The sequence below is a fragment of the Actinomyces sp. ph3 genome, assembly GCF_000308055.1.
In the GTDB taxonomy this organism is placed as follows: Bacteria; Actinomycetota; Actinomycetes; order Actinomycetales; family Actinomycetaceae; genus Pauljensenia.
Window position 1 is genome coordinate 115,344 of record NZ_CAGY01000002.1, and the last position, 57,671, is coordinate 173,014.

A 57,671-nucleotide genomic window follows, 5' to 3' on the forward strand; every position below is an offset into this window, starting at 1 on the left:
AATGGCAATGGTTCAACTGAGGATTATCTCTGTTCCGCCAATGCCAACTTCAACGTTGCGACCACCCCCGCAATGAACATCACGAAGGAAGTCAAGGGCAATAAGGACGCCGATTTCGTTCCTGCCGGTGAGGTCGCAAAGATCGATCCGGGTTCGGATGGCGCATACCGTTTCACCATTTCAAACGCTGGCAACACTCCCCTGACGAAGGTTGTCGCCTACGACATTCTTCCTCACGTGGGCGACAAGGGCGTGGGTCCCGCCTCTTCTCAGGCGCGCGGCTCCCACTGGCAGCCTTTCTTGAACTCGACCAACTGGACCTTCCAGTCGATCAAGGAAAAGTCGGGCCAGGACCCCGAGATCAGCGAAATTCCCGCCTCGGATATCACGATCCAGTACACGACCGTTGAGAATCCCTGCCGCGGCGAGGTTATGAGCGTCGGTGGCGCAATGAATGATGGCCCTGCGGGATGCACACCCAACGCGTGGGGAGCAGCACCTGCCGACCTGAAGACCGTTAAGGGCTTCCGCCTGGTCATGAACCGCGATATTGAGGTCGGCGAAAAGATCCAGTTCGTGGCAACCATGACCTCTCCGGTCAACGCGAACCTGATTGCTTGGAACTCCGTTGCAATGGCTGGCGGCGTGACCGAAAACGGTAAGGTCTCCTACCTGCAGCCGAACGAAGCACCCAAGGTCGGCATCAACGTCTCCACTGACGTTGAGGTCAACAAGTCGGTTTCCCGCGTCAAGATGAACGGCACCGAAGTTGCCCGCGATGCCAACGGTATCCCGGAGACCATCGAGTCGACGGATCCCGTCATGCCTGGCGACTACATGCTCTACAAGGTCAGCTTGAAGAACAACGGTCCGGCTGTTGCCTCGGGTATGAACGTCGCAGACGTGCTTCCCTCCGGCGTGGAATTCATCTCCTCCGAAACGCGTATCTGCCAGACCAGCGGAGATGTTCCCTGTGTCAATGGAACGGTTGCAGCCGACCCTGGCTACCATGTTCTTGACCCCGAGTGGATGGCTATGGAGTCGGGCAAGCTCGACGTCAACCTCCACGTTGGCGGAGTGGAAACCCTCTACGTGCTCGTGCAGGTCCAAGAGGGCACCGAAGGTAAGACCCTCACAAACACGGCAACCTTGGGCGATTATGACCAGGTTGATTCGAACAAGGACAACAACACCTCGAGTGCTTCCTTCACTGTGGGCGGCTCCATTTCGGGAACCATCTACAACGACAAGGATGCCTCGTGGACGAACGATACAGATACCGATAAACCTTTCGAGGGTGTGACGGTTCGTCTCCTCGACGCAGATGGAAACCCTGTGAAGGATTCCACCGGCGCAGAGATCACCACCAAGACCGATGCCAACGGTAACTACACCTTCAACCGCCTGCCCTTGGGTGACTACAAGGTTGAGGTTGTTCCTGACCAAGCAACTGTCGACGGAAAGAACGTAAAACTCTCCGACTACAAGCAGACCTACGGTTACGAGACCTCAACCAGCCGCACCGATGCCGGGAAGGGCAAGCTCACGACCCCGGCAATCTCGCTGACTGCCTCCAAGGCAAACGTCACGAAGGTTGATTTCGGCTTTGTGAAACCTGCTGCGGTTGGTAACTACGTATGGTTCGATGCCAACAAGAACGGCATCCAGGATGCTGATGAATATGGCGTTCCAGGCGCGCGTATTTCTCTGGTTGACGCCCTTGATAGGCCGGTTCTCGATGCGAACGGAAATCCCGTCAAGCCCGTCCTAAGTGATGAAAACGGCCTTTACAAGTTCGAGAACTTGCTTCCGAACACGGAGGGTGACAAGGGTAGCAAGAGCTACACCGTGCGCCTCTGGCCTCCCGATTCATACGGGGTAACTGTGACGAACGCGGGTACTGACACGGATAAGGACTCCAACGGTCCTGTACCAAAGATCACTCTGACTGAGGGTCAGGAAGACATGAGCATCGATCTCGGTCTGGTCGCTAGCGGCTACATCGGTGACACCATCTTCTGGGATATAGACAACACTGGCGGTTTCAATCCCACGGAGCACGACAAGGAGCTGGCAGGTGTCATTGTCAAGCTGACTTTCAAGACCCCTGCAGGTGTTGAAAAGACGCTGACGACCACCACTGATGCAAATGGTAGGTACTCCTTCGAGGATCTGGCCCCCGGTGACTACACCGTCTCCGTGGATCGCGATTCGCTGATGGCAGCCTGCCCTGATTGCATTGCTCAGAGCTACGCGCCTTCCGGCAACATGAAGGCATCGGCGAACCAGACGCTCTCCTTGACCTCTAATGTCACACTTCGTCGCGGTTCGATGTCCAATGACTCGCAGGACTGGGCATTCACCGGTTTGGCTGACACCGCCATCAAGAAGGCGATCACCGATCCCGCTGAAGTCGACCAGGCAACCTTCGAGTTCGCTCCCGGTAAGGTCATCACCTACACCCTGACCGTCACCAACAACGGTCCGAGTGCAGCAACCGGTGTCAAGGCCGCCGATCAGCTCCCCGCGGGCGTTGAGTTCGTCAAGGCTGAAGGCGATGGCTCCTACGATTCGGCAACCGGCAAATGGGATCTGTCCGAAGAGACCATTGCCAAGGGCGACGTAAAGACCATGAAGATCACCGTGAAGATCACCGGTGAAGGTGCAGGCACGCTCATCACGAACGTTGCACGCATCACCCACCAGGATCAGGCCGGTGACGACCCGACGAACAACGAATCCTCGGCTTCCTTCAAGGGCGGCTTCAACATCGGTGGAACACTCTTCCGTGACTCCGATGCAAGCTACTCCAAGAGCGATACCGAAGACCGCTTCTCGGGCGTGACCATCGCTCTGCTCGATGCTGACGGCAACCCCATCCTCGACAAGGATGGCAAGCCCGTCACCACCGTGACCGATGCCGACGGAAACTACCAGTTCACTGGTCTTCCCAAGGGCACCTACCGCGTGAGCATCGTCGACCCGAACGCGGGCGACCTGGCTGGCCTCACCAACACCCAGGCCTACAAGGGCCGCGGCGCAACCCTGGCAACGGTAACCATCTCCGATGCCTCGGTTCAGGGTGTGGACTTCGGCTTCGTGAAGCCGGCGACCATCGGTGACCGCGTGTGGAACGATCAGGACCACAACGGTGTTGACAACGGCGAACCCGGCGTCCCCGGTGTCACCGTGATCCTCAAGGATGCATCTGGCAACGAAGTTGCTCGCACGACGACCGACGCAAACGGTAACTACCGCTTCGAGGGACTCCTCCCCGGCACCTACAGTGTGTCGATTGAGGTTCCCGCCGGTTACGAGGCAGTGGCAACCTCCAAGGATGTCACCGTGGCAGAGGGCGAAGTCAACCTTGATATGGACTTCCCGCTCGCCCAGATCCCGGCCGCCCCGTCACCTTCGAAGCCCGCGAAGTCGATTCTGGCGAAGACCGGTTCAGATGCGCAGTGGATCGCCATCCTCACCTCCATGCTGCTGGCAGCAGGTGTTGGGGCTGTCGGTGCCGCTCGCAAGCGCCGCGACTGATCACATAACGCGAATGCGCTTCTAAGCGCAAAGCACAGGCCGGGCCCCGATTTTCATCGGGGCCCGGCCCTTTTGTATGGCTTATCAGTTAACGCGGTGGTTTAGATCGTGGAGGCATGCGTTAGCTCTCCCCTTCCTGCTTTGGCTCACTCACCCACCGCCTTAGAACAGCAATAGACCCGGAATGGGTGAGCCAAAACAGGAGGGAGGACTAAATGGGTGACGATTGACAGTCGGCACATAATGCGCTGGCCCCTCGAGAGACAGGGAGAAGAGCGCATCCTAGAGCATGTGCGCAGGCAGTAATCGTACTTCCCACTAGGCAAAAGTTTGCCCCCGGGTGCTCACGCACCCGGGGGCAAACGCTATTCAGTATTCCTCAGTGCCGAAAGCTTAGTCCAACTGGTCGAAGGAGTGTGCCCAGGCCGAATGGATGGGGTTCGCGTCGGCAACCATGGCCTCGAAACGGTTTTCGGCGATCTGCATGACTTCGTTCAAGGTCACGCGGATCTCTCGCAGGTCAGAACCCTCAACGCGACGCCAACCGTCAGCAAGAAGTTGATCGGCTGAATCCACACGCGAGACGCATACGATCAGCGGGCGGTTAAAACGCTCGTGGTATGCCTGGCCGAGTGCGCGCAATTCTTCCTGCTTCTCCGAATTAAAGTCACCCAAGAGGGTCGATCCGGTGTCCAGCAAGGCCTGTTCATCAGCCTCGCTGCCCAGAATCAGATCAACGATGTCGGCGTAGCCGGAAATCAAGGCTTCCTGTTCTTCACGGTCAGCCTGACCAACTGCATCCTGGAAAGCATGGCGCAGGTCAGCGACGGAGTCGAAAGGAGCATGTGTCCACGCGCGTTCAACCGGCCACGTCACTCCCGAGAACATGGGAGCGAAGGCGCGGGTGAACTGTGCTTGATCAAGGCGGTTAATGGCATCCAGATCCAGCGGACGTCCGTCAACCATTGACACGGCCGGAGAAGGCTTACGACCGATGTGGAAGAAGAGCAGGTTGAGGATGATGGCGCAGATTGAACCGATCGTCACACCGGAGCCGAAAAGAATCTGCATCCACGACGGCACGTAGCTAGCCAGTTCGGGCTTCAAAGTGACCAGCAGACCCAAGCCAAGCGAGGTCGCAACGATCACCGAGTTACGGTTATCGCGCATATCGACAGTGGAAAGAGTCTGAATACCGACAACAGCAACGGCTGCGAACATTGCCAGAGACGCTCCACCGATAACAGGCTTCGGGATCGAGGCGACGACCGCGCCGGCCTTGGGCAGAACTCCAAGGATGATCATGAAGACACCCGCAGCGGTAACGACCCAGCGCGACTTCACGCGCGTGAGTCGAACCAAACCAACGTTCTGTGCGAAGCAGGTGTAGGGGAACGAGTTCAGCACACCGCCCAGCGCGGTCGACAGGCCATCGGCGCGAAGAGCATTCGCAATGTGCGCTGGAGTGATGCGCTTACCCACAACCTCACCGGTCGCAAAAACGTCACCGGTGGTTTCGACGGCAGTAATTGCCATGACGATGAGCATCGAGATAATCGCTGCAACTGAGAACTTTGGAATTCCAAAAAAGAAGGGAGTGGTAACTCCGATCGGCGCCGCCTGAGAGACCGCAGAGAAGTTTGCATCCCCCAGAATCCACGCAACAACCGTTCCGCCAAGCAGACCCAAGAGGACGGCAATAGTTGCCATAAAGCCAGAGAAAATGCGCTGGATAATGACGATTACAGCCAAAGTGCCCAGAGCGTATGCAAGTCCGCGAAGAGTTCCGGGAATGGGATCGGCGCCAACCTTTGCTGCCTCAGTCCCCCAGTAAACGATATCGTTTGCTGCAACCGAAATAAGGGTCGTTCCCATAACTGTCAGCAGGGTGCCGGTGACGACAGGCGGGAAGAAACGCAAAAGCTTCGCAAAGAAGGGAGCGGCAAGGAAGGTTGCAATGCCCGCAACGATAATCGAGCCGTACATCGTGGCGAGGCCTTCGACTCCCCCACCAGCAGCCAAACCAACTGCGATGAGCGGTGAGACTGCCGTAAATGTCACGCCTTGAAGCAAGGGAAGACGAACACCAATCTTCGGGCCAAGACCCGCAGATTGGATAATTGACGCGATACCACAGGTGAAGAGGTCCGCATTGATCAGGTGAACAGTAGTAGCCGAGTCAAGTCCCAGGCCAGTTGCAATTACCAGCGGAACGACAACTGCCCCGGCGTAAAACGCCAGGACATGCTGAAAACCGAGGATTGTGAGCTTGGGGAAAGAAGGGACCGCATTGACCGGGTCGATTCGAGTGGTGGACATTTTTGGATGGCTATTTGCCATTGCGCTGCTCCTGCATGTCGCTCAAAAATGGACCTCTTAATTCTTACCCATGCACAAGATGCAACGAAAGCACCGTTTCATGGAAATCTCGGTTGCATTGATTGACGGACTCACGTTATTTTTCTGCATTTTCCGCAAGATTCTGCGCCTTCTTCTGTAACGTAAAGGCACTGATGTGATTGATGACGCATTTATGAGTTTGCTTGTAAAGGCGCCTTGTGCCTAAACTATCTCTCGGCCAATCAAACGGCAATGCGCTCGTAGCTCAATGGATAGAGCATCTGACTACGGATCAGAAGGTTGGGGGTTCGAGTCCCTTCGAGCGCGCAAGCGGCCCCGCTCGGTGCGTCCCACCGGTCGGGGCTTTGCTATACCCGCCTATCTCCACATTGATGTGTAGATCCACGCGTTACCCGCCCAGACACACGCCCTTTGCCAGGTTTCCGTTCACTCGCAGTGATCAAGCACCGCTTTCATCGCTTTCTTTTCCCGCGGTGTCACCCCCAATCCCCAGGAGCTCTTCACGACAATTTGCCGCTGTACATACGCACAGCGATAGCGACTATTCGGCGGAAGCCACTGATCCGCTCTGCTGGCCCCTTTATCTTGATTTGCGTTGCCGTCAACAGCCAGCAAGTTTGCTGGATCATTTGCAAACTCTTGTCGACGCGTAGTATCCCACTGCCATGCACCGCTTCGCCATGCATTGGCAAGTGCAACGACGTGGTCGATTTGCACCTGATCTGAGGATTCTTCGCCCTTGCGGAAATCAATCGTTCTACCCGTATAAGGGTCATCAAGGATCCCCCCAACGACCACACAGTTCGGAGAGGAAGTCTTCATCTGCAGGCTACGTAAATCCCTTCGAAGGATGTCATTTCGCGTATCGCAGCCGTTTCGGTCGACATCTGCCCATCGTTGACCAAATTCATCACGTGAATAGCGTGGAACAGATTCACTGCGTACCTGAAGCACGGGAAGCTGATCTAGAGCTTTCGCGCTGTCATCCACGCTTCCTAAGGAAGAATCGGAAGGGCCACTGGAACTATTCAACCCTGTGCCCCACACGCCAAAGGCACCGCCGATGATTCCCGCGTAGACAAGCGTGAAGACCGCCCCCACAATCGCGCATATAAGCAGGGCCGCAATCAGAAGTCGTGAGCGTCTGAGACCTTTTCGGCGCGTCAACACTTACCTCCTTCTGACAGTTCTTCAGCTACTTTGACACAGAGAACACACCTAGACATAAAGAGCCACAAATGTGTGGAAAACGCCGAATAAGCGTTCCTCCTGTGGAAAAATCCGCTGCACAAACAACAGCGGCTTAATCACCACTCCCGACGACCTTCGCAACCGAAGCGCGTGCAGCTTTGCGATTTCGAAGATTCTCACGCACAAAGTACAGGCACACCAGGATCAGGGTCAGCGATCCCATTGCAACCAGCTGTGCGCGTCCGGCAGCGTTAAACATCATCAGAACCGCGATCGACAGTAATCCGATAACAGCGAACCATGGCAGCCAGGGCCAACCCGGCATCCTCAGGGACAAAACCCCCTCGGCCTCGAGCTTCGAGTGCAAGCGGATCTGCGAAATAACGATCATCACCCACACGATCAACAGCACCATGCCCACTGCATTAATGAGCACCTGCATGATCGACGATGGAAGATACCAGTTCAAGGCGACTGAAATAAAAGCCAGAGCCACAGAGACCGCAACCGAGCGACGCGGGGTTCGTCCATCCTCAATGTCACCGTGAAGCGCAGTTACTCCAAGGGCCTCGTCCCCCTCATCGACAGCTTTGCGCACGCGCGCACCCAGAATCCACGTCGGTCCCATTCCGCGTGCCGACAGCGAGTATGCGATTCGGGAAGACGCGTAGATATTTGCAGAGAAGGCACTAATCAGTGCGGTGAAAACAATGATCTCCATGATCATTCCGACCGCGGGAATTCCCGCCATGTTCAAAACCGCGGCAAAAGGACTGGTCTTCATCTCATCCGAATTCCACGGCAGCAGGCAGATCAGCAGAGCGACAGAGCCCACGTAGAACACCAAAATGCGCCAAATCACCGAGCGAATCGCCTGCGACATTGCGCGCCTTGCATCATCGGCCTCGGCGGCGGCAATGGTAACAATCTCAAGCCCGCCAAAGGAGGTAATAATCGCAAGCAAACCAACCGCGACTCCGGGAAGGCCAGCAGGAGCAAAACCACCATTTCCAATGAAAGCCTGGTGCAGGCTCTGAGCGCGCCCGGGAATAATGCCCATCAGAAGGCCCAGTCCAACGACCAGGAAGAAGATAATTGCCGCGACTTTCAATCCTGCAAGCCACGCCTCAACACGACCGAATTCGCCGGCCGCCAGCAGGTTAATCCCACCCAAGACAACAACGATGACCAAGGTGACAACCCACTGGTCAACACTGGGGAACCAAGCTGTAAAGATCTGCGCTGCGCCGGTCATTTCCAGGCCGAGCACCATGATCAGCATGAACCAGTAGAGCCAGCCAGAGGTGAAGCCTGCCCACCGGCCGATGCCTGCCTCGGCGTAGGTCGAGAAAGATCCAGAGGAAGGAATCGCAGCCGCCAACTCAGCCAGCGCATACATGACGGTCACAACGATGAGTGCAGCAAGAATGTAGGAGACCAAAACGGCCGGGCCTGCCTCGGAAACGGCGACACCGGTACCCAGGAAGAAGCCGGCACCAATCGCGCTTCCCAGCGCCATCATCGACAGGTGTGCAGCCTTGAATCCTTTTGATCGAGGCGCGCTACCACCCGCGTGAGTTTCCTGCGGTCCGCGGGCGCCTTCCCCTGTAGATCCTGCTCCGCTCTGAGCCTTGTCTGTACTCATTGTTCCGAATTGTCCTCAGTAATCTTCTTGACCTCGCGTTCATCAAGCGAACGCAGCCGAAGGAGTGCCCGAAGCTGCGTTGCTGTCATGGTCAATGTCCAATCATTATGCGAAGGAAGCTGCCAATTTCTCCAATGTGCAAGTACTGTGAAGCTCGACCCGACAATCGTCGCAACCAGCATGCCGATTTGTTCTAAGCCCGAGTGACCAAAAGCGGCCATGATCGCCGCTGAGACAAATGCGGGCGTTGCATAGAGATTATTTCCACCAAATACCTGCGGGACCATCCCAGCAGAAATATCTCGAATCATGCCGCCACCGACTGCGGTCATAATTCCCAGCAGAATCGCCGGTCCCACTCCCAGGCCAGCGTTCAGTGTCTTCAGTGCTCCAGTGGCCGCCCAACATCCCAGAACGGTTCCATCGGCAATCACCAGCGCGATCCTCCAGAAGCGGGAATTGAGGCGCCAGAGCATAGCGATAAGTGCACCGACCAGCGCAGTCCCCAAGTAGAAGGGATCTGTCAAAGCTACCGGCGGGCCTTGATCGAGCATAATGTCGCGGAGCATTCCACCGGCCAGTGCACACATGATGGCCAAGACCATGAAACCGACTGCATCGAAACGTTTAATGCGCGCGATACGTCCGCCGAGGATCCCGTTCAAGAGCACGCCAAGAAGATCGATGACGCGGAACAGGTCCGGCAAAGTTTGATTGAGAGTATCGAGCACGCTCACTATTGTTATCCACCTCTCAAAAGAATCCAAGGCTGTGGACGCGCAGTCTCAGTACCCAAGATTTACGACGAGGCCGTTCCCCTCTGAAGAGCAGCGCGGTCGCGCGGCTGTCCCCGATCAGGAGACGCTGGTGCCGAAGAGAAGACCCAGCAGGTAGGTTGCGCCGGCTGCGCCATAACCAACGGCAAGCTGACGGAAAGCACGCGGGACGGGTGCACGGCCCGAAAGGACACCGACAATTCCACCGGTGAACATGAGCGCGATACCGACAAGGACAACCGAAATTCCCGCAGCAAGCACTCCATCAAGCCTGAAAAGATAGGGAATTAAGGGCAAGAGAGCGCCAACAGCGAAACAAATGAAGGACGAGGCCGCAGCGCCCACCGGGGTACCGACCTCTTCGCTTGCTCCCGCATCTTCATCTTTGTGCGTCGCAAAAATGGGGCGTCGCTCTGTGCCATCTGCACTTGCTGCAGCCTCACCACCACTGCGGCGATCAGACTCCGCAAGTTTTGCGAAGACATCTGCTGCATGCGCCTTCGCGCTTTCCTCATCTTCCCCGCGAGCGCGGAAAAGCAGTGCCAATTCATTGGCATCGACATCGACATCATTCAAAGTGTTATCAACACCGGGATCGGGAATCGATGCGTCCAATAGCTCGCGCTGAGAACTGACGCTCACCCATTCACCGGCGGCCATGGACATTGCACCTGCAAGCAAGCCGGCAACACCCGTGGTCAAAATCGAATGCGAGCTCATTCCCGCACCAACGACACCCAAAATCAACGCGAGGTTTGATACCAGGCCATCGTTCACTCCAAAAACAGCGGCTCTGAAGGTACCCGCTAGGGATTCACGGGAACGCTGCGCAAGCGAACGAACAACCTCAACATGCAAACGCTCATCGGCAGCGATCGCCGCTGGAACGTCAGCGTCGTCATCATAAGAGGAACGTTCCTCGGTTCGTTGGGCCATCGCCAGAACGAAAATCGTCCCGAACATGTAGGCCAGTGCAGATGAAATTCGGGTACGAAGCGGAGGATGCGGTGCGGGAAGCGCACTCTCCCCCAGCAGGGACAGCCAGTACTCCTCATGGCGCCCCTCGGCCTCGGCAAGGCCAAGAAGTACCTGACGTTCCTCGCCCGTCCGACGTTCGGCAAGCGCACGATAGGTACGCGCCTCCATACGTTCTTCAGCCAAGTAGCGACGCCAGCGGCGAATCTGCGCGCGCAAAGCTTGCTTTTCAGCGTGATGGGAATCAGCCATTGTAAAAGTGTCGCGCCTCAGCCCGCGTAGGTCGGTAGGTCCTCTTCGGTGATCTCCGGCTCAGCAGCCGGCATGCGGAACAAGCGCTCCTTCACTGCATCGGCAACTTTATCCGTAACCTTCTCACCCTGGACGCGGACAAGCGTAGACATTTTTTCACCGGCAGCATCCAAGGGACGGGCGACCAGCGGGAAGCGACGAAGCTTTCCAGCGCACGCGCAAATTCGCGCGTATTGTTCACGCCCCGCTCGGGTTCCCAGCACGTAGCCAATCCCGAAACCAACGGCGATTCCCATTTTCGTTCCCATGATGCGTCTTTCTTGTGCGTTCAGGCGCATATGCGCCGGTGTGCGATGGTGACTATCGAATAAAAACAAGCCTAGTGGTTCCCCAAAGCGACACGCTACTTGTTTACCTTTTCGCACGTTGTGAGATGGGGTATTTCGCATCTTCTATGAAACCAGTACCGTGGAGGTATGAGCGAAGTACGTATGAACACACCCCGAGGGATCACCCTGTCGGGAACTTTCGTTCAGCCCGTGGATTCACGGGACGCTGCTGTCCTGTTTTCGCATTCATTTCTTGCAGATGAACACTCGGGTGGACACTACGATGAGCTGGCACGTGCCTATCGCAAAGCCGGGTATGCGACGCTCCAATTCGATTACTCGGGGCATGGACGCTCCGATGACGAGGTGATTACGCGCGAGTCTCAGATCGAGGACCTCCAGGCCGCATCGGGTTGGCTAGCCGATCAGGGTTTCACGCACCAGATTATTCACGGTCACTCTTTTGGCTCGGTCACTGCACTTGCCGCTCACCTGATTCATGCGACCGCGTTGTTTCTTTCTGCTCCGGTACTTGGCCCACTCTCCTACGACTGGAGTGCAATTTTCTCCAATAGCCAATTAGACGAATTGGAGCACACCGGCCAGACCCGGATTCCGGACGACTCCGATGGGCCTCGCGAATTTTTCACGATCTCTAAGCAAACGCTGGCCGATCTATCCATGGTCGACTCTTCAATCATCGATCCGAAGGGTGCGCCTGCATTCATCCTCCACGATGCCGATGATATCGATTTGGGGCTGGTTGATCTCACGCGCGATGCTTTCCACCGTCTTCCCGACGGCTCACGGGTTGAAATGGTCCACGACACTCGCTTTGGTGCCGGTGAGCATCCGGAAATCCTTCTCGAGGCCGCGCTTGAGTGGGCACATCTGTGGGCAGAGCCCAGCGGAGAGTTCCGCCAGTAACGTACACACCCAGCTGTGGCGAAAGTTCTTCGTTACCCTGAAGGGGTGTCCACTTCATCGCAGCCGAGGCGCCGGCGCGCACATTCACGCAGGGGTCGCTCCCCTCATGCACCCGCGCCTTTCCGTCCTTTCACACCCGAACAGCTTGCTGCTCGGGCCGCTGCGATCCCACTGATTTCATTTCCCGATCTTCCGGTCAGCGCGAGGCGCGAGGAAATTGCGCAAGCCATTTCGCAGCACCAAGTTGTCATCATCTCCGGTGAAACCGGTTCGGGAAAGACCACGCAAATCCCAAAGATTTGCCTCCAATTAGGCCGAGGCGTGGCCGGCATGATCGGGCACACCCAGCCTCGCCGTATTGCAGCGCGTTCGGTTGCAGAGCGCATTGCTGCTGAACTTGGCCAAAAGGTGGGCAAAGAGCCCGGTGAGGTCGTCGGATACCAAGTGCGATTCACCGACGAGGTCGGTCCTACCACTTTGATCAAACTCATGACCGACGGTATTTTGCTGGCGGAAATTCAGTCTGACCCGATGCTGCGTCGCTATGACACCCTGATCATCGACGAGGCCCACGAGCGAAGCCTGAACATCGATTTCATCTTGGGCTACCTTGCGCGCCTGCTCCCCTTGCGCCCCGATCTCAAGGTCATCATCACTTCAGCGACCATTGATTCGGATCGTTTCGCGCGTCACTTCGGTCGATGGAACGGTCCAATTGGACAGGGCACGCATATTGAAGCCGCGCCGGTTATCGAGGTTTCGGGTCGTACTTTCCCGGTTGAAATCCGCTACCGTCCCCTTGCGGCCGATACCCCGACTTCCTATTCCTCCTCAAGCAGCTCCCCCGCTGCTCAGCCCACTGAAAGCAGCCCTGCCACGGCCTCGGCAATCGAGGAAGAAAGCACTGGAAGCGGCGTCGAACAACTGGTTTTAGAGGACCCGGATGATCCCCTTGCTCTGGAGGGCTACGGCGCGGGTCAAGACATCGATGTCGAAACCGCAATCTGCCATGCGGTCGATGAACTATGCAGCGAGGGCCCGGGGGATATTTTGGTATTCCTTCCCGGTGAGCGCGATATTCGCGACACCGAACAGGCATTGCGTGATCACCTGGGCAATCGTGCGCCCAAGGATATCTCGCACTCGAAGAACCCCGCAGATATCGAAATTTTGCCCCTATTTGCGCGCCTCAGCTCTGCGGAACAACACCGGATTTTTGAGGAACACAGCCATCGGCGCGTTGTTCTGGCGACAAACGTTGCTGAAACCTCACTGACGGTTCCGGGAATCCGCTACGTGATCGACCCGGGACTGGCGCGAATTTCCCGCTATTCCAATAAGACCAAGGTTCAGCGCCTCCCCATCGAAGAGATTTCAAAGGCCAGCGCGAATCAGCGTTCTGGGCGTTGCGGACGAGTTGCAGACGGTATCGCGATTCGCCTGTATTCCGCCGATAATTTCGCATCGAGGCCGGACTTCACCGAGCCGGAAATCTTGCGTACCTCGCTGGCCTCGGTCATTTTACAGATGAGCGCTTTAGGGCTGGGAGACGTTGCTTCTTTCCCATTCGTCGATGCGCCGGACTCACGAGCGATCCGCGATGGCATCAACCAGCTCATTGAAATTGGGGCACTGCGCCCGCTGGATTCGTCAAAGAACTCCGATTCTTCCGCGCTGGCACAGGGAAACCAGGGACTTGAGCTCACACGCATTGGTCGCGATTTAGCTCGGCTTCCTATCGATCCGCGCTTGGGCCGCATGCTGATCGCTGGGCATGAATCAGGATGCGCCTCGGAAATTTTAGTCATCGTTGCTGCGCTATCGATTCAGGATGTCCGCGAGCGCCCACTGGAACACCAAGAAGCTGCAGATACGGCACACGCGCGTTTTGCTGACCCTCACTCCGATTTCTTGACCTACCTCAATTTATGGCGCTACCTGCACGTCCAGCAGCGCGATCTTTCAGGTAGCGTGTTTAGACGTATGTGCCGGGCAGAATTCATTCACTACCTGCGTTTCCGCGAGTGGCGCGATATCGCCCACCAGCTGCGCGATATGGCCCGCAGCATCGGCATCAACACCGAGCCACTGGGGATGCCTTCAGCGGGTGATGTGGTTGAGCAGGCATCACGTACGGGAATTGCGGACGCCGCGGCGAAGGCTGCAGTTGCCTTCACGCGCTCAACCAGCGCGGTCGACACCGACGACATTCACCGTTCGATCCTTGTTGGCCTGCTCTCCAGCCTGGGCGCATGGGATCCGGCAACTCGCGACTATACGGGTAGCCGAGGCACTCACTTCACCATTTGGCCCGGTTCTGGGATCACTGGCCATCCCGATTGGGTGATGACCGCGGAATTGGTTGAGACCTCGCGACTCTTTGCACGTACGGTCGCCCGTATTCGCCCCGAATGGGTCGAGCCACTGGCAAAAGACCTACTCAATCACGTCTATTCCGAACCCACGTGGAATTCCTCGCGGGGCGCGGCTTACGTCCAAGAAAAAGTCATGCTCTACGGGCTGACGTTGATCGCAGACCGCTCTGTGTTGCTGGGACGGCTGGGATCTACTCCCTTGGGATCAATCCGCGGCGCTGTTCCAACAGATTCTCCTTTTGCGATCGCCCAGCAAAGCCCCATTACCGCCGCCGAGCTCGCCCGTGAAATGTTCATCCGCCACGCGTTGGTTCAGGGACAGTGGCGCGAGCGTCACGCCTTCCAGCGTCGCAACGACGAGGCGATCGAGCGCGCAAGGGAAACCGAACGCCGCAGCCGCACCCACGGCCTCGTCGCCGATGAAATGGCGCTGGAGCGTTTCTTTGACGATCTCCTCCCCGCCTCGATCATCTCTGCCGGCCACTTTAATCGCTGGTGGAAGAACGAAAAGCGCCAGAATCCTCATCTTTTGGATTACCCTCCTGAGCTTCTTCTTCCTCGAGGCCTTGGGCAGACCGGAGAGGGCTTCCCCGACCATTGGCAGCAGGGAGAGCTTCGCCTTCTCCTGTCCTATGAGTTCCACCCCGGTTCCCCGCGCGATGGCGTTTCGATGTCCATTCCCGTCGAGGCCTTGGGTCGCGTGAGCGATGCGGGCACCGATTGGTTAGTGCCGGGTATGCGCGAAGAACTCATCACCGAGGCAATTCGTGCGCTTCCCAAGGCCAAGCGCCGCCTGCTTGCACCCGCCCCCGAAGTCGCAAAGAGCGTTGCCGGGTGGATTGATGATTTCCGAAGCGGCCGCGTGAGTGCTGGCAACGAGTATCACGACACAAGCTCTGGTGTTGTGTCCGGGTCCGGAGAGAATTCTCTGCGCGGCTCTTCAACTAGCGCGGCTTCGAAGAAGACAAAGGAAACTCCTACTCCCGATGAAGATCCGGCCTCGCTGAGCGCTGCTCTTGGACGCTTGGCGGCATGGGGACAGAAAACAGGTCAGGGCCGCAGCGATAAGCGCCTGTCCAAGGCCAGTACGCCCACCCAAGACGAACGGGGTAAAGGCCGCGATCTTTCTGCGCTTTCCTCAGCTCAAACCTCCGATAGGTCTCCGAAGTCTTCCGCGGAAAATCCCGGTGGACCCCACACCGATACCACGCAGGCTACCTCGGCATCCTTCGACGAACTTTTCACGCGCGCAATCCGCGAGCTCCGAGGCGTTGACCTGAGCGATTCCGATATCCGCACTATGCGCGACGCACTTCCCGATCATTTGCTCATGACCTTTGTTGTCCACGATCGTCAGGGACGCGAACTGGGAAGCGGGAAAGACCTGGGGTATCTCAAACGTACCTTGGCCGGTGCGACCGATAGCGCGTTACGAACGGCCGTTCGCCAGGCATTGACCGAAGCCCAAGAACGCAGCGCACAAGGCAAGCATCGCGCAGGTGCAGAAGCTAAGCCTGAGTCTGGGAGTCCCTCAAGGACTGCGTCTGTCGAGGCAAAAGCACGCGCGCAAGGGAAGGCAGCGACGGCCTCGGGAGCAATCGATGGTAGCGAAGGCACTCCCGGAAGTGAGCTTTTCGCCGACGATCTTGAGGATTTCCCGACCACCCCTTTGCCAACCTCAATCGAATCTCAGGCGCAAGGTCTGACAATTCGCGCATTCCCCGCACTAGTTCCCCAAGGGAAGCCCGAGAATCCGCTGGCGGGTGTGCGCGTCATGGCAAATGCATCGCAGGCAAGAAGCGATCACGGATTGGGTGTGGCGAACCTCGTCCTACGTCGCGTTCAGCTATCAACCAAGCGCGTTTCGACGCGTTGGAGTGGACGCGAGGCACTCATGCTGACCTCAACTCCCTATCGAAGCACTGAGGCTCTGATCGCGGATGCTCAGTGGGCAAGCGTGCGTGCGCTCACGGTGTCTCTGAGCGGAAATCAAGGGCTGTGGGGGGTACGTGATCGCTCGAGCTTCGATGACCTTTCCCAACGCGTGAGAGATCTGCACGAAGATCAGGTCTATTCGATTATTGAAGTCGTTGTGCGAGCGATGGAATCCTGGGCGCAACTTCAAGACACCCTTGCGACTGCGGACGCACAGGCCTATTCCGCACTTCGCGAGGATGTCGAAAGGGTCGCGCATTCCCTGGTATTTGATGGATTCATTGCCGCAACACCTATCGAGCGTCTTCGCAATCTTCCGCGATACATTCAGGCTCAAGCGTTACGCGTCCGTAAAGCGCTGCGTTCGCCTTCCGATCTTGCGCGTGACGAACGCTCTGCTCAAGCCTTGGCGCAGGTCGATGAGGAGTTACGTGAACTTCGCGAGCTCATGGACACGCGTCCTTTCGACGCTCGCCACGCCAGCGATTTTGAGGAACTTTTGTGGATGCGTGAGGAACTGCGCGTTTCTCTATTTGCTCAAGAACTGGGGACCGCGCGAAAAATTTCACCTCAGCGCATGTTGGCAGCAATCGATCGCCTGCACGAGGCCATATGAAGCGTGAAGACGCACGCGCAATGGCACGCGAGTTGATGGATCACCACGGTTTAAGAGAGTGGTCGCTGCGATTTGACCGTGCGCGTAGACGCGCGGGAGCATGCGTCCATACACGACGCGAAATTCGCCTTTCGGGGCCCTTGGTTGACCTCTACGATGCGGAAACGGTACGTGGAGTCATCCTGCACGAAATTGCCCACGCCCTGGTTGGTGCCTCACATCATCACGATGCGATCTGGCAAGCGAAAGCTCGCCAACTTGGCGCCCCCGATAGCGCACGTTTATCGGCACACTTACCCTCGCCTCGGCCATCATGGGTGGGGATATGCCCAGTGTGCGGAACACGGCGGGAACTGTATTCGGCTCCTCGACGGGTCACCTCTTGCGGTGTGTGTTCACGCACTTTTGATGCCTCGCGAATCTTTATCTGGTCCCATAAAGGACAACCCCGTCAACCCGGCGGACAGTATGCGCGCCAACTACGCAGTTTGACACGACTTCGTCATTCAAATGGATGACGATGCGTAAACGTACTGACGGGCGTTACCATATGTCCATTCACCTGATCACTTTTGTTGAAGGACGTATACATGTCTGCTTCCACCCCATTCGATGACGGCGCAACGACCAACACTGGCGAAGAACGCGAAAATCTGACCTGGCAAGAGTTCGGCGACGCCGCACGCGAGCTGGCACAGCAGATCGTGAACTCCGGGTGGAAGCCCGACCTGATCGTTGCAATTGCGCGCGGCGGCCTGATCCCCGCAGGTGCAATTGCCTACGCGATGGGTGTGAAGGCCATCGGTACCATGAACCTCGAGTTCTATACCGGTCTGGGTGAGACTTTGGATGAACCTCAGGTTCTGCCTCCGCTCATGGATGTTTCGGCTCTGGATGGCAAGAAGGTACTGGTCGTCGATGACGTGGCAGACTCGGGCAAGACCCTGAAGAAGGTCATGGAACTGATCGACGAAGACGGGCTGAGCCTCGATGGTAAGACCCACGCAAAGGTCGACGCTCGCTCGGTCGTTATTTACAAGAAGCCCGTCTCGATCATCGAACCGGACTACATCTGGCGCAAGACCGCTTTGTGGATCAACTTCCCCTGGTCGGTCTTGCCTGTGGTCGAGGCTGAGTAGCACTCAACTTCGAGCATAAATATACGGGACTGCGCGCTGCTCGCAGTCCCGTTTCATTAAACGACCGGTATTTTCCAATCGATGCCGGCTACACCGCAACGAGTGGCACATAACTCCCGCTTAAGTCACCTCCCGACACCTTTGGTCTTCCGCGATCGCAGGTCTCAAACAAATACGCTGCAGCCCCGCACGCCCAGCGGGAATCCTCACTGGCACGACGAATCACAATCGGAAGCACTTCCCCCGGAGAGCCCACAGTGAAGAGCACATCCTCAAAGAGGACTGCCCACTCCGAGGAAAGAATCCGCACCGCGCTTCCATCAAGGACGATGTGATCAATTTTGGTCATTTCGCTGAGCTGCTCCAGACACATCGCAAGGTTGCGAACGAAGCCCAGCACCGCCTTTCGACAGGCCAGATCTCCGCCCTGCGCCATACGAATCAGCTCTTCGATATCACGGGGCCGATCAGTATCACCAGCGCTCATACGGGCAGCGCGTGCCTGCCCAATAATGGCTGAGGGAACCAAGGACACACTGGCACATCCATAATGCCCCTGTGCGCATACCGCATTGTTTCCCTCAAGACGAAGGTGAGCAGTTCTTCGATAATCTCCAGCGGGATCAGGGCAAATTGCGCCATTCTTCACTTCGACGTGACAGACGTTTTCCGCGATCTGAACGATCATGAAGTTATCAAAACGCTGCCCGACACCGTATATGGCTTCGTAGGTTGCCAGTCCTTCAAGACTGTTGATGAGAGAAAGCGGAAGCCCGCCCTGACCAGAGATCAAGTCAAGGAGCGGGAAGTCTAGCCATCCCAGCTCTTCGACAGTGCACCTTCGCCCATCGATCACTTTCCCACCGAGGGATAGGCCAATTCCCTTGATGTCCCCATATGAACGAACGCTTTCTGCCATTTCTCTGCAAAGAGTGTTAATCATGGCAAGGATGGCATTCGCATTATTTACAACGATTCGCGCACGCTCTTCACGCACACGCCCAGAGCGATCCATGACAACGGCATGAATCCTTCCGGGTAAGAGCGCAATTCCAACAGCACACTCATCAGAGCGTTTGAAATGCGGTATGTGAATTGGCGGTCCCGGAGGGTCGGCAGTCTTCTTGTGAATATCGTATGGCTCCATCGCGCACCCCTTGGCAACTTCTTCGTTACCTGGACACGGGCGTATCCAGCGCGCTCAGTGTATACCATGACCACCTATATTTGACCGGATTTCAACATTATTGAGCAAACCAGGCGCGCATATAACCATAAACATTCGCATTGCCATAAACCGAGCAATCATTCCCATGCCCCGCAAGCGCCCCCTGGTTGGGAACATAGGGCGTGTAGTTATAGAAACTGGCGGTTGCACGATTAGCCGGAGTGATCTCAACGGACGTGCATTCTTCGGCGGGACCGTAGCGGGCCTCGACCCTTTCTCCCGCACGGAAACGGAAACGCTCAGGCTTCACTCGATAGATCGCAAACTGGCGCGCGGCGTAATAAACCTGCCGCTGAAAACCGGCATAATCCGGGTCGCAGGTCGAGTTATCCGGGCAGGCATATCCCATCGCGCTGGGATAGCTGAACCACTGAAACATTCCACCCGATGCGTAGATCAGTCCCTGCTCTTTTTGCAGCGTCACCAACAAAACTTTCGGGTTCACTCCGCATGAACGTGCTGACTGGCCAATAATTTGCGCGGCGGTTTCTTCTTCGCCGCCCTGGTATCCCCATTGGCAATATTCGTCAGCGGGAAAAGTCTCGGTGACGGCTCTGAAGTCCTTCAAACACGGAACATCCTGGTCGTTCACCCGTCCCGCGCGGCAGCCCTCCCCTTTTTCGTTGATAAAAGCAGCGATCTGCTCATCATTCATGGCGCTCGAGTCATCCAGCACGGCATCAGACATGATGTTCTCCGGGTCAAAACCCGAGTAGTCCAAAGGAATCCCGCGAGGCGCCTCAGAGGCTGTTTCTTGCGGCTGCTCTTGCGGCGTTGTGTCCGTACAGCCGGCTATCCCGATCGCCGAGGCCGCCGCTACGCAAAGTGCGACAAGCGCGCCTATGCGCTTGTTTCGTTTCGTCACCGAGTTGTGCTCCTCATGATGTACTCAATGATGGCTGGAGTGCAGTTCTCAATGGTCTCACGAGTGGCCTCGAAATCAGAATAATCTCCGTACCAGGGGTCGGGAACATCGAGGTCACGCCGGTGGCTAGCATCTCCCCCACTCACTTCGAATTCACGGAACATGCGAATCTTCGGATCAGGTCCGCCTGCAAGCCCTTCGAGGGCGCGAAGATGTGAGGAGGTCATCGCAAGAATCAAGTCCCAACGTTGAAGCTCCCCCGCCTCGACTTGGCGTGCTCGATGCGAGGGCACGCGGTACCCTCCCTCTCGCAGTGCTCGGGCAGCGCGAGAGTCGATCCCGTGTCCATGTTCCTCATCGCTGATCCCGGCCGAATCAACAACAACATCAAGCCCGCGCTGTTCAACGGCTTCACGCAGGATTTCTTCGGCCATGACCGAGCGGCAGATATTGCCGGTACACACCATAAGGACGCGATAGGACACGGGATCAGCTCACTTGCAGAAAAGTGAGAGGTAGGCGCAAATGGCCTCGAAGGAGTGGTATGCGGCCTTCTCACCGTTCATGTGGAAGTCCTCGTCAGCACCTTCTCCCGTTAGATCCGAGATCGCACGCAGGCAGATCCAATCCACGCCGTTGGACCAGCACACCTGGGCCATGCCACAGGTTTCCATGTCAACAGCCAGCGCATCGGGGAAGCCTGCGCGGATACGGGCAACGACCTTTTCCGAGGCGAAGGAGTCGCCGGTGACGATGCGGCCGGTGCGCACGTGGTGCGGCTGGGCATCGTTGAGGCCAGCGAGCGCGTCGATCGCCCGCTGCGAGGAGTGGTAGTCGACGGGCATACGCGGAATCTGGCCGAGCTCGTAGCCGAAGACGGTGGCGTCGGCATCGTTGTAGATCGTGGCGATCGCGCCCGCGATGTCGCCCACTTGGATTCCGCCCTCAAGACCGCCCGCGGTACCACCCGCGATGACGATCTTCGGGGTGGCCAGGGTCAGGCCTCGGGCCACTGCTGCTGCCGCATTCGCAATGCCAACACCCGAGGTGATGACGACGACGGTGTGACCTTCGAGCTGGCCAAGGGCGTAGCTCTGCTGGTGATGTCCGTCGGCGCCCACAACAAGGGTTTCAACCGCGTCAGAACCGGGAAGAGGCGCAAGAGCATCCAGGAAGGGCTGTGCCTCCATCACCATGGCGCACTGAATGAAGGCGTCGACCTCGGGAAGCTGACGCGAAGGGGTCAAGGTCAGGGACATGAGTACCTCTCTGAGAAGTGTCTGGGGGACGTCAGGTCTGAATAATTACTTGGCTGCCGCAGCGTCATCCTGGGTAACAACCAGCCACTTGTCGCGGTGATTCAGGAACTCGCGAACGGCTTCTTGAGCGCCTTCCAGGGAGTGGTTTGCACCCCAGCCACACTGAACCTCGTTTGCAGCAGGAACTTCGGTGGCATTGAGGATGTCTTCGAAAGTTGCCTGCAAGATGGGCAGGAATTCCTCAGTCTCAACGCCCAGGAGCAGGGCGTAGAAGCCGGTCTGGCAGCCCATGGGGCCGAAGTCGATGAGCTTATCGGTGTGGTTGCGCATCAGTTCAGCGCTGAGGTGCTCGATGGAGTGAACCGTGGGCATCTCAAGGTGTGCCTTATTGGGCTGGGTAAAACGGACGTCGTACTTGATCAGGACGTCGCCGCCGGGAAGAGTCTTCCGATCTGCGACGCGGACGTAAGGAGCAAGGACAGTGCGGTGGTCGAGGTTAAAGGACTCAACATTCATGCGTTCACTCATGAAACCCAGTTTATCGGGATTTAGATGGCGTGCTCGAGCGAGTCTCGGATGCCGCACGTTGTGTAGAACACCATCGTTGATGGGCTTTTCGCTAAAAACTCCGCTTCATTGCAGCGAAGCGAATGAGTGATCACGTCGTTCATCTCCAGTTATTTTCAGGCACAATAGAGGCATGGATCTTCAGCCGTCGATTGATGTCACTTCTCCCGATCAGTACAGCGCAGGCACCCCTACACCTGCAGCCATTGTCGCCGGTGAAGTTCCTGCCAGCGAGGCCCCTCGTCCGCTCTCCGCTTTCGATATGTTTTCGATCGGCATTGGCCCCTCTTCATCGCACACGGTCGGTCCGATGCGTGCGGGCCTTGCTTTCTCCACCGAGTTGTGTGCGCTTCCTGATTATTCGCATCTGTCTCACGTAACCATCGACCTTTTTGGCTCCCTTGGTGCAACCGGGCGAGGTCACAACACGGACCGTGCAGTGCTGCTGGGTTTAGCGGGCTATGACCCGGAAACCGTGTCCATTGAAACAGTTGAGGGCCTGATTCCCCAGATTGCTTCCAGTGGCCGTCTTCCTTTCGCCGGGGGCCGGGAAATTCCTTTTGATATCGAGTCCGATATCCGTTTTCTTCCGCGCACGGTCCTGAGCTACCACGTCAACGCACTCACAATCACCGCCTACGCAGGCGAGAGCTTGGTCCTTGAGCGCACCTACTATTCGGTGGGCGGAGGCTTCGTTATGGCCCAGACGAATAACGATCCCGAACACCCCGAGATTGCCTCTTTGGCCTCTGCTCAAGAGACAACGGGAATGTGCACCCCCGCGCCCTATCCTTTCTCGACGGCCGCACAGCTTTTGGCGCAATGCGCGCGCTCGGGCCTATCGATCGCCGAGGTTGTTCGCGCCAACGAACTTTCTGCGCGTTCCGATGTGGCCTTGGATGCCTACCTTGACCAGATCGCACACACGATGTTCCACGCAATTGAGGCGGGGATTTCCTCCACCGGTATTTTACCCGGCGGACTGGATGTTCCTCGCCGCGCGAACGCCTTGGCGGCCCAATTGCGCGTGCGTGCTGAGAAGGCTTTTTCAGCCGGTGAACGCCGAGGCTGGGCCGGGGTCATGCAAGATCCCCTGCGTGCCATGGATTGGGTCAACCTCTACGCACTGGCAGTGAATGAAGAAAATGCCGCCGGCCACAGAATCGTCACTGCACCGACCAATGGCGCTGCCGGCGTAATTCCCGCGGTGCTGGGCTACCTCGTTGCTTTTTGTCCCGAGGCCGGAGCAAGTTTCCCCGACTTCTCCCCCTCAAATTTGGCTGGGATTTCAGAACTTCCTCTGGACGAGTCCTCAGAGTCCGCCTGTTGCCGTCGCGCATCAATTCACGAGTTTTTGCTGGCTGCAACTGCGATTGGCGCTTTGATCAAGACAAACGCGTCGATTGCCGGCGCTGAGGTTGGCTGCCAGGGAGAGGTCGGTTCGGCCTCGGCAATGGCGGCTGCGGGGCTTGCTCAGGCTCTGGGCGGCACCCCACAGCAGGTAGAGAACGCCGCTGAGATCGCCATGGAGCATTCTCTGGGATTGACCTGCGATCCCGTTGGAGGCCTTGTTCAGATCCCCTGCATCGAACGCAATGCGATTGCTGCTGTTAAGGCAATTAACGCTGCTCGCATGGCCCTGTGGGGCGATGGCCGCCACACCGTGTCCTTGGATGTCGCGATCGAGACAATGCGTCAGACGGGAAACGACATGCTCTCGAAGTACAAGGAGACCTCAGCGGGCGGCCTGGCCGTCAACGTTGTGGAGTGTTGATCTACGCGTTTTCGCCGTTTTCGCTCGCTGCGGATACCCCCGCTGCTGCAGCTTCCTCAGCCTCACGCTTCTTGCGGTTCTTGCGGGCAAAGCCCCATAGGACTGCGGTCGCAATGAGCACGGCAATAATGCCGACGACAACGGCGATCATCCAGGTCTGGATGACTGCGGGTTCAACCTTTGCTGATTCTGCAGCAACCTGCTGATCATCCATGGGAACGCGCTCACCAGTGACGAGCAGTCGGTGGGTATTGATGCCGTAGGGCGTACAGGTAATCAGGGTTGCAAGGTCTTTTCCGGCAACCTTGTTCAGGCTTTCTGTTTCATTCGGAAGAACAGTCCGGATATCGGTGACCTTATATTTGAGGTGACGGTCCAGGACTTCAATGTAGAAGACGTCGCCGACTTTAACGCGGTTGAGGTGGTCGAACATAGTTGCACTGCCCAGTCCGGAGTGGCCGGTAAGAACCGTATGAGTTCCTTCGCCACCAACGGGAAGCGCAGTTCCAAAGAGGTGTCCAACGCCTTTTTCAAGAGTTGAGGTTTCGGTGCCGTGATAGATCGGAAGGCTGATATCGGCCGAAGGGACCTTAACGGTTGCCATCACGGGGTTGACATCGAGCTGCGAAAGATAGTCGCTGTACTGAGGAGTATTGGGGCGCTGCGATTCCAACCAGGGGTCCAGAATAGGGGCTTCAGCGGCTTTACGGTTGTATTCATCAGCGCGGGCAAGTTCGTCTTTCAGCACATCGGGGCCAAGGTTGGTTTGTTCGGCACTGAAGGCCTTGGCAATGCGCTGTTGTTCGAGGTTGTTCTGATAGGTCGCGATAACGGGGTAAAGCAGAACCAGAATCCCCAGCACCAGCAGAACGGGCGGAAGGATCGTGAAGAGGCGACGGCGGCGCCCAGCCTTGCGAATGCGTTGATCACGTTCTTCCGCAGTTTCAGGTATCTCTTCGTGAACCTGGGTACTTGAGAGGCTGTCGTCTGCGTGGATCTCGTTCTCGCTCATGAGTCGCCTTTTAAATGGGGATAACGGGGGGTTGCGTTGATTGTATAGAAACGGGTGCGGGAAGACCGACGGGTCTTCCCGCACCCAGCTAAATCTCACTGAGAGATCAGTCGTTTTCCTTGCGACGCTTGTTCGCAATGGTGATTGCGCCAGCGCCAGCAACAAGTGCGGAGCCAGCTGCGATCAGCACGCCCACACCGGCAGCACCGGTGACGGGCAGGCGGAATCCACCATTGTGAGGAGCATCCTTGACCGTGGTCTCCAGGGTGTACTGGTTAGCAGCGGTCGAGTTGGTCTCGAGGACCTGGAAGGCAATCGGGCGAGTCTGGAGCTCGAAGCCTTCGGGAGCCTTGGTCTCAACGAGGCAGTACCAACCGGGGTTGGTGACCTTGGCGTTGTTGGCCCAGTCGTTGTTGCGCAGGCCATCGATGGTGACCTCGCCGTTTGCGTCGGTCACGTAGGTGGTGACGCCAGCGGGGCTCAGCTTCTTGTCCAGGGTTGCGTCAACCGAGTCGAAGTTCTTGGTGGGAGTGCTCTGAGGCGTGCACTGGTACACCTCGAACTCTGCACCCTTAAGCTTCGCGCTCGTATCTGCTGCGGAGACCTTGGTGATCTTCACCTTGCCGAACTTGGAGACAACCTCGGAGTTCGGGTAATCCGGCGGGGGAACCTCACCCGAGTTGGGCTTCCAACCGTTGGAGGGCTCGTTGGGGAGCAGGATTGCCTTGTTCTTGAAGAGGCCGTCGGATTCAACCTTGTCCTTAACGGTGCCAGCCAGGTCCATCTGAACCTTGGTGGTGTCGTCCTTGCGGTTTTCGACGATCTTCTTGCGGCCGGCCTCGGTAAACTCAGCGGTCCAGAACATGGTCTTGCCGTCGGTGCCAGTGGCGCCAATCAGCTTGTAATCGGTGCCCTTGGTCAGAGCAACCTCACCGGTCTTGCCGTTGATGAGCTTCAGGGTGATGCCAGCTTCGGGCAGTTCCACGCGCTTGTCGTACTGGTCGACGACGTCGTAGAAGTCGAGAGCCTCAACTGCAGGAACGTCGGACTTGATGGTGTAGGAGATCGCAGATCCGATGGCGGGAGTCGCCACATCGGCAACGGTCTTCTCGACGCCAGCCTTGGAGTTCTTCGGGTATGCGTGAACGTCGTAGACCCACTTGTTCAGGTCCTTCGGGTTCGTCATCGGAACGGTGATGATGAAGGGCTTGGAGCCGACGTAGCCCGCGGGGGTTTCGGTCTCGGTCACGACGTAGGCGCCCAGGGGCAGGTTGGAGAAGGTGGCCAGACCGCCGCCAGCGGTGGTCTTTTCAACTGCTGCATCGACACCGTCTGCCTTAGCGGCAGTAACGTCACCATTGAAGCCAACAAGCTTCTCCCAGCCAGCCTGAGTGGTCAGGTCGACGTTGGTCAGGCGCTCAACGGTGAACTTTGCGCCGTCAAGCGGGGTGCCGCTGACGGTGTTGTCCTCGAGGCCAGTGCCTTCGGTGGTGCCGTTGGTGGCATCCTTGACCAGCTTGTGGATGGTGATGGAGCCGGTCTTGCTGGTATCCAGGTCAACCAGTGAGGGAAGACGCTCAGCGGTGGCAACGACACCGAATGCCGATGCGGAGGGGGCTGCCGTAGCAATACCCGGAACCGCTGCGGCGCCGGCGGCAACCGCGATGACGGCGAGGAGGCTGACGCCTCGACGGGTCTTAAGAGTTGTCATTTTTGTGTTCTCCTGTTGTACGGGATCTTTAAACAGATCAAGTGATGGTGATTGAACTAGTCATTTACAGGGTCAGTGTCTTAGGCAAATTTATCTGCCTTCCGACGCTGTTTCATGGTGACCAGCGAGATCACCATCGCCCCGCCCATAAGCGCCACTGCGACGCCGATGTACGGGTAGATTCCGAAGCTGCCCGATACGGGCAGATGTCCTACCTCGGTGTCTTTCACGAGGAGGGTGGCCTTGCGTGCATTTCCAACCAGGAAGCCCTTGGGACCGGGCAGGCTGCCGGAGATCGAAGAGAAGGCCTGAACTGCGCCCTTGGCCCACTTGGCCGTGTTTTCCACTTCGTCTCCGAGCTCGACCTTGGTGCCGGTGCCATCGGTCTGAGCGGCGTCCAGCGTGAAGGTGATGGGCCTGGGAAGGAGCGAGTGCCCTGCGGGGGCCTTGGTCTCAACCAGCCAGTAGACGCGGCCAAGTTCCAGGTCGTTGACGGACCAGTAGTAGCCATCGGTTGCATTCGCCTGGGTCAGGGTCTTGACCACGGTGGCGTTGGCGTCAGTATTCGGGTTGGCATTGTAGATTGCGAACTCAGCGCCCGACAGGGGGTACATCTTGACTCCCTTGGGACCGGTGTACTGGTTCGAAGGATCCATGAAGGTCTTACCTGTGTTCTGCGTGCCGGCCTTCACCACGACGAAGTCGTGCGGAACGGTCGGGCCACAGGCCTTGTTGTTCTCGGTGCCATCCCAGTCCTTGCCGTTTTCAGCGTAGACCTGGTTGAAGAGGCCGTAGCCGGCCTTCGGGATACCAGTTGAGTCAGCTCGGCAGGCGAGGTTCTCTTCCGAGTATCCAGCCGCGGCAGTATTACGCGTCACCGTGAAGCGGATCCAGAATTCCTTTGAGGCATTGGGAGCCAGTTCGACGCCGTTCGTCAGGGTGTACACGCCATTCGTTGCAGCTGCATCGGAGGCAGTGTCCAAACCTGCTTGGGTTTCAGCGATCTTTGCGGACTGAATCTCAAGGCCCTTGGCAAATTCGGGCTTATCTGTGAGCTTGCCGGTGTTGGCGGCCAGCGAGCCGTCGTTGGTAGCGAGGATCTTGTAGTCCACGGTGAAGTTGGTTGCACCGGTGGCGCCGCCGTTGTTCTCGATGGACTTTTCAACACGCAGCTTGGGAGCCTGGTATTCGTTGACGAAGGTACAGGTGATGGGGGCTGCCTCGTTGGACGCTGCGCCGCCGACGTTCTTGAAGTTAACGCCGTGCTCGGTCTTGGTCACGGCGACGTCTTCACCGATGCCGTTGACGCACTTCACGTCCTTGAGGTTCCACTTATCGTCCCCACCGGTCGAGATTTCCTTCTCTTCGATGGTGAAGTCGGAGTTACCGACCTCGAAGGGGATGAAGGTCGAATCGTACTTCGCGTTGGCCTCACCAAATCCCGTGGGGGTCAGCGTTGCAAGCGAGTTGCTTGCGGACATGTAGGTACCGCGGGCCGGAGCGGAGGAGGCCGTGGGCTTCGTGACTGACACGGTGCCGGTGGTCGCCGGGGTACGGCTCGTGTTATCCGCCCAGGTAGAGCCCGTAGTTGCTGTGAAGGTAGCGGCAGGGATCGCAGGGTTGGCACCCGAAGGATCCTCGACGGACTTCACAATGCGCACGGAGCGCTCTTCGGTGATGACACCGTAGAGGCAGGCGTAGTTGACCGAGAGTTCCTGCGTCACGAAGTAGTCAGTACGCTTGGCGTCCGACGGGACAGTCGTCGGGCAGTTAGCGGTCGGGATGGAGTTGAAGTTCTCCGGGGTCAAGAAGTTGGTCGCGTTCGTCGCGGGGACAAAGCCCCACAAGTGAAGACGATAAGTGCGTCCGTTCTTCGTGAAGGTCTTGTCCGAGACGGTCTTCTCCAGCTTGACAGTGTCGGAGACGTAGGGGTTCTCGTTGACGTTACCCTTTGCGCCGGGCCAATAGCGAGGCTTGGTTTCTTCCTTCGTCAGCTGATTGTGAGGCTGCTCTGCACCGCCGTTGTAGTACTGGCTGTAGAGGTCGTAGTCACCGTTACCTTCACCCACGTACTTGACGCAGTACATGCGTCCCGAACGGGATTCGGGCAGGTTTGTGTAACCCTGCGAGCGGTCGGCCGCGTTGACCGGGTTCGGCTCGTAGGCGGGACCAATGAAATCGCCAGAAGGCGTGTAACCCGGACGACCGTAAGTGTCACCAGACAGCACGTAGTCACGAGGCAGTTTTCCACCAATGCGCTGCGTAGCATCCCAGCCGTTAATACCAAAGTCGGTAGAGCAAGTGCCTGTCCCCGGCACGCCAGCCGTCTTTACGTAGGCGCCGCCCTTGCGGTAGATGATCGTCGAGGCCAGGGTGTTGAAGGTCTCGTGGTTGATAAAGGGGAATGCTTCGCCCTCGTCCCCAGGAATCAGTCCCGTGAACTTCAGGTTCAGGCTCGAGACGAAGTAAGGCTGGCCAAGACCGCCTGGGGCAGCCGCCTGTCCAATGGGCAGGTTATTGTGGCGGATCGCGCCAAGAAGGAAGGTTTGACCCGGTTCAACCTTGCCAGGGTTATTCGGCTTGAAGCCAATGGCACTCTGTCCATTCACCCAGATCTTCGTGTTGTCAGCAGCCCATTGATTGTAGTGATCCTGCATCCACTTTTTACTGGCTGCAGAGTCACCCCAGTCAGCGGTCTGGTTATCCCACTTCCACGGCGTACCTCGGGCAATGTAGGTCCACGCGTCCTTATTCTTAGCGGTTTCGCCGCCGAGCCAGGTAGTTAGCTTCTGATTGCTACTGCGAAGCCGATTTTCGGTCATGCCAACGACAACACCGTAGCGGATGCTGTCATTCAGGTCAGAGCCGGTCGGGGTTTCGCGAGTATGACCCTCACCCATGATCGCGTCGACCATGCCGACATCGATCTTGCCCGCCGCAGCTTCCTGTGCCGCATACGCAGGCTGAGGAGCAACGAAGCTTCCGACAAGTGCGCTACCGGCGGTTGCTGTTACAGCAAAGGCCGCCACGAAGCGCGTCGATACAGACCTGCGTTTCGATGTAGCTGAGCTTTTCGCATTCGTCATGCTGGAGGTGCTCCTCATGTCATGGGATAGCTGACAGTTTTCCGACAACGCGTCGTCGACTACGCGTGCGACAACAAATATGTGTGTCATCTACCGCCTATTGGGATAGGAACGATTTGAGGGTATGTAATACCCGCTCGATTTACAATTGAATCGTACAGGCGACTCTCAGCTAACTATCGCGAACATGGCAGAATTGGCCATAAAATTTCAATAAATCCACCCAAATAAACATCTTCCGACCTGCATATATGCGAAATTGCTACACATTTCAGAAGACTCATTTCTGGGATATCGTGATCTAGCTCACAACTCCCAGTATTTACGCATTTTTTATTCAGAAATCGCGCATCTTCCACTCATTTGAGCTTTGCTGACACAACTTCTCTATCCGTCAACCGCGCAACCTGGGGAACACTGGAGCACATGCCCCCCATAAGAACGGGAGATGACCCATCAACTGTGCTACCGAGCTAGCACTACGTGCGACACGCCGACATGGGCACGAAATTTTTCGAATTTTTCGTGCGCTTACCCACAACCTCAACCCACTCTGTGGAGAAATCGAAGAGCTCTATCCACAGGCCCCCTCGGGCACAATTTCCTCAAATTACACCGATGTAAGCCATCCTCATCCACACCCCATCCACAGGGGACCAACCATCCATCCACATCTAGGGTTAGGAACACAGTTAGACACAACATATTGGGTCTCGTGACGAAAGCACACACAAGGTGTAGTGTTGTCGCATGTTCCGCTCCCCCGGGTAAACAGCGGAGAAAACACACATCAACACACGACATTGAAAGGTCCGGCCATGTCTATCACCGTCTACTCCAAGCCCATGTGTGTCCAGTGCGACGCGACCTACCGCGCACTCGACAAGCAGGGACTGGACTACACGAAGGTCGACCTCACCGAAGACCCCTCGGCACTCGAGTTCATTAAGGGCCTGGGCTACCAGCAAGCTCCCGTCGTCATCGCCGGCGAAGACCACTGGAGCGGCTACCGCCCCGACCTCATCAAGGCCGCAGCACAGGCCTCGGCAATGGGAACGGCACGCGTCGTTAACGCCTAAAAGCAACCCACCCGGTCCCCCAAGCAAACCGGGGGACCGGGTCACTTTTTGCTCCCTGCCCAGGGGCGGCCTCGTGAAAGGAAAAGACCACATGGTCAACGTCGTCTACTTCTCGTCGGCGACGGGCAATACCCGCCGTTTCGTGGAAAAACTCGGATTCCCAGCACAGCGAATCCCACTTCTCCCCCGCGACGGATTCCTTCACGTCGATCAACCCTACGTCCTCATCGTTCCTACCTACGGCGGAGGCAACGTCAAGGGAGCAGTCCCCAAACAAGTCATCAAGTTCCTCAACGATGAACACAACCGTGGCCTCTGCCGCGGAGTGATCTCTTCTGGGAACACCAACTTCGGCACGGCCTACTGCCTGGCCGGAGACATCATCTCCGCAAAATTACATATCCCCCACATGTACAAATTTGAGCTCCTCGGCACTGCCGAAGACGTCTCACGAGTTCGCGAAGGATTGAGCGAGTTTTGGCAGAAAACCTCACTGACACAGGAGTAGAACCAGCCCCCTCCCCCGAGCTGGATTACCACGCGCTCAACGCGCAACTGAACCTCTACGACGCCGACGGCAAGATCCAATTCGAGGCCGATCGACAGGCAGCACGTCAGTACTTCCTCCAGCACGTCAACCAGAACACCGTGTTCTTCCACGACCTGGAAGAGAAGATGGAATACCTGGTCGAACAGGGCTACTACGAGAAGCACGTCCTGGACCAATACGAATTCCAGGATATTAAGGACCTTCACAAGCAGGCCTACGCTCACAAGTTCCGATTCCCCACCTTCCTGGGCGCCTTCAAGTACTACACCTCGTACACGCTCAAGACCTTCGACGGAACCCGCTACCTAGAGCGCTTCGAAGACCGCGTCGTCATGGTCGCGCTCTACCTGGCACAGGGAAACATCGAGATGGCGCGCCACCTGGTCGACGAGATGATGACCGGACGCTTCCAGCCCGCGACCCCGACCTTCCTCAACGCCGGCAAGGCCGCGCGAGGCGAGCTCGTTTCCTGCTTCCTTCTGCGCATCGAAGACAACATGGAGTCCATCGCCCGCGGCATTAACTCCGCTCTGCAGCTGTCCAAGCGCGGCGGCGGCGTGGCCCTGCAGCTCACCAACCTTCGCGAGGCCGGCGCCCCGATCAAGAAGATTCAGAACCAGTCCAGTGGCGTGGTTCCCGTTATGAAGCTTCTCGAGGACTCCTTCTCCTACGCGAACCAGCTGGGTGCACGTCAGGGCGCGGGTGCCGTCTACCTGCACGCACACCACCCGGACATCATGCAGTTCCTGGACACCAAGCGTGAGAACGCGGACGAGAAGATCCGTATTAAGACCCTCTCCTTGGGTGTGGTCATCCCCGACATTACCTTCGAGTTGGCCCGTAAGAACGAGGACATGTACCTCTTCAGCCCCTACGACGTCGAGCGCGTCTACGGTGTGCCCTTCTCGGAAATCTCGGTCACCGAGAAGTACCACGAGATGGTTGACGATGGCCGTATCCACAAGAAGAAGATCAACGCACGTCGCTTCTTCCAGACCATCGCTGAAATCCAGTTCGAGTCCGGCTACCCCTACATCGTCTTCGAAGACACGGTCAACGCTGCGAACCCCATCAAGGGCCGCATCACCATGTCGAACCTGTGCTCGGAGATCCTCCAGGTGTCCGAGGCCTCGACCTACAACGATGACCTCTCTTACTCGCATATTGGTAAGGACATCTCCTGCAACCTTGGCTCGCTCAACATCGCGAAAACCATGGATTCCCCGGACTTCTCCAAGACCATCGAGACCGCAATCCGCGGCCTGACCGCCGTCTCCGACCTGTCGGATATCCAGTCGGTGCCTTCGATTGCCCGTGGTAACGCCATGAGCCACGCCATCGGCCTTGGCCAGATGAACCTCCACGGCTACCTCGCCCGCGAGCACGTCTACTACGGCAGCGAAGAAGCCCTGGACTTCACGAATATGTACTTCATGGCCGTTGCCTACGAGGCCATCAAGGCCTCGTGCACAATCGCCCGCGAGCGCGGCGTGAGTTTCGAAGGTTTCGAGGATTCCCAGTACGCCTCGGGCGAGTACTTCCGCAAGTACATCGACCAGGTGTGGGAGCCCCAAACTGAGCGCTGCCGCGAACTTCTTGCGGCCTCGACAATCCACCTGCCCACGCAGGAGGATTGGGCGGCTCTGGCGGCCGACGTCGCCCAGTACGGTATGTACAACCAGAACCTGCAGGCGGTCCCGCCGACCGGTTCGATCTCGTACATCAACGGCTCGACCTCGTCGATTCACCCGATCGTCTCGCGCATCGAAATCCGCAAGGAAGGCAAGATCGGTCGCGTCTACTACCCGGCGCCCTACATGACGAACGAAAACCTGGAGTACTACCAGGATGCGTACGAAATCGGCCCCGAGAAGATCATCGACACCTACGCGGTGGCGACCCAGCACGTCGATCAGGGCCTGTCGCTCACGCTGTTCTACCCCGATACGGTAACCACGCGTGACCTCAACAAGTCCTACATCTACGCGTGGAGGAAGGGCATCAAGACCCTGTACTACATGCGACTGCGCCAGATGGCACTGGAAGGCACCGAAGTTTCGGGCTGCGTGTCCTGCATGCTGTGACGTCAGGTCCGTATAGCGGGTAAAGCGGGGGTCGGGAAACCGGCCCCCGCATTGTATTTGTGCTGGTGTGTGCCTGCGGGTGCGGGATGACACACTGGGTACGCGGGCGCGGCCTCGGAAAGTCACAGGAAGGGCGCGCACCGCCTCGGAAAGTCACACGAAGTCGGGAAAAGACACAGGGCATAACCTGTGACAAACACCGACTTCATGTGGAGCAAGCTTAGAGGATGCTTGGAACGCGCCCGTACCTCAAGCCATTGCCTATGATGGAGGCATGACGCAACCTGATCCGCAAAACTCCGGACCATTCACAGCCCCCGTCCCAATGAACGCTCCGGGATACGCGGAATCCGCACAGGTACCGCAAGTGCCAGCACCGTCTCCGGCAATGCCAGCCCCAGCCTCGGCAATGCCAGCGCCAACTCCCGTTGCACCCCAGCAACCCCAAACAGCCCCCCAGCCCCAGTTCGGCGCACCTCAATTCACCTACACGCCGACCACACCGACGCTGGAGGCACGCAATGTCCCCAGCACCGGCCCACTGGTTCTTGCTCTTCTGGGCCTGTTCCTCATCGGCCTTTTCGGCTCGATTCCGGCATGGGCATGGAGTGCTTCCGCGATCAAGAACGCTCGCTCGGCGTCTCTTCCCGAAAGTTCCTATCAGAAGGCCCTCATGGCCCGTTCTCTGGGCATCGCAGGCACAATCATTCACTCTTGCCTGGTAGTTTTCCTCATCATTTACGCGATCATCACGATCTCGCACGCGATCGGCTGAACTCATGAGCACCTCGACCAATCCAGAGCGCGCACAGCGTATTTCCGGCCAGAGTTCTACCGCTGAGTTCCGCAAGCACACCGGCAGCGATGAAGAGCTCATCCGCACGCTTCACAAACTTGATGGACGTTCATATCCGGCTTACAAGTCCATCGTTGGAATGTGGGATTTCGGCAGTTTCTCGCTCTCAATCGACCGAATTCAGGCCGATCCCTACGCTCCTCCCTCGAAGGTACGTGCCATTTCCACCCCGCAGGAAATGGGGCTTCCGCAGGCCGCAATCGCCTCGCCCGATGCTCGGGCAGCGTGTGCTGATTACCTACTCCGTGCTTTCAACCTTTCCCTGCGTGAGCGGCGCCTTCATGACATTCAGGTCATGTCCCCCAGCGTCGAGATTCTTGATCGCAGTGCCTGCACCGTCAAGCCCGACCGCGTTGAATTGCGTTTCGAAGTCCGCATGCCCGCACGAGGCCGCACAATCCTTGGCCACCGCGCCGCACAGATTTTCGACCTCGACGTTCCGGACGCGGTCCAGGATACTTTTGACTACCTGAGCGATATCCCCGAAGTTGAACGCGAACGCGAGGGCTTGTTGCGTCATATCGCGGTTTACGAGGATTATCGCGCGCTCCAGCAGATCCTGATCGATCGCGGCTGGGTTTCCTTCGTCGCTAATGGTTCCGTTCTTGCTCGCCGCAGTGGAGTCTCGCAGTCCCCTATGGAGGGTGCACTTCCTTTTACTTCCCCCGCCACTCTCGAGGCCGAGGTCGAGCTTCCCCACGCGGGTGTCCTTCGCGGGATGGCAATCGAGCCGGGAGTCACGGTGATTGTCGGCGGTGGGTATCACGGTAAGTCCACACTTTTGGGCGCGATTCAGCGCGGCGTTTATGCACACATTCCGGGAGACGGCCGCGAATATGTCGCAACCCTTGAGGATGCGATGAAGGTACGCGCCGCCGACGGGCGGGCGGTCACTGGCGTTGATGTTTCATCCTTCATCACTCACCTTCCGGGGGATGCCGACACAACGCATTTCTCCACCGAGAATGCCTCAGGTTCGACATCGCAGGCTGCATCCTTAGTCGAGTCAATCCAATTGGGTTCGACGCTCCTACTGATTGACGAAGACACCAGCGCAACGAATCTCATGATCCGTGATGCCCGTATGCGCGAGTTGGTCCAAGCCGAAAAGGAGCCGATCACTCCGCTTGTTGATCGAATTTCCTCTCTACACAAAGATCTGGGTGTCTCAACGATCCTCGTCATGGGCGGATCGGGAGATTATCTCGATCAGGCGGATCGGGTCTTGATGATGGACCACTACCGCTGCCTAGACGTGAGTGATCGGGCCCGTCAAGTCATCAAAGATCTTCCTCGCGTACATCAGAACCTGACGATGGACGCTCCTTTAGCGCGATGCGCCCCTGCGCGCTTGCATTCCTCCGATCGGCCAAAGACGAAGGCAGCAGGTTTGTCCTCAATCACCATCGACAAGATCAACCTTGACTTGGGCGATGTCGAGCAGATTGTGGACCCCGGACAGACCGAGGCGATTGCGTGGATGCTTCGCGGACTGCTTTATTCCTACGCGAATGGGACAAGTACCCTGAGTGATCTTTTGGCACGCCTTGAACGCACACTGAACTCTGAAGGTTTGGATGCCGTCGTAAAGTTCGGGGCGCACGCCCTGCCAGGACGCCTTGCCCGCCCACGCCTCGTTGATGTTGCGGCGGCACTCAACCGCTTCCGGGGACTGAGCTTGAGCGAGAAAGAGCCCTCCAGCACCACCAAAGACTAAGGGAAGCACCGGGGGAAATCAGGGAAGGCCCAGGGCATCCCCCCATAGCGATTGCGCGACTCGGGCAATCATGATGGAGGTATGAATACAGAACCATCTGCGACCCCAATCGTTCGCCTCGCTAACGTTTCCAAGGTTTACGGCATGGGCGATACCCAGGTCACCGCCCTCAATGACGTCACCGTTGACTTCTACTCTGGTGAGTTCACCGCAATCATGGGCCCCTCGGGCTCGGGTAAGTCCACCATGATGCATATCCTTGCGGGACTTGATTCGCTGACCTCAGGTCGCGTGCTCATCGAAAACACAGAGATCACCGCTTTGAAAGATGCTGATCTGACGAAACTTCGCCGCGATCGCATCGGCTTCATCTTCCAGAGCTTCAACTTGATTCCCACCCTGGATGCCAAGGCAAACATCCTTCTCCCCTTGGAACTTGCAGGGCAGAAAGTCGATGAAGATTGGTTCACCTTCATTGTTTCTTCGCTGGGTCTGGAACAACGCCTCAACCACAGACCATCAGAACTTTCGGGTGGCCAGCAGCAGCGCGTGGCCGTTGCTCGTGCACTGATGAGCCGTCCCGCAGTCATCGTTGCCGATGAACCGACCGGTAACCTAGATTCTCACTCGACCTCAGAGGTTCTTGATCTATTGCGTCGAGCGGTTACCGAGCTGGGTCAGTCCGTCATTATGGTCACTCACGATGTTCACGCCGCAACCTACGCTGATCGGGTCTTGGTTGTCCGTGACGGCCAAATTGTCTCTGACCTGCGCAATGCTAGTGAAGAGCAGCTGAACGCTGCGTTGAGGTGACATCCGTGAGCGCAACAACACGGCTGTTGAAAGCCAATCTTCATTCCCACGGTCGCCGCTACTTCTCAACTGGCTTGGCGGTTGCCATCTCTACCGCCTTCATCGTCATCACGCTCTTGTTCTCAAATACGATGACCTCCTCGCTCACCGGTAGCGTCCGCAATTCCTACCGCGGGACCACATCGGTGGTCACCTACAGTCCCGCTGATGACGAGGCGCTGAACATGACGGCCGCCCAGGTCGGCAATGATTTCGATGCCCTCACCCAAAAGATCGCAAAGATCCAAGGCGTGACGGCGGTTGGAATCACAGCGCAATACCCCATTGCCGTGAAGGCAGGCGGCGATCAGACAACGCTCTTCCTTTCTCCCGCGCTCGCGGAACCCCTCAGCGCGGTGAAGATGAGTGAAGGTAAAGCCCCGGCCACGGCCTCGGAAATCGTCATCCCCCAACGCACGGCAAAAGAATCTTCCCTCAAAATTGGCGACAAAGTGACAAGCCTGTCCCGTGACGATGCGGTTTCTACGCACGAGTTCACCATCGTCGGAACCTACTCTTCGGGAAATCGAGCTTTGGCGCCGTCCTACGTGACGACAGAAGGTTTCGAGGCAAGCACGGGAATGAAGCCGGCCGGTGAAATTCACGTTGCAACCAATGCGCCGGCGGTGAATAAGTACGGCAACCCCTCGACTGATGATCAAGAGCAGTGGACGAAAAAGCTCACCACTGAACTGACTTCATTCAAGGGCGTCAAAGTGGCGAGCGTCTCCGCAACTGAGGAGGAAAGCCTGCGAGCGATTCAAGTCTCAGCGGCGATGCTCACCGCGATTGCGCTGATCTTCCCGGCTATTGCGATCTTGGTTGCCTCGGTTGTTGTCTCTTCGACATTCCGAGTACTCCTTCAACAGCGCAGGCGCGAACTGGCACTTCTGCGCGCACTGGGCGGAAGCACGAAGCAGGTGCGTTCTCTGGTTCGACGCGAGACCTATGCGGTTGGCGGGATTTCCTCGCTCGTCGGCATCGTCTTGGGACTCCTACTGGGCGGCTTGCTGAGCACACTCACAGAGGACACAAGTTTTATCGATGTGGTCTCCTCGATTTCGCCCCTCTATGTCGTGCTCGTATGGCTCTTCGGTACGCTGCTGACCGTTTTCGTTGGGCGCCGACCTGCCCGCGCGGTTTCTCAAGTTCCACCGATCGCTGCCCTTTCCCCGATTAACGAGGCCGACGCGACTTCCCAGAAGAGCCACCGTTTCGCGTTGACCCTGGGACTGCTGATGACGGTGCTGTGCGGTGGAAGTTTGTTCGCCTCACTTCGTATTCACAATGATTCGCAGAAATTCTTGGCCTCTTTCGGCCTGTCATTGCTGTGCCTGGTGGGCATTCTCATTACCTGCACCGTCATTGTCCCCGCGGCAACAAAGCTCTTTGGGAAGCTGTGGCCGGGAATGCTTGCACGAATGGCACGCGAAAACACGGTCCGCAACCCCGGTCGAACAGCCGCAACCGGTACATCGATTGTCATTGGCGTCACCTTAGTTGTCACCATGATGGTCGGCGCCTCGTCGATGCGCGACTCCTTGATTAACGAAGTCAATGAGCGTCGTCCTTTCGATATTTCGGTGTCGAACTTCAGCGACGAGGCCCTGAGTAGCGATATCCAGTCGCGCATCTCTTCGACCGATGGAGTTGCCGCTACAGTCCCTGTCTATTCCACCGTCGGCGGCGCTAATGCAGAGGATGGAACCATTGCCCCCGGCGGTAATGGTTCTGAAGAGCCCGGAGCGATGCAAATTTTAGGAGAGCCCAACTACTCAACGGTCGCGCACTCGAGCGTCGACCAGATCGACGATGCGACTGTGATGGTCAGTTTGGGTTCCCTGGATGGGAAGAACGTCAAGCTGTGTGCAGCCGAAGGGTCTTGCATGACCCTGAAGGCAAAGTACGACAAGAATTCCACAGCACCCTATGAGATCAGCCAGGCAAATCTGCTGAAAATTGCGCCAAAGGCTCCAATTACCGGAATGATCGTCAAGCTCAAGGATGGTGCTTCTGCGACAGATGTTCAGAAGAACCTGACGAAGATTGACACCGGTCTGTCTGTTGGCGGTTCAGCTATCGAACGTGAGATGTACACGCGCATCATTAACCAAATGTTGCTCATCGTCGTCGGCCTGCTGGGAGTGTCTGTCCTGGTTGCACTGGTGGGCGTTGCAAACACTCTGTCACTGTCGGTTGCCGAACGCACCCGTGAAAACGGCCTGCTTCGAGCCCTTGGTCTGACCAAGAGGCAGATGAAATCTATGCTCGCTCTTGAAGCACTGTTCATCTCGGTAACGGGAGCGCTGATTGGAACCGCGTGCGGAATCTTCTTCGGAGCGATAGGCATCCTTGCGCTTCCCCTGGAAGGCATCACGGTCTTCATCACCATCCCATGGATGCAGATCCTTGCGGTGGTCATGATCGCTATCCTTGCTGCGCTTGTTGCCTCGTGGCTACCTGGTCGCAGAGCAGCAAAGGTCAGTCCTTCGGTCGCCCTGGCTACCGAATAAGACTGGAATATTCAGGCTTTCTGCCAGATCACAAGTAAGGGTGTGGGGCTGGACGGTTTTCCGTCCAGCCCCACACCCTTGATATTGAAGGTGCTGAGTGATCTTCACCGCCGATAAGTGCTGAAGCCTGCCTCAGAGCCCCAAAAAGGCTTCCCAGCGGGGAAGATCCCGACGCGCCAGGGAGACCCCGGCATCAAAGGCATCTTCAAGGCGTTCAACATTCATCTCCATCTTGTCGATGGCCAGATCTTCGGGGGTCACAATCAACGCACGTCCCTGTTCCTCCAGCTCAAATAGCTTCCGGCGGGCAGCGTTGTAGGCGACGGTACGGCGAGCCACGGCCTCGGCAATGGAAGGAAGATGGGGGAAAGCCAGCCTGAGGGCGGAGTAAACGCCGGGCTTGATCGGGGACTTGACGAAGTCTCGCGGGCGCGTAAGGACGACGAAGAACTTACGGTAGCCATCGCGCATGGGGGCATCCAGCGGGATTCCGCCATCGGGTCCAAGAGCTCCATCAACGTAGGTATCGCCATCGATCGTGACCGTCGGCATGATGATCGGTAGGGTCGAGGATGCGCGAACGCAGCGACCGACTTCTTCGATCGTTCGCATATCCTCCTTGGTGAACCAGACTTCTTCACCTCGGGTCGCATTGAAGGCTCCGATGCGAACCTCTGCTGGGTTCGAAAGGAAGGTATCGAGGTCCAAAGGCGCATCGCCATCGGGCTGAGCGATCTCATCGTACAGATAGTCGACATTGAACATCCCACGACCGTGCACCCAGTGCTTGAGACCTCCGAATTCGGGGCTATCGGCCACTGTCGTGAAAGTGTCGTGAGCGCGCTGAGCATCTCGAGACACATAGTTAACGGTGTTCGATGAACCCGCGGAAATCCCCGAAACATGGGGGAAATCAATGCCCTCTTCGATCAGGGTTGCGGTGATTCCAGCGGTGAAGGCACCGCGCATACCGCCGCCTTCGAAAACCAGGGCCGTGTCATCAATGTGCTTGAGAGTTTTCGCGTTCACCCTTCGACTCTACGGCGCAAAGCGGGGGCACGCGAAGGGGTGGGGAGGAATTTATGGCGAAAATTACCTGTTTTTTGTTCCCGTGAATACGACGTAGTGATAGAAAACGAAGCGGAAAGCCGTTCCCAGAGCGAAGCCGACGACATAGGCGGAAATATTGTCGGCCAGAGGCGAAGTCAAACCGAGGATGTGGTGCGTGAACAGCAGACAGAACTGCGTAATTCCAATGCCGCACACGTTCGCGAAGAAAAATAGAAATGCTTCACGGCCAGCGTTTTCCTGAGTACGCCCGCGGTAGGTCCACACGCGATTCATGATCCACGAGTAGATGGTTGCAATGCTGGCTGCAAGAGCGTTCGCGGTATTGACATGGCCTGAAAGGAATCCCAGCGGTCCGTGCTGGAAAAGGTTGAACAGCCCCATGTCGATGACGAAAGCGGTTGCTCCGACTAGGCCGAATTGGATGAATTCCTTAATCCAGGCGCGCAGAGTTTCCCCGAGGCTCTGGGGGGCTTGTGTAGTGATGTGTTGATCTGTGGGCACGGTACTGATTTTAACGTTTAATTTGAGGGCGTTTGGCCAGCGTGTCCCGAACGGTCTCCAGATGCGGGTGCGCTCCCTTACAGTATCCATATGACTGAAGAAGCAGCTCCTCTTGCCCCGCAGCGTTTTGGGACGCGAGTTCGTTCCATCCATGGGGACCACTTTGATGACCCCTGGGATTGGCTGCGCGATCGTAATGATCCGCAGGTTGTGGCTCATATCCAGGCGGAAAATCGCTGGGCGGACAAGGTGTGCGAACCTACACGGGAATTGGTCGACACTCTTGTTTCAGAGTTCGATTCTTTCACAGCACCGGTTGTGTATTCGGCTCCTCAGCGGATTGGTGACTGGTGGTACTTCCAGCGCCAATTCCACGAGGATTCCTACGCGAAGCATTATCGAGTTTCTGCCCTGCACTACACCGAAACTCCGGTGCTGATAGAAGAGGAAACCTTGGAAGGTGAGCAGCTCCTTCTCGATGAAAACCTGTGTGCTCAAGGTGAAGAGTTCTTCAAAGTCGGGGAATTGGTTCCAACCGCAGATGGACGCTTGATCGCCTGGTCTCGGGATACCGAAGGGGACGAACGCTGGACGTGGATCATTCAGGATGCATCCAGCGGCGACATCGTTGATCAGGTTGTGAGTGACGCGGGCTATGGCTTTGCGTGGGCAGCGGATTCACAGTCCTTTATCTACACGCGGGTTGATGACGCGTGGCGGCAGTTCCAGCTCTGGCATCACCGTGTGGGCGCGGATGCTGATGGGGATTCCCTGTTGTTGGAAGAGCCGGACGAGGCCTTCGACCTGTGGTTTTCCGCATCGAACGACCCGTGGCACGTCGTTGTTCATTCGACCTCGACAACCAGTGGCGGTGCATGGCTGTGGGATCCTTATGCACCCAGCGCTTCTCCGCTTCCCCTTGTCGCCAAGCGTGATGACGTTCAGATCAACGTTGAACCCGCAGGCGATCATCTGCTTGTCATCCACACAGCACTTTCACGCGAAGGAAGTTTGGCGTGCATCCCCCTGCCTTCAGCGGGCGACGCTGATTCAATCGTTTCCCCCGATCGCTGGGTGACGCTCTATACCGCCCATGATGGCGAGCGTCTAACCGATGTAGAGGCCTATCGCGATTTCTTCACACTGTCCTACAGGCGTGACGCTCTCCCTCAGGCACGCTACTACCGACGCACGCGCCCTCTTGAAGTTATTGATGGAAAGCCGGTCCCGGCCTCGGATTGCAGTGACCTGTGGGCATACGGGGAAGAACTCAATAAGGAAGGGACAATCCGCAGCCTCTACCCCCTCAGTTCTGGGCGTTTTGAAGACTGCCTTGTTCGTGTGGGGTATCAGAGTGTTTTAACTTCACCCACCGTGGAAGAACTCGATCTTCAAAGTGGGAAGACTCGCATTCTCAAAGTTACTGAAGTCCCCAATTGGGATCCTTCGGATTTCATTGAAGAACGCGTGTGGGTGTGCGCCCGGGATGGACACACACAGATTCCCGTGACCTTGGTTCATCGACGTGATGCCCAGCCCGACGGAACACATGCGGGGTGGATCCACGGCTACGGATCCTATGAAATTTCCTTTGACCCCGAGTTCGATATCTTGCGTCTTCCTGCCCTTAAAAGAGGGGTCGTGCACGCAATCGCCCATATCCGCGGCGGCGGAGAAATGGGACGCGCATGGTACGAAGACGGCAAGAAACTGGTGAAAACCCACACCTTCACCGACTTCTTGGACGTTGCGAACTATCTGGTTGATTCCAGGTGGGTTCACCCGGATCGTTTGATCGCCGAGGGTCGCAGCGCGGGGGGACTTCTCATGGGTGCAGTTACGAATGCACAGCCCGATCGTTTTGCCGCGATAATCGCAGGTGTGCCTTTCGTTGACGCATTGACGACGATCTTGGATCCCTCCCTCCCCCTGACTGTTGGAGAGTGGGAAGAGTGGGGAAATCCCATTGAAGATCCTGAAGTGTACGCACTCATGCGCTCATACACCCCCTATGAAAATGTCCACCAGGGAGTGCGCTATCCGGCAATCATGGCAACGACCTCAATCAATGACACCCGAGTCTTCTACGTTGAACCCCATAAGTGGGTCCAACGTCTTCGACAAGCTACCGCTCAAGTCCCCAATCAACCACCCATCGTGATCCGAACCGAAATGGTCGCTGGACACGCGGGGGCATCTGGACGCAAGGGACGCTGGAATGCCAGGGCGCAAGAATTCGCCTTCGTGCTGCACCAGGTCGGTATTACCAAGTAGAGGAATTTTCTATGACGATTACAGCTGCAGTAGACGGTTCTTCTTTGGGCAATCCCGGACCTGCTGGATGGGCATGGGTGGTCTCAGCGGATTGTTGGGATGCGGGTGGTTGGCCCAGTGGTACCAACAACTTGGGCGAATTGAATGCTGTCCTCGAGCTGCTCAATGCCACCGCCCAAGCCGGTTTGGCCGACGAAGATCTCCACATCCTCGCAGACTCTCAGTACGCAATTAATGTGATTTCCAAGTGGTCACCCGGGTGGAAAAAGCGCGGGTGGGTTAAGGCCGATAAGAAACCCATCAAAAACCTTGAACTCATTCAAGAAATCGACCGCGCCATGCAGGGGCGCACAGTTACCTTCGAGTGGGTGAAGGGACATGCCGGACACCCACTCAACGAGCGTGCCGATGACGCAGCACGTTCCTGCGCGGAAGCCTACCGCGATGGCCGCGATATTCCTCGAGGCCCAGGGTTTGTTATCACCGACAGCACTGAACAAGACACAGCTAGGTCCAAGACCGATGTTGCTTCAACAAGCACAGAAAGCGCATCGACGGAATTCGAGCCCTCCACTCCCACAGCTGATGCCGCCTCGGCAGGCAGGGAAATTCCGGGAAACGCAACGGATATGGAAATAACGGAAGAGGCACTCGAACGCCAATTCCTTGACGCATGGCTGCGCTCAGACTCTCAAGCCCTCAAAGCACTTCAGGCCCCCGGTTGCATGCGCATCTGGCACAACGGTTCTCTCACTCAAGGTTTGGAAGGGCGCGCACCCGAGCACGCGGAGTCCTCAAATTTCCAGGTCAACCGCCTGCAGGGCACAAGCAGCCACCACAACACCGCTGAAAGCTACCCGGATGCATGGGTCATCACCTACGTTCTAACGTGGACGGGCGGAAAACTGCGCGAAAGCAGCACCTGGGTTGCAGGGGAAAACGGGCCTCGAATTCTCATGCACCAGTCCTCACCGATCTCGGCTCGCTAACTTGTTTTACCTCGGTAACTCGAGTTGCTGAAGATCTGAGACCTTCCGGGTTAGCCGATACATTCGGTTTCAATTCGTGAACACCGCATGCAGGTCCTGTTCCGACTGCCAAGAATAGAAGAATGCCATCCTCAACCCGCGCGGAAATCCTCACCGGAATCCGCATGACCGCACCCATTGCGGCGGGCTATATTCCTCTGGGGATTGCATACGGCATTTTGGTCATGCAGCTTGGTATGCCCTGGTGGATGGCACCAGCACTCTCTCTCGCTGCCTATTCGGGGTCGGCGGAGCTCCTTGTTATTACTTTGGCGGCCTCACACACCCCCATCGCCGTCATTGCTGTGACGATGCTGCTCGTCAACTTCCGGCATCTCTTCTACGCATTCTCCTTCCCTCTTCACCTGGTTGAGGGCAAGCTCGCGCGCCTATTTTCCATGTACGCCCTGGTTGATGAGGCCTACGCAATCACCGCTGCGCGCCCCGAAGGCTGGACAAAGCCTCGTCTTCTTGCCATGCAAGTCACCTATCACGCGACATGGGTAGCCTCCGGTTTGGTTGGCGTTCTTGCAGGGTCTTTCATTCCCGCACAGATCCAGGGCCTGGATTTCGCGCTCACGGCATTGTTTATCACCCTCACCGTCGACTCAATTCGTTCCCTCAAGGACATTCCCTCGGTTGTTTTGGCGGCTGGATCATTCCTCATCGCAATGCTGCTCTGGCCACAACAACGACTTTTGCTCGCACTGCTGCTATTCGTCGCTTCCCTTGTGGTGCGCCATATGCTTGCAAAAAGAGGTGAGGAGTCCTGATGTCTCACTCGCTCCCCTACCTCCTCGGAATCCTCCTGGTCGTCTTCGTCATCGACTTCACCTTGCGGGCGCTCCCCTTCAAAATCCTTGAGCCTCTGCGCGAGTCCAGCTTCGTTCGGAATATGGCCGTGTGGATGCCTCCGGGAATTCTGCTAATCCTCGTCTTGGCGACTCTCAGCGATAACGCGGGCGCTGCGGGCTCCCAGTGGTGGGCAGCCATTGTCGCAACCGCCATTACGGTTGTTGTCCACCTAGCAACAAAGCGACGCCTCCTGTGGAGCGTCGGTCTTGGGACACTCAGCTACATCCTCATGCTGAACTGGCTCTAGAGAAACTCGCTAAACGGGCTACTGTTGTCCCATGCGTACGACCTCTTACACTCACCACGCTCACACCGTTTACGAGCACCGCCTTGACGTTCCCCTCGATCACACTCGCCCCCTGGGCGCTGACAACCCCAGTATCGAGATCTTCGCGCGCGAGGTCGTGCGTCCCGGCAAGGAAAACGCGCCCTACGCAGTCTTCCTCCAAGGTGGCCCCGGCTACCCCAGCCCTCGTTTCGGCACCTTTGACAGCGGGTGGATCAACCGCCTGCTGCAGGATTACCGCGTGGTCCTTCTCGATCAACGAGGCACCGGTCAGTCCACCCGCATGGACGCCCAATCCCTTTCCTTCCTTTCGACAGCGCAGGAAAAGGCAGATTACCTGCGCTATTTCCGCCAAGACCAGATCGTCTACGATGCCGAGGCTTTCCGTCACGAGCTCGCCGGAGAAGAGCCGTGGACAACCTTGGGCCAATCTTTCGGCGGATTCATCACCACGTCTTACCTCTCGCTTGCTCCCCAAGGCCTCAAGGCCAGCCTCATCACGGGAGGCCTACCCGGCCTCGTCCATGTCGATGAGATCTACCGCCTGACCTACCAGCGAACGGCTGCGCGCAACCGCGTTTTCTTCCAGCGTCACCCCGAGGACGAAACAACAGTCCGCGAGATCGCCGCACACCTGCGCGATACCGAAGAGCTTCTTCCCACCGGCGAGCGCCTCAGCAGCGCACGCTTCCGCCAGATCGGCATGATGCTGGGCGGACAGGGACGCACCGACCAGCTCCACTACCTGCTCGAGGGCCCGTGGGTGACCGTCAAGGGCCAGCGCCGTCTCTCCACCCAATTCCTCGAAGCAATCGCAGACGCAACGAACGTCGCCCCGATTTACGGTGTTTTCCAGGAGTTCATCTACGCCTGCGCAACTCCAGAATTGCACGGAACTGCAACGAATTGGTCGGCTGATCGCCTGGCTGAAGAGATCCCCGGATTCGCGAAAGACGCAGATCCCTTGGATACTTCCGAGCCCTATTACCTGACGGGTGAGCACTTTATGCGCCGTGTCTTCGACGAGGACCCGGGACTCGCTCCCTTGGCAGAGGTTGCCGATATCCTCGCGCAGGTGAAGGATGTAGCGCCGGTTTATCTTCCCGAGGTCTTGGCTGAGAATTCCGTTCCCGTTGCCGCCGCGGTCTACTACGACGACATGTTTGTGCCGCGCGAGCTCTCGCTTCAGACGGGCGAACTCATGGGCGCTCACCACTACATCACGAATGAGTACCAACACGACGGCTCTGCCTATTCGGGAGGAAAGGTTGTCGACCACCTGCTGGGGCTACTCGCAGATTAATGCCTAGAGGCAGTGAGACACTTTCGTGAATATTCCGACGAGGCGCAGACGTGCGCGCGTCAACACGGTAATCTTAAAAACTGTCAGGCCCGCCGACCATCACGCCGAGGCCGTGGAAAACATTCGTGTCAGGAGGACGCGTGAGCGTAACGCCCGCTTTCGAAGCGATTAACTGGAACCGCATTGAGGACGAGAAGGACCTTGAGGTCTGGGACCGTCTGACCGGTAATTTCTGGCTTCCCGAAAAGGTGCCCTTGAGCAACGACTTGGCTTCGTGGAAGACTCTGAACGCCGAAGAACAGCGCATGACGAACCGTGTCTTCACGGGTCTGACCCTGCTTGACACCCTTCAGGGAACCATTGGTGCGGTCTCTTTGATCCCCGATGCTCGCACTCCCCACGAAGAGGCTGTTTACACGAATATCGCCTTCATGGAGTCGGTGCACGCGAAGTCCTACTCTTCGATTTTCTCGACGCTGCTTTCGACTGAAGAGATTAACGAATCCTTCCGCTGGTCGAACGAGAACGAGGCCCTGCAGCGCAAGGCAGAGATCGTGAAGTCCTACTACCAGGGCGACGATCCCGAGAAGCGCAAGGTCGCCTCGACCATGCTTGAGTCCTTCCTGTTCTACTCGGGTTTCTACGCTCCCATGTACTGGAGTGCTCACGCAAAGCTCACGAACACTGCCGACCTGATCCGTCTGATTATCCGCGACGAGGCAGTTCACGGCTACTACATTGGCTACAAGTACCAGCTGGCCGTGAACGAATCCGATGAAGCACGTCGCCAGGAGCTCAAGGATTACACCTTCTCCCTGCTTTTCGAACTGTACGAAAACGAAGAGGAATACACCGAGGACCTTTACGATCCGCTTGGCCTGACCGAGGACGTCAAGAAGTTCCTGCGCTACAACGCCAACAAGGCCCTGATGAACCTGGGTTACGAGGCCCTCTTCCCCGCCGATGCGACGAACGTGAACCCCGCGATTCTTGCGGCCCTGAGCCCAAACGCGGATGAGAACCACGATTTCTTCTCTGGTTCTGGTTCTTCCTACGTTATGGGTGAAGTTGTCGACACCGAAGATGAGGACTGGGACTTCTGAGCTGCGCTCTACCAGTTCACCTGACTGAGCGTTAAAGGAGGGGGCGCCCGCCACACGGCGGGCACCCCCTCCTTCATCTATTTCTTAGGCTTCGAGCCCTTCGCGACGCTTCATCCACAGAATCGCACCGGCTGCGACCATCAGTACCGCACCGGCACCGAGGTACGGGTAGATACCCGTTGACCCCGACAGGGGCAGATGACCAACTTGGGTATCTACGACGCGTATACCCGGAAGAGCGGCATCCCCTGTACCGGCCTTTGCGAGCAGAACTCGCACGGAGGTGAATCCTTCATCGGCCCCAAAATCGGTCGTAATCACGGTCGAGGCAGCAGAATCAGTTCCAACGCTGATATGGAAGGGAATGGGACGAGGCAACAAAACATGACCCGCTGGGGCACGCGTTTCGACCAACCAATACGAGCGGTCTACTTCTAGTGGCGCACTGACGAAGGCAGATCCGCCCTCGAGGACGCTCACGGGGATACCGCTCAGGGCCTCGTTGTCATAGATCGCAAAAGCTGCACCCTCCAAGGGGTAAGTCCCATCCTCATTCCTCTGACCGATGGGCTGAGTCCCGGCCTTCTCAACGCGGATGGTACGTGGACGAACCGGAGCACATGCCTCGTTATTGCTCACGCCATCGTGGTCGTAGGGAGCGCTGACGATGTTATACAAACCGTTCTTAGGAGTCAGGCGGTCCTTCGTTGTCTTGCAGTCCAATGAAGCCTCGTTGTAACCCGAGGCATTGCGATCCCTGCGGACCTTCATGCGGATATACCAAGTGGCAGACTTGCCGGCTTCAACGTTGGTCCCCGTAGTGAGCACGTAGGAGGAGGCGCTACCTTGCTGGCGTGCGCGCCCAAGACCGTCAAGAGATTCAGCAATCGCTACTGAGCGTACTGAAAGTCCCGGAGCAAACTGTGGGGTATCAACCAGGCGGCCGGTTGTTCCTGCGATAGTGCCGTCATTGGTTGCAGTAATGCGGTACGTGACGGTGATATCGTCCGTCGTCGCCCCTTCAACGCTCTCAAGGGCTTTCTCAATGCGCAGCTTGGGGGCCTTCTGTTCATTGGTAAAGGTGCAGGTAATGGGAAGCGCTGCGACAGAATGTGCCGGTGCAACCTCTGAGAAGTCCACGCCACCTGTGAAGGGATCACGACTGACATTCACGCGTTCACCCACGCCATTCAGGCAGGTCACATCTTTGAGCTGCCAGCGGGCGGCATTGGGGTCATCGCTAACCATCCACGGACCGAAGTAGCCAGGTTCGCCAAATCGCAGGGGTCTTCTACCTGGGATTGTCGGACCGGTTTCTGCAATAACAAACTCTGAATACCCGGGAATGAAGGCCTGGTAGCCACTTGTGACAGTGCCGCTTTCGCCATAGCCCGTCGGGGTCAGTGGTGAATCTGCAAAAGAAGACCAGTCGACGAAGGAATCCACCTGTTCATAGAGCGACAGAGGGGTCCCGGTCGGAGAAGTCCAGTCACCCACACCCAGGGTTGTAAAGCCGAATCGGGGAATTGTTGTCCCAACGGCCGCAGACTCTTCGCTAATCTTCTTCGCCACTCGCACGTAACGTTCTTGACTAAAAGAGCCGTAGAGGCAGCCGAAGGAACTCTGGTTTTCCTTCGTCGTAAAGGTAGAAACCGGCGTTGCGCCCGCCGGGGGCTTTGCGGGGCAGGTTCCATCGGCACTGGGGACAAAACCAAAAAGCACGAGGCGGTAAGGGATCCCGTCAACAGTGATGGTCCGATCGGAGGTTGTCTTCGTGATAGACAAGACGTCATCGGAGGCGGGTGTCTGATCGGGCTTCCCCGCTGACTGCGGATAGTAGTTCGGGTAATCGGTGTAGATATCGCGATCGCCCTTACCTTCACCCACAAAGCTGTAGCAGTACCAGACTCCGTCACCATTTTCGCGGGTCAGCGCGTAGTAGGGGGCATTCGTTGGACAAGTTCGGGGAGCAGAAGCACGCGAAATCAACTTATAGGGACCACCCGTGCGAGCAACCGCAGTCGTGTCGGTGTCGTTGTCGGTTTCGTGTTGATCGAAGGGGAAAGACTCTTCGAGGTCTCCCAGACGGATATCGAAGGAAGAGTGGACCCAGTGGATCTTTGAAGAGATCGGGAAGTTATTGTGTCGCACCGTACCGATGAGGAAGGTGTCATTCAAAGACACTGTTCCGGGGTTATTGGGCTTATAGCCCAGCGCACTGGTCGTTGATGCGGAAATGGCGTAAGGGGTGTAATCACCGTAATAGGGGTACTGATAGACACTGGCCAGGTGATACTCCCATGCAATACCGCGGGTGATGTAGGACCAGTAGTCGTTCTGCGCGACAGACGCGTCCAACCACTTTTGGGAATACCCAGCCCTATAAGGAACAGAGCTTTCATTCGAATCAGCGGAGTTATAGGATTCCATCCCTTTGATCACGCCGAAGTAGGAATTATCAGGTACAACCGTTGTGCGGTCGGTTTCTGAGTCATTGAGGACGGCCTGACCAATACGCCCTTGAGAACGCGAGAGCGTAATGCTTGCAGCGCCTGGAGTTTCTAGGGGAGCATCTGCTACTGCGCTTGATTGAAAACTCGCTACTCCCGGAAGAGCAACCAGCGTTGTCAGGATGCACGAAACCAGAGCATAGCGAGCACGATTCCTCCGTTGAGAACTACGCTGCGCATGCTGCGGGTGGGGGGCAGTACTGAACCGGTCCATGCGTCTCCATTTCAGGGATCTTCCACGAGTTTAACAGCGCTAATTGATATGGCAAACAGCTGGTGAAACACATTTCGATAACACCTCGACATAGCCCCACGCGGCGACTTCACCCCACCCAATTGGTGCCGAAACGGTAAAATACCCGTGTAGACCTGTCGATACTTTAAGTGTCGATATGTCTGAGAGAAGAGGAAGACCGCGAACAAGGAACAGATGACATGGGCATTTTTGACCGTTTTGAAAACGCCGTTGAGCGCGGCGTGAACGGTGCTTTTTCTCGTGTGTTCCGTTCTGGGATCAAAGCCGTTGACGTTACCTCTGCACTCAAACGCGCGATGGATGACCATGTCCAAGAACTGTCAACGGACCGCGCAATCGCGCCAAATCACTTCACTATCCGTATGGCGCCAGCAGACATGAACGCACTGGGTGACCTCGATATTCTTTCCGACGAATTCGTTCAGCAAGCCACCGACTACGCACAGTCTCAGGGCTACTCACTTCTGGGGCCGATCTCCATCGACTTCACACAAGATAGCGATGAATTCACCGGCCAGCTCCAGGTTCAGGCACGCAACGAACGCGGCGCAGCGGCCCCGGCCACGGCCTCGTCACCTTCACCCGAGCACCCCATCATTGACGTCGACGGAGAGAAGTGGCTTCTTACTGAACCCGTCACCGTCATTGGCCGCGGAACCGAGGCCGATATTACCGTCGCTGATTCGGGAGTGTCCCGCCGCCACCTGGAACTTCGTATCACCCCAACCGGCGTTATAGCTACCGATCTGGGCTCGACAAATGGTACCTTCGTCGAAGGACACCGCATCGACGCGGCGACCCTTCTTGACGGAAACCAGATCACCATCGGCCGCACCCGTATCTTGTTCTGGACGCACCCGCAAAGTGAGGATGCCCAGTGACTTCTGATCTCACCTTTACCCTCTTCCGACTGGGATACCTTGTATTCCTTTGGCTCCTGGTCTTGGGAGCGGTCTCAACCCTGCGCCGAGATATTTTCGGCACTGTGGTGACCCCACGCGGAAAAGGCCGAAAGGACGCGGATCGCAAACGACGTGAGTCTCGTCGCGCAAAGACCGGCACAGCTCCACGCAACCTGCTTCTCACCGGCGGCCCCCTCGTTGGAACAATCATCCCCCTGGGCGCCTCCCCCATCATCATTGGGCGTTCACCCTCGTCAACTCTCGTTTTGGAAGACGAATACGCCTCTTCCCAGCACGCCCGACTCACTCCTGCAGATGGTCAGTGGTGGATCGAAGACCTGGGGTCACGAAACGGAACTTTCGTGGATGACGAAAGGCTGACTTCGCCTCGGGAATTAAACGTTGGGGATATCGTCAGAATCGGCCAAACCACCCTTGAATTGGTGAAGTAACATGCCCCAATCCAAGCCCGTCGAGTTCCACTACGCCGCTCGCAGCGACGTCGGCTTGGTGCGTCAAAATAACCAAGATTCTGGCTACGCAGGCGCAAATTTACTGGTTTTGGCCGATGGAATGGGCGGTCCCGCGGGCGGCGATATCGCCTCGTCGGTCGCGATGGCTCACCTTGTTCCGCTGGACACCGACTCTCACCCGGCGGAATCTCTACTCCCCCTCCTTCGCGATGCTCTGATGGACGCTCACGAAGAGCTCTCCGAACGCTCGCAACATGATCCCGAGCTCGCAGGTTTGGGAACAACTTGCATTGCAATTTTGCGTTCGGGTCGGAAGCTCGCCATGGTTCACATCGGCGATTCGCGCGCATACCTTCTGCGCGGGGACACCCTGACCCAGGTCACCACCGATCACTCTTTCGTTCAGTACCTGGTTGATAGCGGCCAAATCACTCCCGAAGAGGCCGAACACCATCCTCAGCGCAACGTCGTCATGCGCATTCTGGGTGATTCCCAAGCGGATGTCACCCCCGATGAAACCATGCGCGAGGCGATCGTCGGCGATCGCTGGCTCCTGTGCTCTGACGGGCTTTCCGGCGTTGTTTCTGCCGATACGATCGCCGAGGTCCTCACCGACGTCCACGATCCCGGTGAATGCGCTGAAGAGCTGATCCGCCTCGCGCTTCTTGCCGGCGGTCCAGATAACGTCACCTGCGTTGTCGCCGATATCGTTCCCGCGGGTACCAACCCTCCCGCCGCGCCCCAGGTTGTCGGCGCAGCCGCAAAGGACCGCTTAGCTCCAACCCGAGGTGGCGGTGGTGCAGCCGCGCGTGCAGCGGCCCTTTCTGCGCCTACGAAGTCGCTTCCTCAAGATGACGAGGCCGAGCCTGAGCTCCCCCGTCGCGCTCGCTTTGGGTGGGTACTTCCCCTCGTCTCATTGATTGCGGCCATTGCTGTTGTCGTCGGTGGATGGTTCGGCTGGAAGTGGAGCCAAACTCAGTACTACGTGCTGGGCAAAGACGGCGCCGTGGTGATCTACCAAGGCATTCCGCAGTCGATTGGCTCGTGGAATCTCTCGCATGCGGTGGAAATTACCGATGTGAAGCTCGATCAGCTTGCCGCAGTCGACCAGCAGCGTCTACAAGAGCCGGTCACTCGAACTTCTCGCGGTGATATCGACGCCTATGTGTCAGTCCTACGATCGAATGCCCGCGAGCGCGCTTTGGAGAAAGAACGCGAAGCGAAGCAGCAAAAGGAGCAGCAGGAACGCGAGCAAAATCAGAACAACCAGCAGGGACAAGAGGGCCAAGGTTCCACAGGCGATAATTCCGCCAATTCCTCGGCCAATCAGGAAGGGGGTAACTAATGGCAACCGTGTCCATTAACCCCGTTCGTCCCCGACGTTTTCTTGAGCTTGTCCTTATGCTCCTTGCCCTAGCCGTCGGCATTGGTGGCTATGTCATCACCAGTATCAACCGGACGGGCGAGCTCCCGGCAAACCTTGGCCTTCACATTGGAATTTTGCTGACCATTGCGATCCTCGCCGAAATCGGAGTCCACTTCTTGGCTCCCTACGCTGATCCAGTTATTTTGCCGGTCGCTGTTGCGCTCACCGGCATGGGTTTGGCAATGATTTACCGTATTGACCTCTCGTTGAACGCACTGGGCATGGATACGGTCGGCATGCGTCAAATGATGTTCGTCGGCATTGCAATTGCGTTGGCCGCAGTCATTTTGGTTGTTATTCGCGACCACCGAATCCTGCGTCGCTACACCTACACTTTTGGCCTGCTTTCGCTTGTTTTGCTCCTTCTTCCGATGATTCCCGGATTGGGCAAGGAAACCTACGGCGCTCGCGTGTGGATCAGCCTCGGACCGCTGTCAATGCAGCCCGGCGAGCTCGTCAAGATCACGCTGGCAATCTTCTTCGCGGGTTACCTGGTGAACAATCGCGATAACCTCGCGATTGGCGGTCCCAAGGTTCTGGGCATGCGGATGCCCCGCGCTCGCGACCTCGGACCAATCTTGGTCGTATGGCTTGTGGGAGTAGCCATCCTGGTTCTTCAACGGGATCTGGGAACCTCGCTGCTCTTCTTCGGCCTTTTTGTTGCGACCCTCTATGTCGCAACAAATCGCGTCTCCTGGCTGGTCATCGGTTTCCTCATGTTCGTCCCCGCTGTTCTTGTTGCCATCAGCACCTTCAGTCACGTTCGTGCTCGCTTCTCGGTCTGGCTCAACGCTCTTGACCCCGAGGTCTACAACGCTCAAGCCGGCGGCTCCTACCAGCTGGTCCAAGGCCTCTTCGGCCAGGCCTCGGGCGGGCTTTTGGGAACGGGCTGGGGTCGCGGCTATCCGCAGCTCGTCCCCCTGGCTAACTCGGACTTCATCCTTTCTTCTTTCGCTGAAGAGCTTGGAATTACGGGCCTTGCGGCGATCTTGGTCCTGTACTTGATTCTTATTGAACGAGGCATGCGCGCGGCAATCGGCGTGCGTGACGGCTTCGGGAAGCTCCTTGCCACGGGCCTGAGCTTCTCCTTCGCAATCCAGATTTTCGTGGTCTTGGGCGGCATCACCCGACTGATTCCACTCACCGGCCTGACCGCTCCTTTCTTGGCTGCCGGCGGCTCTTCAATGGTCTCCTCCTGGCTGGCTGTTGCTCTTCTGATCCGCGTATCGGATGCATCGCGTCGTCCTTCGGCGCCTTCAACTTGGACCTCGGGCAATCTCCCCGTTATTGATGCCAAGAAGCGTCACACCCCCGAGCATGCGGGAGGTCGCCTGTGAATACCCAGATTCGTCGTCTTTTCATCGTCGTTTTGATGATGTTTGCAGCCCTTGGCCTGATTGTGACGAATAATCAGGTCATTCAGGCGCCATCTCTCAATGCCGATGGGCGCAATCAGCGAACCATCCTTCATGCCGCGGAAGTCGACCGCGGTCCGATCATCGTCGCTGGAGAAGCCATCGCTTCTTCAAAGAAGATCGAGGATTCTTCGCGCTACCAGCGTTCCTATTCGCAGGGTCCGCTCTACGCTCAGACAACGGGCTACTTCTCTGCGGCCTTCTCTCAATCGACGGGGATGGAAGCAGCGGCTGAAGACATTTTGGATGGGCAGTCTCAGGTTCTTCTCGCCCAGCGCTTCCGTAACCTTTTCACCGGACAAAACCGTCAAGGCGGCGGCGTCGTTTTGACGCTCAACCCAAATATGCAAAAGATCGCGGCTGAAAAACTGGGCAACCGCAAGGGTGCAGTTGTCGCTCTCGATGCCAATACCGGTGCTGTCTTGGCCATGTATTCTTCGCCCTCCTACGACCCCAATTCATTGGCGGTCTTCGATTCGCAGGAAGCCAATACTGCTTACACGAATCTCATTAACGATCCTTCTAAGCCCCTGTACAACCGCGCGATCGCAGGCGACTTGTACGCTCCCGGGTCAACTTTCAAGATCCTGACAACCATTGCTCTTCTTGAAAAGGGAGCGGTCACTCCGGAGACAGAGATGGACTCCCCCGTCTCAACCACACTTCCCGGAACGGCAACCTCGGTGTCAAATATTGAATCAACCGAATGCGGCAACGGACACCCGACGCTTTCAGAAGCCTTTGCGCGTTCGTGCAACACAACCTTCGTCCTGGCCAGCGAGAAACTGACACACACGGATTTGGCAGATGTGACAAATCGTTTTGAGTTCGGAACCTCCCAGAAGATTCCGCTCAGCGTCACGCCCTCTCAGTTCCCTGATTCAACGGATTCTGCGCAGCTGGCTATGAGCGCAATCGGCCAGTACTCGGTCAAGGTCACTCCTATGGAGATGGCGATGATCGCACAGACCATTGCCAATAAGGGAACAATGATGCGTCCCTACCTGATTTCTCAGATCGTTGATTCTGATCTTCAGGTTCAATCGCAAACCTCACCAATCCGCGTGGGTCAGAAGATCACCCCCGAGATCTCCTCCCAACTGACGCAGATGATGACCGGCGTTGTCTCCCAGCCCTATGGAACCGGAACCCCCATGGCAATTTCGGGCGTTCCTGTTGCAGCCAAGACCGGAACTGCTGAATTAGGCGATGGCTCCGGCCGCGCAAATGCCTGGGCAGTTGGCTTCGCCCCCGCCGATAATCCGCAGATCGCCTTCGCGGTACTTGTTGAAGGCGATGAATCCCATCCCGTCCCGCACGGTGGAACCGATGCGGGCCCCATCGCACGTGCACTTCTCCAGGAGGGTCTGAAGTGAGCGATCCCAAACCAACACGGGCACCAAACCAGCTGGCCGGGCGAGTCCTGGGCGGCAGGTATCTGTTGCTTTCTCTCATTGCCCAAGGAGGAATGGGCGAGGTCTGGAAGGCACGAGATCGCGTCACCGGCCGCATCCTTGCTGCGAAAGTCTTGCGTCCCGAGTTATCCGGGCAGGAACTTTCGCTCTCCCGCTTGCGCATCGAAGCACGTAACGCGATGAGCGTTGAGCATCCAAATATCGCCAATGTCTTGGATTCGGGCGAAGAAAACGGTCGTGGCTGGATCATCATGGAGCTGGTCGAAGGACGTCCTTTGACCGATTACCTGCGCGGTGGCCAGTCTTTGGCTCCCGAATACCTCATGCCCATTCTCATGCAGATTGCAATGGCTTTGGGCGCGGCGGCTCAGGCTGGTGTTGTCCATCGCGATATCAAGCCCGCAAACGTTCTCATTCGCCCCGACGGCATGGTTAAGCTAACGGATTTTGGCATTTCTCGTACAGATTCGCAGATTGATCTGACCGCCGATGGCATGGTGATGGGAACCGCCCAGTACCTTCCCCCCGAGCAGGCAATGGGAGAGAAAGCCACCTCATTGGGCGACCTTTACGCTCTCGGTGTCATTGCCTACGAGGCCGCGGCCGGGGTTCGTCCTTTCACCGGGAAGTCCCAGGTCGATATCGCTTTCGCCCACGTCAATGAGCCGGTTCCCGCGCTTCCAGACACGGTTCCCGCTCCCCTTGCTCGAGTGATCTACCGCTTGTTGGATAAAGATCCTCAGCAGCGCCCCGCATCGGGCTCTGCACTTGTTCGTGAACTGGTTGCGGCAGCCAGCGAGATGGGCGTTTCCCTTCAGGCACGTCCGCTTCCCGCTCCAAGCGTCCCAGCTCCGCAGCACGGTGCACCACCGGATCCGGGTGAACCGGCGGTTGAAACTCGCGTCAACCCAGTGGCTCGGCGCAGTGCGCCGATTCGCCACACGCACCGTCGTTCCCTTCCCGAGGACATGCTCGAGCCCGTCGATTTTGATGCACAGGCAGCACAGCCTTCCCTGGCTGCTCGCCCTGTGACGCCAACGCGCACTCCCGAGGCCTCGCACAAGGATTCCCCATCGCGCCCTTCCCTCTCCTCACGTATTTCTACGGCCTCGCGAAGGGAAGAGCGGGGCGACGGACCAGGGCGCAGGGCACAAAGCCGCGGCGCAGCTCCTACGGTGCACACCCCCGCGCCCGAGGCCTCGGCACGCAAGGCGCCAGCTCCAGCGCGTCCTAAACGGCCTGCTCAGACCACAAGAATCAACCCCGCGCTTTTCCGCTGGCACGCGATCACGGAAGAGAACGGAACAATCCTCACGAGCGCTCCCGCAAAGACTCGCTACAATCGTTCTGTTGTGGCGCCGGAGCCAAGCCGCAGTGAGCAGATCGGAAAATGGCTGGTCATCTTCCTGATCTCTCTCACAATTTTCTTAATTGCGGTTGCTACTATCCACAACAGATTAGGGTCGCTCCTGCACAGGACAAGTGCAGACGTCTCACTCAATCAGGAGGTTTCGACATGGCAGAATCCGCCCCTCGAGTTCTAGGGGGACGCTACGAGGTGCGCTCGCTTATCGGGCGCGGCGGGATGGCCGAAGTTCACCTCGGATTCGACAAGCGTCTGTCGCGAATCGTTGCAATT

Annotated in this window: 43 protein-coding genes and 1 tRNA gene (2 of these 44 cut by a window edge); 27 read left to right on the forward strand and 17 right to left on the reverse strand. The window is 57.3% G+C overall.

Annotated elements, in window-relative coordinates; genetic code table 11:
- A protein-coding gene (locus HGAS_RS04050; protein ID WP_019126595.1) for an SdrD B-like domain-containing protein crosses the window boundary here: on the forward strand, positions 1-3,540 show its 3' portion. The gene continues 2,364 nt to the left of window position 1, outside the view; the window shows 3,540 of its 5,904 coding nt (coding positions 2,365-5,904); its start codon lies off the left edge, out of view; its stop codon occupies positions 3,538-3,540.
- A 393-nt stretch (positions 3,541-3,933) separates the two neighbouring features.
- On the opposite strand, the gene HGAS_RS04055 is transcribed toward HGAS_RS04050, so the two are convergent.
- Complete coding sequence (locus tag HGAS_RS04055; RefSeq protein WP_106427403.1) at positions 3,934-5,859, reverse strand: solute carrier family 23 protein; 1,926 nt, start codon at positions 5,857-5,859, stop codon at positions 3,934-3,936.
- Positions 5,860-6,134: 275 nt separating this feature from the next.
- Between HGAS_RS04055 and HGAS_RS04065 the strand changes: the two genes are divergently transcribed.
- Positions 6,135-6,207, forward strand: a tRNA-Arg gene (locus tag HGAS_RS04065).
- Between the two features lie 120 nt (positions 6,208-6,327).
- On the opposite strand, the gene HGAS_RS04070 is transcribed toward HGAS_RS04065, so the two are convergent.
- From HGAS_RS04070 to HGAS_RS04090, 5 genes are all read right to left on the reverse strand, one after another.
- Complete coding sequence (locus HGAS_RS04070; protein WP_019126598.1) at positions 6,328-7,071, reverse strand: HNH endonuclease family protein; 744 nt, start codon at positions 7,069-7,071, stop codon at positions 6,328-6,330.
- A gap of 133 nt (positions 7,072-7,204) precedes the next feature.
- On the reverse strand, positions 7,205-8,737 hold the full coding sequence (locus HGAS_RS04075) for an amino acid permease (RefSeq protein ID WP_019126599.1): 1,533 nt from the start codon (positions 8,735-8,737) through the stop codon (positions 7,205-7,207).
- On the reverse strand, positions 8,734-9,474 hold the full coding sequence (locus HGAS_RS04080; protein ID WP_019126600.1) for a trimeric intracellular cation channel family protein: 741 nt from the start codon (positions 9,472-9,474) through the stop codon (positions 8,734-8,736). Before HGAS_RS04080 ends, HGAS_RS04075 begins: the two co-directional genes overlap by 4 nt.
- A 117-nt stretch (positions 9,475-9,591) precedes the next feature.
- Positions 9,592-10,740, reverse strand: coding sequence for a VIT1/CCC1 transporter family protein (locus HGAS_RS04085; protein WP_019126601.1), 1,149 nt, complete (start codon positions 10,738-10,740; stop codon positions 9,592-9,594).
- Between the two features lie 17 nt (positions 10,741-10,757).
- Complete coding sequence (locus tag HGAS_RS04090) at positions 10,758-11,048, reverse strand: hypothetical protein (protein ID WP_019126602.1); 291 nt, start codon at positions 11,046-11,048, stop codon at positions 10,758-10,760.
- A gap of 168 nt (positions 11,049-11,216) precedes the next feature.
- Between HGAS_RS04090 and HGAS_RS04095 the strand changes: the two genes are divergently transcribed.
- The 4 genes from HGAS_RS04095 (at position 11,217) to HGAS_RS04110 (ending at position 18,061) form a co-directional block, all read left to right on the forward strand.
- On the forward strand, positions 11,217-11,996 hold the full coding sequence (locus tag HGAS_RS04095) for an alpha/beta hydrolase (protein ID WP_009407841.1): 780 nt from the start codon (positions 11,217-11,219) through the stop codon (positions 11,994-11,996).
- 45 nt (positions 11,997-12,041) lie between these two features.
- On the forward strand, positions 12,042-16,922 hold the full coding sequence (locus tag HGAS_RS04100; RefSeq protein WP_026066623.1) for a DUF3418 domain-containing protein: 4,881 nt from the start codon (positions 12,042-12,044) through the stop codon (positions 16,920-16,922).
- Positions 16,919-17,440 (forward strand): SprT-like domain-containing protein, encoded by a 522-nt coding sequence (locus tag HGAS_RS08720; protein ID WP_019126604.1) that lies wholly within the window; start codon positions 16,919-16,921, stop codon positions 17,438-17,440. Before HGAS_RS04100 ends, HGAS_RS08720 begins: the two co-directional genes overlap by 4 nt.
- Before the next feature lie 72 nt (positions 17,441-17,512).
- The gene (locus HGAS_RS04110; protein WP_009407838.1) at positions 17,513-18,061 is read left to right on the forward strand and encodes a phosphoribosyltransferase; all 549 of its coding nucleotides are present in this window, start codon (positions 17,513-17,515) and stop codon (positions 18,059-18,061) included.
- Positions 18,062-18,149: 88 nt separating this feature from the next.
- Here HGAS_RS04110 and HGAS_RS04115 read toward each other — a convergent pair whose 3' ends face one another.
- The 5 genes from HGAS_RS04115 to HGAS_RS04135 all read right to left on the reverse strand — a co-directional run bounded on the left by HGAS_RS04115 (position 18,150) and on the right by HGAS_RS04135 (position 21,941).
- Positions 18,150-19,208, reverse strand: coding sequence for an ROK family protein (locus HGAS_RS04115; protein WP_019126605.1), 1,059 nt, complete (start codon positions 19,206-19,208; stop codon positions 18,150-18,152).
- Between the two features lie 97 nt (positions 19,209-19,305).
- A complete protein-coding gene (locus HGAS_RS04120; RefSeq protein ID WP_019126606.1) occupies positions 19,306-20,154 on the reverse strand; it encodes a hypothetical protein in 849 nt (282 codons plus the stop codon).
- Positions 20,151-20,621 (reverse strand): low molecular weight protein-tyrosine-phosphatase, encoded by a 471-nt coding sequence (locus HGAS_RS04125; RefSeq protein WP_034233905.1) that lies wholly within the window; start codon positions 20,619-20,621, stop codon positions 20,151-20,153. The genes HGAS_RS04120 and HGAS_RS04125 overlap by 4 nt, the downstream gene beginning before the upstream one ends.
- A 27-nt stretch (positions 20,622-20,648) precedes the next feature.
- Entirely contained in the window at positions 20,649-21,413 is a 765-nt protein-coding gene (mtnN, locus tag HGAS_RS04130; protein ID WP_009407834.1) for a 5'-methylthioadenosine/S-adenosylhomocysteine nucleosidase, read from the reverse strand.
- A gap of 45 nt (positions 21,414-21,458) precedes the next feature.
- Positions 21,459-21,941, reverse strand: coding sequence for an S-ribosylhomocysteine lyase (locus HGAS_RS04135; protein ID WP_009407833.1), 483 nt, complete (start codon positions 21,939-21,941; stop codon positions 21,459-21,461).
- Positions 21,942-22,113: 172 nt separating this feature from the next.
- Here HGAS_RS04135 and HGAS_RS04140 point away from each other — a divergent pair, with 172 nt between their 5' ends.
- Entirely contained in the window at positions 22,114-23,754 is a 1,641-nt protein-coding gene (locus HGAS_RS04140) for an L-serine ammonia-lyase, iron-sulfur-dependent, subunit alpha (protein WP_019126609.1), read from the forward strand.
- Position 23,755: 1 nt separating this feature from the next.
- Here HGAS_RS04140 and HGAS_RS04145 read toward each other — a convergent pair whose 3' ends face one another.
- The 3 genes from HGAS_RS04145 to HGAS_RS04155 all read right to left on the reverse strand — a co-directional run bounded on the left by HGAS_RS04145 (position 23,756) and on the right by HGAS_RS04155 (position 29,563).
- On the reverse strand, positions 23,756-24,766 hold the full coding sequence (locus tag HGAS_RS04145) for a class C sortase (RefSeq protein WP_019126610.1): 1,011 nt from the start codon (positions 24,764-24,766) through the stop codon (positions 23,756-23,758).
- Positions 24,767-24,872: 106 nt separating this feature from the next.
- Positions 24,873-26,477, reverse strand: a complete 1,605-nt coding sequence (locus tag HGAS_RS04150; RefSeq protein ID WP_019126611.1) for a SpaH/EbpB family LPXTG-anchored major pilin — start codon at positions 26,475-26,477, stop codon at positions 24,873-24,875.
- 80 nt (positions 26,478-26,557) lie between these two features.
- Positions 26,558-29,563, reverse strand: a complete 3,006-nt coding sequence (locus tag HGAS_RS04155; protein ID WP_019126612.1) for a prealbumin-like fold domain-containing protein — start codon at positions 29,561-29,563, stop codon at positions 26,558-26,560.
- Between the two features lie 818 nt (positions 29,564-30,381).
- On the opposite strand from HGAS_RS04155, the gene nrdH reads away from it, so the two are divergent.
- From nrdH to HGAS_RS04190, 7 genes are all read left to right on the forward strand, one after another.
- On the forward strand, positions 30,382-30,642 hold the full coding sequence (nrdH, locus tag HGAS_RS04160) for a glutaredoxin-like protein NrdH (RefSeq protein ID WP_009407829.1): 261 nt from the start codon (positions 30,382-30,384) through the stop codon (positions 30,640-30,642).
- A gap of 91 nt (positions 30,643-30,733) precedes the next feature.
- Positions 30,734-31,150 (forward strand): class Ib ribonucleoside-diphosphate reductase assembly flavoprotein NrdI, encoded by a 417-nt coding sequence (nrdI, locus tag HGAS_RS04165; protein ID WP_019126613.1) that lies wholly within the window; start codon positions 30,734-30,736, stop codon positions 31,148-31,150.
- Positions 31,120-33,276, forward strand: coding sequence for a class 1b ribonucleoside-diphosphate reductase subunit alpha (gene nrdE / locus HGAS_RS04170; protein ID WP_019126614.1), 2,157 nt, complete (start codon positions 31,120-31,122; stop codon positions 33,274-33,276). The genes nrdI and nrdE overlap by 31 nt, the downstream gene beginning before the upstream one ends.
- Positions 33,277-33,550: 274 nt before the next feature.
- Positions 33,551-34,051 carry a hypothetical protein gene (locus tag HGAS_RS08835; RefSeq protein ID WP_026066624.1) on the forward strand — a complete coding sequence of 167 codons (501 nt, stop codon included), beginning with the start codon at positions 33,551-33,553 and terminating at the stop codon, positions 34,049-34,051.
- A 4-nt stretch (positions 34,052-34,055) separates the two neighbouring features.
- Positions 34,056-35,849, forward strand: coding sequence for an ABC-ATPase domain-containing protein (locus tag HGAS_RS04180; protein ID WP_019126615.1), 1,794 nt, complete (start codon positions 34,056-34,058; stop codon positions 35,847-35,849).
- 81 nt (positions 35,850-35,930) lie between these two features.
- Positions 35,931-36,662 carry an ABC transporter ATP-binding protein gene (locus tag HGAS_RS04185; protein ID WP_019126616.1) on the forward strand — a complete coding sequence of 244 codons (732 nt, stop codon included), beginning with the start codon at positions 35,931-35,933 and terminating at the stop codon, positions 36,660-36,662.
- A 5-nt stretch (positions 36,663-36,667) separates the two neighbouring features.
- The gene (locus tag HGAS_RS04190; protein WP_019126617.1) at positions 36,668-39,214 is read left to right on the forward strand and encodes an ABC transporter permease; all 2,547 of its coding nucleotides are present in this window, start codon (positions 36,668-36,670) and stop codon (positions 39,212-39,214) included.
- Between the two features lie 132 nt (positions 39,215-39,346).
- Here HGAS_RS04190 and HGAS_RS04195 read toward each other — a convergent pair whose 3' ends face one another.
- Together HGAS_RS04195 and HGAS_RS04200 are read right to left on the reverse strand one after the other, a co-directional pair.
- Complete coding sequence (locus HGAS_RS04195; protein WP_019126618.1) at positions 39,347-40,243, reverse strand: patatin-like phospholipase family protein; 897 nt, start codon at positions 40,241-40,243, stop codon at positions 39,347-39,349.
- A 63-nt stretch (positions 40,244-40,306) separates the two neighbouring features.
- Positions 40,307-40,786: a GtrA family protein gene (locus tag HGAS_RS04200; protein ID WP_019126619.1), complete on the reverse strand. Its 480-nt coding sequence runs from the start codon at positions 40,784-40,786 to the stop codon at positions 40,307-40,309.
- Between the two features lie 90 nt (positions 40,787-40,876).
- Here HGAS_RS04200 and HGAS_RS04205 point away from each other — a divergent pair, with 90 nt between their 5' ends.
- From HGAS_RS04205 to nrdF, 6 genes are all read left to right on the forward strand, one after another.
- Positions 40,877-43,060: a S9 family peptidase gene (locus tag HGAS_RS04205; protein WP_019126620.1), complete on the forward strand. Its 2,184-nt coding sequence runs from the start codon at positions 40,877-40,879 to the stop codon at positions 43,058-43,060.
- Between the two features lie 11 nt (positions 43,061-43,071).
- Positions 43,072-44,049 carry a ribonuclease H family protein gene (locus HGAS_RS04210; protein WP_019126621.1) on the forward strand — a complete coding sequence of 326 codons (978 nt, stop codon included), beginning with the start codon at positions 43,072-43,074 and terminating at the stop codon, positions 44,047-44,049.
- Positions 44,050-44,171: 122 nt separating this feature from the next.
- Positions 44,172-44,861 carry an AzlC family ABC transporter permease gene (locus HGAS_RS04215; RefSeq protein WP_019126622.1) on the forward strand — a complete coding sequence of 230 codons (690 nt, stop codon included), beginning with the start codon at positions 44,172-44,174 and terminating at the stop codon, positions 44,859-44,861.
- Entirely contained in the window at positions 44,861-45,190 is a 330-nt protein-coding gene (locus tag HGAS_RS04220; protein ID WP_019126623.1) for a branched-chain amino acid transporter permease, read from the forward strand. The genes HGAS_RS04215 and HGAS_RS04220 overlap by 1 nt, the downstream gene beginning before the upstream one ends.
- A gap of 31 nt (positions 45,191-45,221) precedes the next feature.
- Positions 45,222-46,532, forward strand: a complete 1,311-nt coding sequence (locus tag HGAS_RS04225) for an alpha/beta fold hydrolase (protein WP_019126624.1) — start codon at positions 45,222-45,224, stop codon at positions 46,530-46,532.
- A gap of 140 nt (positions 46,533-46,672) precedes the next feature.
- Entirely contained in the window at positions 46,673-47,635 is a 963-nt protein-coding gene (nrdF, locus tag HGAS_RS04230) for a class 1b ribonucleoside-diphosphate reductase subunit beta (RefSeq protein WP_019126625.1), read from the forward strand.
- Between the two features lie 84 nt (positions 47,636-47,719).
- Here the strand turns inward: nrdF and HGAS_RS04235 are convergent, their stop codons facing one another.
- Positions 47,720-50,359 carry a SpaA isopeptide-forming pilin-related protein gene (locus HGAS_RS04235; RefSeq protein WP_019126626.1) on the reverse strand — a complete coding sequence of 880 codons (2,640 nt, stop codon included), beginning with the start codon at positions 50,357-50,359 and terminating at the stop codon, positions 47,720-47,722.
- A gap of 221 nt (positions 50,360-50,580) precedes the next feature.
- Here HGAS_RS04235 and HGAS_RS04240 point away from each other — a divergent pair, with 221 nt between their 5' ends.
- The 7 genes in view from HGAS_RS04240 to pknB are tightly spaced (at most 1 nt apart) and all read left to right on the forward strand, a layout consistent with a single transcriptional unit that may run on beyond the window.
- Positions 50,581-51,282, forward strand: a complete 702-nt coding sequence (locus HGAS_RS04240; protein WP_009408011.1) for an FhaA domain-containing protein — start codon at positions 50,581-50,583, stop codon at positions 51,280-51,282.
- Positions 51,279-51,755: an FHA domain-containing protein FhaB/FipA gene (locus tag HGAS_RS04245; RefSeq protein WP_009408012.1), complete on the forward strand. Its 477-nt coding sequence runs from the start codon at positions 51,279-51,281 to the stop codon at positions 51,753-51,755. Before HGAS_RS04240 ends, HGAS_RS04245 begins: the two co-directional genes overlap by 4 nt.
- 1 nt (position 51,756) lies before the next feature.
- Positions 51,757-53,121 carry a PP2C family protein-serine/threonine phosphatase gene (locus HGAS_RS04250; protein ID WP_019126627.1) on the forward strand — a complete coding sequence of 455 codons (1,365 nt, stop codon included), beginning with the start codon at positions 51,757-51,759 and terminating at the stop codon, positions 53,119-53,121.
- A complete protein-coding gene (locus HGAS_RS04255; RefSeq protein WP_019126628.1) occupies positions 53,121-54,539 on the forward strand; it encodes an FtsW/RodA/SpoVE family cell cycle protein in 1,419 nt (472 codons plus the stop codon). Before HGAS_RS04250 ends, HGAS_RS04255 begins: the two co-directional genes overlap by 1 nt.
- Positions 54,536-55,993: a peptidoglycan D,D-transpeptidase FtsI family protein gene (locus HGAS_RS04260; protein ID WP_019126629.1), complete on the forward strand. Its 1,458-nt coding sequence runs from the start codon at positions 54,536-54,538 to the stop codon at positions 55,991-55,993. Before HGAS_RS04255 ends, HGAS_RS04260 begins: the two co-directional genes overlap by 4 nt.
- Positions 55,990-57,576: a serine/threonine-protein kinase gene (locus tag HGAS_RS04265; RefSeq protein WP_026066626.1), complete on the forward strand. Its 1,587-nt coding sequence runs from the start codon at positions 55,990-55,992 to the stop codon at positions 57,574-57,576. Before HGAS_RS04260 ends, HGAS_RS04265 begins: the two co-directional genes overlap by 4 nt.
- Positions 57,549-57,671: the beginning of a Stk1 family PASTA domain-containing Ser/Thr kinase gene (gene pknB, locus HGAS_RS04270; protein ID WP_019126631.1), read on the forward strand. Its footprint extends 1,875 nt past the window's final position; 123 of the gene's 1,998 nt are visible here — the first part of the coding sequence; the start codon lies at positions 57,549-57,551; its stop codon lies off the right edge, out of view. Before HGAS_RS04265 ends, pknB begins: the two co-directional genes overlap by 28 nt.

What these genes read in the sequence shown, in the direction of transcription:
- HGAS_RS04135 (WP_009407833.1), bottom strand. Translation starts at nt 21,941, where the DNA reads ATGAGTGAACGCATGAATGTTGAGTCCTTTAACCTCGACCACCGCACT.
- HGAS_RS04220 (WP_019126623.1), top strand. Translation starts at nt 44,861, where the DNA reads ATGTCTCACTCGCTCCCCTACCTCCTCGGAATCCTCCTGGTCGTCTTC.
- HGAS_RS04215 (WP_019126622.1), top strand. Translation starts at nt 44,172, where the DNA reads ATGCCATCCTCAACCCGCGCGGAAATCCTCACCGGAATCCGCATGACC.
- mtnN (WP_009407834.1), bottom strand. Translation starts at nt 21,413, where the DNA reads ATGTCCCTGACCTTGACCCCTTCGCGTCAGCTTCCCGAGGTCGACGCC.
- HGAS_RS04255 (WP_019126628.1), top strand. Translation starts at nt 53,121, where the DNA reads ATGGCAACCGTGTCCATTAACCCCGTTCGTCCCCGACGTTTTCTTGAG.
- HGAS_RS04155 (WP_019126612.1), bottom strand. Translation starts at nt 29,563, where the DNA reads ATGACGAATGCGAAAAGCTCAGCTACATCGAAACGCAGGTCTGTATCG.
- HGAS_RS04075 (WP_019126599.1), bottom strand. Translation starts at nt 8,737, where the DNA reads ATGAGTACAGACAAGGCTCAGAGCGGAGCAGGATCTACAGGGGAAGGC.
- HGAS_RS04250 (WP_019126627.1), top strand. Translation starts at nt 51,757, where the DNA reads ATGCCCCAATCCAAGCCCGTCGAGTTCCACTACGCCGCTCGCAGCGAC.
- HGAS_RS04180 (WP_019126615.1), top strand. Translation starts at nt 34,056, where the DNA reads ATGAGCACCTCGACCAATCCAGAGCGCGCACAGCGTATTTCCGGCCAG.
- HGAS_RS08835 (WP_026066624.1), top strand. Translation starts at nt 33,551, where the DNA reads ATGACGCAACCTGATCCGCAAAACTCCGGACCATTCACAGCCCCCGTC.
- HGAS_RS04205 (WP_019126620.1), top strand. Translation starts at nt 40,877, where the DNA reads ATGACTGAAGAAGCAGCTCCTCTTGCCCCGCAGCGTTTTGGGACGCGA.
- HGAS_RS04085 (WP_019126601.1), bottom strand. Translation starts at nt 10,740, where the DNA reads ATGGCTGATTCCCATCACGCTGAAAAGCAAGCTTTGCGCGCGCAGATT.
- nrdI (WP_019126613.1), top strand. Translation starts at nt 30,734, where the DNA reads ATGGTCAACGTCGTCTACTTCTCGTCGGCGACGGGCAATACCCGCCGT.
- HGAS_RS04225 (WP_019126624.1), top strand. Translation starts at nt 45,222, where the DNA reads ATGCGTACGACCTCTTACACTCACCACGCTCACACCGTTTACGAGCAC.
- HGAS_RS04095 (WP_009407841.1), top strand. Translation starts at nt 11,217, where the DNA reads ATGAGCGAAGTACGTATGAACACACCCCGAGGGATCACCCTGTCGGGA.
- HGAS_RS04125 (WP_034233905.1), bottom strand. Translation starts at nt 20,621, where the DNA reads ATGGTGTGTACCGGCAATATCTGCCGCTCGGTCATGGCCGAAGAAATC.
- HGAS_RS04150 (WP_019126611.1), bottom strand. Translation starts at nt 26,477, where the DNA reads ATGACAACTCTTAAGACCCGTCGAGGCGTCAGCCTCCTCGCCGTCATC.
- HGAS_RS04140 (WP_019126609.1), top strand. Translation starts at nt 22,114, where the DNA reads ATGGATCTTCAGCCGTCGATTGATGTCACTTCTCCCGATCAGTACAGC.
- HGAS_RS04210 (WP_019126621.1), top strand. Translation starts at nt 43,072, where the DNA reads ATGACGATTACAGCTGCAGTAGACGGTTCTTCTTTGGGCAATCCCGGA.
- HGAS_RS04115 (WP_019126605.1), bottom strand. Translation starts at nt 19,208, where the DNA reads ATGGAGCCATACGATATTCACAAGAAGACTGCCGACCCTCCGGGACCG.
- HGAS_RS04235 (WP_019126626.1), bottom strand. Translation starts at nt 50,359, where the DNA reads ATGGACCGGTTCAGTACTGCCCCCCACCCGCAGCATGCGCAGCGTAGT.
- HGAS_RS08720 (WP_019126604.1), top strand. Translation starts at nt 16,919, where the DNA reads ATGAAGCGTGAAGACGCACGCGCAATGGCACGCGAGTTGATGGATCAC.
- HGAS_RS04240 (WP_009408011.1), top strand. Translation starts at nt 50,581, where the DNA reads ATGGGCATTTTTGACCGTTTTGAAAACGCCGTTGAGCGCGGCGTGAAC.
- nrdH (WP_009407829.1), top strand. Translation starts at nt 30,382, where the DNA reads ATGTCTATCACCGTCTACTCCAAGCCCATGTGTGTCCAGTGCGACGCG.
- HGAS_RS04055 (WP_106427403.1), bottom strand. Translation starts at nt 5,859, where the DNA reads ATGTCCACCACTCGAATCGACCCGGTCAATGCGGTCCCTTCTTTCCCC.
- HGAS_RS04185 (WP_019126616.1), top strand. Translation starts at nt 35,931, where the DNA reads ATGAATACAGAACCATCTGCGACCCCAATCGTTCGCCTCGCTAACGTT.
- HGAS_RS04110 (WP_009407838.1), top strand. Translation starts at nt 17,513, where the DNA reads ATGTCTGCTTCCACCCCATTCGATGACGGCGCAACGACCAACACTGGC.
- HGAS_RS04090 (WP_019126602.1), bottom strand. Translation starts at nt 11,048, where the DNA reads ATGGGAACGAAAATGGGAATCGCCGTTGGTTTCGGGATTGGCTACGTG.
- HGAS_RS04145 (WP_019126610.1), bottom strand. Translation starts at nt 24,766, where the DNA reads ATGAGCGAGAACGAGATCCACGCAGACGACAGCCTCTCAAGTACCCAG.